Annotated in this window: 57 protein-coding genes and 2 pseudogenes (1 of these 59 running past the window's edge); 36 read left to right on the plus strand and 23 right to left on the minus strand. The window is 64.8% G+C overall.

What is annotated here, in order from left to right; genetic code table 11:
- From ACWEWT_RS15305 to ACWEWT_RS15315, 3 genes are all read right to left on the minus strand, one after another.
- Positions 1-144, minus strand: the 5' end (the start) of a protein-coding gene (locus ACWEWT_RS15305) for a hypothetical protein (protein WP_452559360.1). Its footprint begins 162 nt before the window's first position; the window shows 144 of its 306 coding nt (coding positions 1-144); its start codon is at positions 142-144; its stop codon lies off the left edge, out of view.
- The gene (locus ACWEWT_RS15310; RefSeq protein ID WP_452559362.1) at positions 141-647 is read right to left on the minus strand and encodes a hypothetical protein; all 507 of its coding nucleotides are present in this window, start codon (positions 645-647) and stop codon (positions 141-143) included. Before ACWEWT_RS15310 ends, ACWEWT_RS15305 begins: the two co-directional genes overlap by 4 nt.
- Before the next feature lie 791 nt (positions 648-1438).
- On the minus strand, positions 1439-1810 hold the full coding sequence (locus ACWEWT_RS15315) for a hypothetical protein (RefSeq protein ID WP_452559363.1): 372 nt from the start codon (positions 1808-1810) through the stop codon (positions 1439-1441).
- A gap of 295 nt (positions 1811-2105) precedes the next feature.
- On the opposite strand from ACWEWT_RS15315, the gene ACWEWT_RS15320 reads away from it, so the two are divergent.
- Positions 2106-2576 carry a hypothetical protein gene (locus ACWEWT_RS15320; RefSeq protein ID WP_452559365.1) on the plus strand — a complete coding sequence of 157 codons (471 nt, stop codon included), beginning with the start codon at positions 2106-2108 and terminating at the stop codon, positions 2574-2576.
- Positions 2577-2581: 5 nt separating this feature from the next.
- On the opposite strand, the gene ACWEWT_RS15325 is transcribed toward ACWEWT_RS15320, so the two are convergent.
- Positions 2582-3004 (minus strand): hypothetical protein, encoded by a 423-nt coding sequence (locus ACWEWT_RS15325; RefSeq protein ID WP_452559367.1) that lies wholly within the window; start codon positions 3002-3004, stop codon positions 2582-2584.
- A 137-nt stretch (positions 3005-3141) separates the two neighbouring features.
- Between ACWEWT_RS15325 and ACWEWT_RS15330 the strand changes: the two genes are divergently transcribed.
- Complete coding sequence (locus ACWEWT_RS15330; RefSeq protein ID WP_452559369.1) at positions 3142-3639, plus strand: hypothetical protein; 498 nt, start codon at positions 3142-3144, stop codon at positions 3637-3639.
- Between the two features lie 54 nt (positions 3640-3693).
- A complete protein-coding gene (locus tag ACWEWT_RS15335) occupies positions 3694-4110 on the plus strand; it encodes a hypothetical protein (RefSeq protein WP_452559371.1) in 417 nt (138 codons plus the stop codon).
- 239 nt (positions 4111-4349) lie between these two features.
- Here the strand turns inward: ACWEWT_RS15335 and ACWEWT_RS15340 are convergent, their stop codons facing one another.
- From ACWEWT_RS15340 to ACWEWT_RS15360, 5 genes are all read right to left on the minus strand, one after another.
- On the minus strand, positions 4350-5495 hold the full coding sequence (locus ACWEWT_RS15340; RefSeq protein WP_452559373.1) for a DUF4238 domain-containing protein: 1146 nt from the start codon (positions 5493-5495) through the stop codon (positions 4350-4352).
- 192 nt (positions 5496-5687) lie between these two features.
- Positions 5688-6074, minus strand: coding sequence for a hypothetical protein (locus ACWEWT_RS15345; protein WP_452559375.1), 387 nt, complete (start codon positions 6072-6074; stop codon positions 5688-5690).
- Positions 6075-6077: 3 nt separating this feature from the next.
- Positions 6078-6590, minus strand: a complete 513-nt coding sequence (locus ACWEWT_RS15350; RefSeq protein WP_452559377.1) for a hypothetical protein — start codon at positions 6588-6590, stop codon at positions 6078-6080.
- Positions 6591-6628: 38 nt separating this feature from the next.
- Positions 6629-7069, minus strand: a complete 441-nt coding sequence (locus ACWEWT_RS15355; protein WP_452559379.1) for a hypothetical protein — start codon at positions 7067-7069, stop codon at positions 6629-6631.
- Between the two features lie 39 nt (positions 7070-7108).
- Complete coding sequence (locus ACWEWT_RS15360; RefSeq protein ID WP_452559381.1) at positions 7109-7459, minus strand: hypothetical protein; 351 nt, start codon at positions 7457-7459, stop codon at positions 7109-7111.
- Positions 7460-8217: 758 nt separating this feature from the next.
- Here ACWEWT_RS15360 and ACWEWT_RS15365 point away from each other — a divergent pair.
- The 4 genes from ACWEWT_RS15365 to ACWEWT_RS15380 all read left to right on the plus strand — a co-directional run bounded on the left by ACWEWT_RS15365 (position 8218) and on the right by ACWEWT_RS15380 (position 11112).
- Positions 8218-8733, plus strand: coding sequence for a hypothetical protein (locus ACWEWT_RS15365; RefSeq protein WP_452559383.1), 516 nt, complete (start codon positions 8218-8220; stop codon positions 8731-8733).
- Between the two features lie 799 nt (positions 8734-9532).
- Entirely contained in the window at positions 9533-10138 is a 606-nt protein-coding gene (locus ACWEWT_RS15370) for a hypothetical protein (RefSeq protein WP_452559385.1), read from the plus strand.
- A gap of 115 nt (positions 10139-10253) precedes the next feature.
- The gene (locus ACWEWT_RS15375) at positions 10254-10445 is read left to right on the plus strand and encodes a hypothetical protein (protein ID WP_452559387.1); all 192 of its coding nucleotides are present in this window, start codon (positions 10254-10256) and stop codon (positions 10443-10445) included.
- Between the two features lie 100 nt (positions 10446-10545).
- Positions 10546-11112, plus strand: a complete 567-nt coding sequence (locus ACWEWT_RS15380) for a hypothetical protein (protein ID WP_452559388.1) — start codon at positions 10546-10548, stop codon at positions 11110-11112.
- A gap of 641 nt (positions 11113-11753) precedes the next feature.
- On the opposite strand, the gene ACWEWT_RS15385 is transcribed toward ACWEWT_RS15380, so the two are convergent.
- Genes ACWEWT_RS15385 through ACWEWT_RS15395 form a run of 3 tightly spaced genes read right to left on the minus strand, consistent with a single transcriptional unit; the run spans position 11754 to position 12853 of the window.
- Positions 11754-12038, minus strand: coding sequence for a hypothetical protein (locus ACWEWT_RS15385; RefSeq protein ID WP_452559390.1), 285 nt, complete (start codon positions 12036-12038; stop codon positions 11754-11756).
- A 6-nt stretch (positions 12039-12044) separates the two neighbouring features.
- Positions 12045-12554 (minus strand): hypothetical protein, encoded by a 510-nt coding sequence (locus ACWEWT_RS15390; protein WP_452559391.1) that lies wholly within the window; start codon positions 12552-12554, stop codon positions 12045-12047.
- Positions 12551-12853 carry a hypothetical protein gene (locus ACWEWT_RS15395; RefSeq protein WP_452559393.1) on the minus strand — a complete coding sequence of 101 codons (303 nt, stop codon included), beginning with the start codon at positions 12851-12853 and terminating at the stop codon, positions 12551-12553. The genes ACWEWT_RS15390 and ACWEWT_RS15395 overlap by 4 nt, the downstream gene beginning before the upstream one ends.
- 147 nt (positions 12854-13000) lie before the next feature.
- On the opposite strand from ACWEWT_RS15395, the gene ACWEWT_RS15400 reads away from it, so the two are divergent.
- The 6 genes from ACWEWT_RS15400 to ACWEWT_RS15425 all read left to right on the plus strand — a co-directional run bounded on the left by ACWEWT_RS15400 (position 13001) and on the right by ACWEWT_RS15425 (position 18647).
- Complete coding sequence (locus ACWEWT_RS15400; protein ID WP_452559395.1) at positions 13001-14674, plus strand: hypothetical protein; 1674 nt, start codon at positions 13001-13003, stop codon at positions 14672-14674.
- Complete coding sequence (locus tag ACWEWT_RS15405) at positions 14671-15201, plus strand: hypothetical protein (protein ID WP_452559397.1); 531 nt, start codon at positions 14671-14673, stop codon at positions 15199-15201. Before ACWEWT_RS15400 ends, ACWEWT_RS15405 begins: the two co-directional genes overlap by 4 nt.
- Positions 15202-15361: 160 nt before the next feature.
- Positions 15362-16348 carry a hypothetical protein gene (locus ACWEWT_RS15410; RefSeq protein WP_452559399.1) on the plus strand — a complete coding sequence of 329 codons (987 nt, stop codon included), beginning with the start codon at positions 15362-15364 and terminating at the stop codon, positions 16346-16348.
- A 579-nt stretch (positions 16349-16927) separates the two neighbouring features.
- Complete coding sequence (locus ACWEWT_RS15415) at positions 16928-17272, plus strand: hypothetical protein (RefSeq protein WP_452559400.1); 345 nt, start codon at positions 16928-16930, stop codon at positions 17270-17272.
- Positions 17273-17432: 160 nt separating this feature from the next.
- Positions 17433-17576, plus strand: coding sequence for a hypothetical protein (locus ACWEWT_RS15420; RefSeq protein WP_452559401.1), 144 nt, complete (start codon positions 17433-17435; stop codon positions 17574-17576).
- Between the two features lie 120 nt (positions 17577-17696).
- The gene (locus ACWEWT_RS15425; protein WP_452559403.1) at positions 17697-18647 is read left to right on the plus strand and encodes an ATP-dependent DNA ligase; all 951 of its coding nucleotides are present in this window, start codon (positions 17697-17699) and stop codon (positions 18645-18647) included.
- Between the two features lie 169 nt (positions 18648-18816).
- On the opposite strand, the gene ACWEWT_RS15430 is transcribed toward ACWEWT_RS15425, so the two are convergent.
- Both ACWEWT_RS15430 and ACWEWT_RS15435 read right to left on the minus strand, forming a co-directional pair.
- The gene (locus ACWEWT_RS15430; RefSeq protein WP_452559404.1) at positions 18817-19224 is read right to left on the minus strand and encodes a hypothetical protein; all 408 of its coding nucleotides are present in this window, start codon (positions 19222-19224) and stop codon (positions 18817-18819) included.
- A complete protein-coding gene (locus ACWEWT_RS15435) occupies positions 19224-19475 on the minus strand; it encodes a hypothetical protein (protein ID WP_452559406.1) in 252 nt (83 codons plus the stop codon). Before ACWEWT_RS15435 ends, ACWEWT_RS15430 begins: the two co-directional genes overlap by 1 nt.
- Positions 19476-19919: 444 nt before the next feature.
- Here ACWEWT_RS15435 and ACWEWT_RS15440 point away from each other — a divergent pair, with 444 nt between their 5' ends.
- Both ACWEWT_RS15440 and ACWEWT_RS15445 read left to right on the plus strand, forming a co-directional pair.
- A complete protein-coding gene (locus ACWEWT_RS15440; protein ID WP_452559407.1) occupies positions 19920-20486 on the plus strand; it encodes a hypothetical protein in 567 nt (188 codons plus the stop codon).
- Between the two features lie 696 nt (positions 20487-21182).
- A complete protein-coding gene (locus tag ACWEWT_RS15445) occupies positions 21183-21506 on the plus strand; it encodes a hypothetical protein (protein WP_452559408.1) in 324 nt (107 codons plus the stop codon).
- 375 nt (positions 21507-21881) lie between these two features.
- Here ACWEWT_RS15445 and ACWEWT_RS15450 read toward each other — a convergent pair whose 3' ends face one another.
- Positions 21882-22433 carry a hypothetical protein gene (locus ACWEWT_RS15450; protein ID WP_452559409.1) on the minus strand — a complete coding sequence of 184 codons (552 nt, stop codon included), beginning with the start codon at positions 22431-22433 and terminating at the stop codon, positions 21882-21884.
- 324 nt (positions 22434-22757) lie between these two features.
- Here ACWEWT_RS15450 and ACWEWT_RS15455 point away from each other — a divergent pair, with 324 nt between their 5' ends.
- The 7 genes and pseudogenes from ACWEWT_RS15455 to ACWEWT_RS15485 all read left to right on the plus strand — a co-directional run.
- A complete protein-coding gene (locus ACWEWT_RS15455; protein ID WP_452559411.1) occupies positions 22758-22931 on the plus strand; it encodes a hypothetical protein in 174 nt (57 codons plus the stop codon).
- Positions 22932-25123: 2192 nt separating this feature from the next.
- Complete coding sequence (locus tag ACWEWT_RS15460) at positions 25124-26761, plus strand: ParB/RepB/Spo0J family partition protein (RefSeq protein WP_452559412.1); 1638 nt, start codon at positions 25124-25126, stop codon at positions 26759-26761.
- Positions 26762-26766: 5 nt separating this feature from the next.
- Positions 26767-27741, plus strand: a complete 975-nt coding sequence (locus ACWEWT_RS15465; protein WP_452559413.1) for a nucleotide-binding protein — start codon at positions 26767-26769, stop codon at positions 27739-27741.
- Positions 27738-28253, plus strand: a complete 516-nt coding sequence (locus ACWEWT_RS15470; RefSeq protein WP_452559415.1) for a hypothetical protein — start codon at positions 27738-27740, stop codon at positions 28251-28253. The genes ACWEWT_RS15465 and ACWEWT_RS15470 overlap by 4 nt, the downstream gene beginning before the upstream one ends.
- A 234-nt stretch (positions 28254-28487) precedes the next feature.
- Positions 28488-29387, plus strand: a complete 900-nt coding sequence (locus ACWEWT_RS15475; RefSeq protein WP_452559416.1) for a DUF2637 domain-containing protein — start codon at positions 28488-28490, stop codon at positions 29385-29387.
- A 99-nt stretch (positions 29388-29486) separates the two neighbouring features.
- Positions 29487-30026, plus strand: a pseudogene (locus ACWEWT_RS15480) (DegT/DnrJ/EryC1/StrS family aminotransferase); the annotation flags it as partial.
- Between the two features lie 617 nt (positions 30027-30643).
- Positions 30644-30915 (plus strand): annotated as a pseudogene (locus ACWEWT_RS15485) (IS982 family transposase); the annotation flags it as partial.
- A gap of 13 nt (positions 30916-30928) precedes the next feature.
- Here ACWEWT_RS15485 and ACWEWT_RS15490 read toward each other — a convergent pair.
- The 4 genes from ACWEWT_RS15490 to ACWEWT_RS15505 form a co-directional block, all read right to left on the minus strand.
- Positions 30929-32032 (minus strand): cytochrome P450, encoded by a 1104-nt coding sequence (locus tag ACWEWT_RS15490; protein ID WP_452559418.1) that lies wholly within the window; start codon positions 32030-32032, stop codon positions 30929-30931.
- Positions 32033-32877: 845 nt separating this feature from the next.
- Positions 32878-35496, minus strand: coding sequence for an ATP-binding protein (locus tag ACWEWT_RS15495; RefSeq protein WP_452559420.1), 2619 nt, complete (start codon positions 35494-35496; stop codon positions 32878-32880).
- Positions 35497-35530: 34 nt separating this feature from the next.
- The gene (locus ACWEWT_RS15500; protein WP_452559422.1) at positions 35531-35836 is read right to left on the minus strand and encodes a hypothetical protein; all 306 of its coding nucleotides are present in this window, start codon (positions 35834-35836) and stop codon (positions 35531-35533) included.
- Positions 35837-36047: 211 nt separating this feature from the next.
- A complete protein-coding gene (locus ACWEWT_RS15505) occupies positions 36048-36944 on the minus strand; it encodes a helix-turn-helix domain-containing protein (RefSeq protein WP_452559424.1) in 897 nt (298 codons plus the stop codon).
- 206 nt (positions 36945-37150) lie between these two features.
- Between ACWEWT_RS15505 and ACWEWT_RS15510 the strand changes: the two genes are divergently transcribed.
- The gene (locus ACWEWT_RS15510) at positions 37151-38266 is read left to right on the plus strand and encodes a hypothetical protein (RefSeq protein ID WP_452559426.1); all 1116 of its coding nucleotides are present in this window, start codon (positions 37151-37153) and stop codon (positions 38264-38266) included.
- On the opposite strand, the gene ACWEWT_RS15515 is transcribed toward ACWEWT_RS15510, so the two are convergent.
- The gene (locus tag ACWEWT_RS15515; RefSeq protein ID WP_452559497.1) at positions 38210-38665 is read right to left on the minus strand and encodes an NUDIX hydrolase; all 456 of its coding nucleotides are present in this window, start codon (positions 38663-38665) and stop codon (positions 38210-38212) included. The two genes, ACWEWT_RS15510 and ACWEWT_RS15515, sit on opposite strands and share 57 nt — an antisense overlap.
- Positions 38666-39315: 650 nt before the next feature.
- Between ACWEWT_RS15515 and ACWEWT_RS15520 the strand changes: the two genes are divergently transcribed.
- Entirely contained in the window at positions 39316-40008 is a 693-nt protein-coding gene (locus ACWEWT_RS15520) for a histidine phosphatase family protein (protein ID WP_452559428.1), read from the plus strand.
- Positions 40009-41279: 1271 nt separating this feature from the next.
- On the opposite strand, the gene ACWEWT_RS15525 is transcribed toward ACWEWT_RS15520, so the two are convergent.
- Positions 41280-42866, minus strand: coding sequence for an FAD-dependent monooxygenase (locus ACWEWT_RS15525; protein ID WP_452559430.1), 1587 nt, complete (start codon positions 42864-42866; stop codon positions 41280-41282).
- A 931-nt stretch (positions 42867-43797) separates the two neighbouring features.
- Between ACWEWT_RS15525 and ACWEWT_RS15530 the strand changes: the two genes are divergently transcribed.
- Together ACWEWT_RS15530 and ACWEWT_RS15535 are read left to right on the plus strand one after the other, a co-directional pair.
- Positions 43798-44979, plus strand: coding sequence for a cytochrome P450 (locus ACWEWT_RS15530; protein ID WP_452559432.1), 1182 nt, complete (start codon positions 43798-43800; stop codon positions 44977-44979).
- Positions 44980-45229: 250 nt separating this feature from the next.
- Positions 45230-45733 carry a phenolic acid decarboxylase gene (locus ACWEWT_RS15535; RefSeq protein WP_452559434.1) on the plus strand — a complete coding sequence of 168 codons (504 nt, stop codon included), beginning with the start codon at positions 45230-45232 and terminating at the stop codon, positions 45731-45733.
- Between the two features lie 530 nt (positions 45734-46263).
- Here the strand turns inward: ACWEWT_RS15535 and ACWEWT_RS15540 are convergent.
- The gene (locus ACWEWT_RS15540; RefSeq protein ID WP_452559435.1) at positions 46264-47037 is read right to left on the minus strand and encodes a type II toxin-antitoxin system Phd/YefM family antitoxin; all 774 of its coding nucleotides are present in this window, start codon (positions 47035-47037) and stop codon (positions 46264-46266) included.
- Positions 47038-47660: 623 nt separating this feature from the next.
- On the opposite strand from ACWEWT_RS15540, the gene ACWEWT_RS15545 reads away from it, so the two are divergent.
- The 10 genes from ACWEWT_RS15545 to ACWEWT_RS15590 all read left to right on the plus strand — a co-directional run bounded on the left by ACWEWT_RS15545 (position 47661) and on the right by ACWEWT_RS15590 (position 56140).
- Positions 47661-49373 carry a DNA cytosine methyltransferase gene (locus ACWEWT_RS15545; protein ID WP_452559437.1) on the plus strand — a complete coding sequence of 571 codons (1713 nt, stop codon included), beginning with the start codon at positions 47661-47663 and terminating at the stop codon, positions 49371-49373.
- Positions 49374-49459: 86 nt separating this feature from the next.
- Positions 49460-50644: a hypothetical protein gene (locus ACWEWT_RS15550; RefSeq protein WP_452559439.1), complete on the plus strand. Its 1185-nt coding sequence runs from the start codon at positions 49460-49462 to the stop codon at positions 50642-50644.
- Between the two features lie 84 nt (positions 50645-50728).
- Positions 50729-51418: a hypothetical protein gene (locus ACWEWT_RS15555; protein WP_452559441.1), complete on the plus strand. Its 690-nt coding sequence runs from the start codon at positions 50729-50731 to the stop codon at positions 51416-51418.
- Positions 51418-51699 (plus strand): hypothetical protein, encoded by a 282-nt coding sequence (locus ACWEWT_RS15560; protein ID WP_452559443.1) that lies wholly within the window; start codon positions 51418-51420, stop codon positions 51697-51699. The genes ACWEWT_RS15555 and ACWEWT_RS15560 overlap by 1 nt, the downstream gene beginning before the upstream one ends.
- On the plus strand, positions 51696-52586 hold the full coding sequence (locus tag ACWEWT_RS15565; RefSeq protein ID WP_452559445.1) for a hypothetical protein: 891 nt from the start codon (positions 51696-51698) through the stop codon (positions 52584-52586). Before ACWEWT_RS15560 ends, ACWEWT_RS15565 begins: the two co-directional genes overlap by 4 nt.
- Before the next feature lie 65 nt (positions 52587-52651).
- Positions 52652-53185 carry a hypothetical protein gene (locus ACWEWT_RS15570; protein WP_452559447.1) on the plus strand — a complete coding sequence of 178 codons (534 nt, stop codon included), beginning with the start codon at positions 52652-52654 and terminating at the stop codon, positions 53183-53185.
- A gap of 35 nt (positions 53186-53220) precedes the next feature.
- Complete coding sequence (locus ACWEWT_RS15575; protein ID WP_452559449.1) at positions 53221-54270, plus strand: hypothetical protein; 1050 nt, start codon at positions 53221-53223, stop codon at positions 54268-54270.
- A gap of 163 nt (positions 54271-54433) precedes the next feature.
- Positions 54434-55189: a hypothetical protein gene (locus ACWEWT_RS15580; RefSeq protein WP_452559451.1), complete on the plus strand. Its 756-nt coding sequence runs from the start codon at positions 54434-54436 to the stop codon at positions 55187-55189.
- A gap of 95 nt (positions 55190-55284) precedes the next feature.
- A complete protein-coding gene (locus tag ACWEWT_RS15585; protein ID WP_452559453.1) occupies positions 55285-55680 on the plus strand; it encodes a hypothetical protein in 396 nt (131 codons plus the stop codon).
- 127 nt (positions 55681-55807) lie between these two features.
- On the plus strand, positions 55808-56140 hold the full coding sequence (locus ACWEWT_RS15590) for a hypothetical protein (protein WP_452559454.1): 333 nt from the start codon (positions 55808-55810) through the stop codon (positions 56138-56140).
- A gap of 66 nt (positions 56141-56206) precedes the next feature.
- Here the strand turns inward: ACWEWT_RS15590 and ACWEWT_RS15595 are convergent, their stop codons facing one another.
- Positions 56207-57124: a tyrosine-type recombinase/integrase gene (locus tag ACWEWT_RS15595; RefSeq protein WP_452559456.1), complete on the minus strand. Its 918-nt coding sequence runs from the start codon at positions 57122-57124 to the stop codon at positions 56207-56209.
- Positions 57125-57244: the final 120 nt, after the last annotated feature.

Raw genomic sequence — 57244 nt, forward strand, 5'->3', positions numbered from 1 at the left:
TTCGATGCCGGCGGCGGCGAGAGTGTCGAGCAGCGCGGTGATATCGGCGGGCTCGCCGGAGAACCGCACCTCCACCGCGCCGTCGTGGTCTGCCGTGTCGGCGCGATCCGGTGTGCGCGGCCGCGCGCCGTGACGGCCGGTCATCGGGAGGTTGCCCTCGGCCGGTGGCGCAGGTCGGCAGGGCAGCGGATCCAGTACGCGCGGTCCTCGACGATCGCGGGAACGAGATCGTCGAGGGCGCCGCGGATCCCGCCGACCACGACGATCCCGCCGCGGCGCCGCTGGGAGCGCCGGGCCCGGTCACGCCACTCCCGGCCGGTCGGCAGGGTGCCGGTGTAGAGGGCACTGCCGTCGGGTGCGGTGATGGTCAGGTGATCGTCGGCGGTCAGCACCGCGTGCCAGCCGGCGCCGGGCGGCCCGGACAGATCGAGGTCGTGGCGCAACGGCCGGGCACCGGCGGCGCGGACCGCGCGGTCGAGCAGGTCGGCCGCGAGTAGCGATCCGTCGTCGCCGACCACGGTCACCGTGCCGTGCTGCACGAGCGCGATCATCGCCTCGCCGGCCATGGTGATCGTCTGCGCCGACAGTGTTTCCGCGGCTTCGGGCACCCCGGCCTCGGGGTTCACCACGTAGTCGGGTACCTGCACTCCGGTTGCCTTCCTGGTCGAACCCACGCCTGCAGGGAGTTGCCCCCCGCAGGGCCTGCGTGGTTGTGCTCCTGCGCCGACTCGGCGACGTGGGGAGAAGCGTAGCGGCCAGCACCGACATCGGAGTATCGTTGCTGGTCACGGAGAAATTGTAACCGAAAAAGAGTGTGTGAGCTGGGATTTAACCCCTTTAGTCAACGATAATGCACCCTTATCGTTCACTAAAACCCAAAATATCAATGTGAGTGGGTAGGACACGCAGAAACGGCCGAAAACGGGCCTCTGATCAGCGGATTTCGTGGGCCCGGGTGAACTGGGCCGGCAGGTCGACGGGGCCGTGCCACGCACATCACACCTGCTCACCCAGCATAACCCAGGGTCGGGCCCACGACGCGGCGAACGTCGTCATTCTCCTGTGAGAGTTCCGGCCGGATGTCGGTGGGTGATCTGCGTCCCCGCAGAATATCTCGAAGACCGCCGAGTGCTTGGCTCGCAATGCCCAGCCGTCCGGTAGCGCGATGAAGCGGACCCGAGGAGTCCAGGATCAAGGCCAGCATGATGTACGAGCCGACGCACTGGGTTCTGTTCGGAGTCTCACCGCAGGTGTTCGAGTCAGCAGGATGCCGAGAGGCCGAGCTCCCGGCAGAGGACGCCGCCACGGTCGGAGTGTTTCTACAGAAGGTTCACCAGGGCAAGGGTCTTGGCCCGAGCAGTCAGTGCCGTGACTTCGAGCTCGCGATCCATTTCTAGCCGGCGAGCTGATGGCGGCGTGTGCAAGGCGGAGTTTTGGCTTATTGGTTCCTGCGGACCACTACCGCTTCGTCGCCTGTGTCGGTGATGTCGAAGTCCGCGGGGTTGAGTTTCGTTAGATTCTGCTCTTCCCTCGCGCTTTGACCGTCCCATATTGATGGCAGATCGTCGGGGTCGACCCAGCACGGGGGCGTGCCGCGCTGTAGTGGGGAGGGAGACCAGAACACTCCGGTCTCAGTCTCGATGAACGTGGTACCACCATCACGCAGTCGTTCGACATTGACGATTCGTTCTTCGCGCATCGCTCTGCCGTCACCACGCCACAGGCGAAACGAGTCGTAGTTCCCTTCGGAGCTGACGTATATGACCGTGCCTCCGGCGGTTTGGCAGAGGTATTCGACCTGTCGACTCATGTCGCTCCATCCACGTATGTCCTGGGCTGTTCAATCATTCTGCCACCGGGAGCCAGCCGGTGGCCCGGACCGTCGCAGGGCAAATGGATCAGATTGTGATCGAGGCGCGGGCCCGGTCCGCGGCTCAAGGCTTTCGGCACCGGCGACACCGGCGCCCGCACGTGCGACTCGTCACCGGAATGTCAGTGGCTGACCTGCGGGTTCGTCACTGGGGGTCAGGAGGCCTCGTCACGACGATGTCAGTGGCCGGGCGATCCGCGTAGGTCCACAACCTGCACGTTTTCCAGGTGAGCGCATGGCGCCGAACGCTTCGTCATCAACGGTGTCAGCGGTTGTCAGAGATAACGACATCCGCACCGCCAGGCTGCTCAGCCAGCTGCTGGTCGGGGGCCGAACCGGACCTGTATACCTGTCCCGGCGGGTCGCTCCCGACGACGGCACCGCCGTGGCCGCCGACATCGACCTGGTCACACGACGTCGGTGGATGAGCTACCGCGCCGCAGAACGGCATCTCGCCGCGGCTACTGGCGGATGGGACCTGCACGAACTGCGGCATCCCGGCTCACCCACGCCGGGGAGGACGGCGCCACCAGAAGCCGATCTGATGAACCTGCCCGGACACGAAGACCGCCGGATCTTGCAGCGCTACCTCAAGCCGAGCAAGGACGGCACCCACCGCCGACTCGATGACGTCGACGCCAAACGCGGCACATGGACCGTGGGTGTTGATGAACTCACGGCACGGCTCGGCCACGTCAGCCGATAGCCGGGTCAGTCCGGGATCCGGGTCGGGAGCTCGATATCGAGGGCTGCGATAGCGTCTTCGACCGTTCCGCCGGCGGGCGGGTCCCCGTTGATGATCCACTCGATGGTGATGTCGTAGCGGTCCGACCACTGCCGGGCGTAGTCGAGGACGCCTTGTACGACGTCTGCCAGGTCGGGGTTGCCGTGATCGTCTACGCCCACGCTCTCGTCGCGCAGCCCGTATTCGCAGGACCAGTCGACCCATTCCGGGGGCTCGCCCGGTGCAGGGGGTGAATCATCGATGTTGCGCCACAATTCGGCGTCGATCACCCGCGGTCGTTTGGCAACGGTCGGCTCGGCGGGTGGTGACGAATGGTTCGGTCCGGGCCGGGAAGCTGCTTTCTGCTCAGCGCGCTCTCGGGCACGACGTTGCTGGCGCGATTCGCTCATTCCGCCATGCTGCCACTCATATGGGTTTTTGGACGCGAAAATGAGTGTGCTACATGATGTCTCGCTTCTAGACTCTAGAGGATGATACCTGCCGCGGGCGATGTCGGGGATGCGCTCAGGTTCAGTGCGTAGTGGAGGTGCCGGCGCACCCGTGGCTACGGAAACTGGATCCGCGCCGCATCCGGGCGCGGCGGCGGACGCGCCGCGCGGTCCGGTACGAGCATTACGGCCCGCCGGTCACTGCGGGCCGGGCCACCGACTTCCGGTCGATCACTTTCTGGCACCGGGACCAGCCCGGCGGCCCGGTCGGAAAGCTCAACTATCTGGTCTGTCACGAGTGCCGGATCGGTTTCATCGGCAACATCGATGTGCAGAAGAACCTGTGGGGTCGCGGAATCGCCACCGGTGCGCTGGGCTACCTGCGCGACCAGCTCCCTGGCTACAGCTGGCAGACCAGCCGCCACAGACCCACCGCGAAATCGTTCTGGCTGCTGGTCACCGAAACCAGCGGCGAGGACTATGCCGACACCACACCCGACCGCACGTGTGCCCATCTGGCACTGTTCTGGCGCGGCGGCGCGACCTCGCACCCCACGAGCGAGGAACCGCCGGCGTGGACCGCCGGTCTCGGATGATCAGCGGCGGGCCGCGAACCCCCGATACTCAGTGGAGAGAAGGACGTAGTCCCGATGGTTGATCGGACAGCCGATGTGACGCCCGCCGTCCATCTCCCGTGGGGCTATCTCCCCTCGGGCCGTAGGGTCCGCGCGGTGTGCTCGTGCGGCTTCGCCACCACGCCCCGGGCGAGCGAGGCCCGCGCCTTGGCTGCGCTGCTCGACGACCACGGCTGGACACCGCCGATCTGCGCGACGTGCGGGCACGACCACCAGGGCTACCCCGGGCGGGACTGGGAAGCGCTGCGCGACCGCGACATCCAGATCCTGACCGACCCGGCAACAGGCGGCACGTTCCTGGTATGCCGGGACCTGCCACAGTCCTGCCGCGAGGGCTCGGCACAGCGGCAGCTGCACCTCGACCGCGCCGCCTTCGACGCCTTCGGCCTCGAGCTGCCACCGCGGCTGCGTGTCATCGAGGGCGAGTCGTGACCGCCACCGTCACCGCCGCCCGAGCCGCGGCGAAAAGCAGATGCCGGCCAGGGCATCCACGCCGTCGCGGCTGCCCCCGGTACGGTCCGGCGCAGCGGTAATCACCGGTGAAGGATCGCGCGCCGTGCCGATACGGGTGAGTGCTCCGCGTGGGTAGGCAGTCCCGGCCGAACCTCAGCAAGCGCGGCGCGCGTAGCGATCTCCAAGGGGGCCCGCCGCCTGGTCAGTGAGGAATATGGTTACTGCGAGCCGGGAGTGCCCCCGACATCCTCCGCACCGGAACGGCCGGAGCGGCGGTCCAGGCGTCGGGGCCGCAGCCGCACCGGGACCGAGGCCACGACGTCCTTCGCGGCACCGGTGGCCCCGCAGATATTCAGGATCGGCGTGGGTTCTGGGATTGCAAAAGCCCGGAACACCGGGTCGTCGATGCGGCCGACGATCATGTCGAGGGAGTACTCGGCGATGCGGTAGTTGATCTCGGCGGCCAGCTCGTCGGCCTCGGCCCCACAAATATGGTCGCGCACCACGACACCGTCCCATTCCGCGGCGGGCCCCAACACCAGCAGCGTGCGAGGCGAGATCGGCATGACGATTTCGACGGCCTTCGTGATGCCGCGGGGCTGGGTCGGATACATGTGCAGGGTGCGGCGAACCTCGCGGCGCCGTCGACCCCTCTTCTTGGCGGCACGCTCGAGCTTGTGCCGGAACTGCTCCTCGGTCATCGAGCAATCGGGCAGGTGCTGGACATGGTCACCGACGATATTCACAATGACCGGCTCGTCGCCGATGAGGAACAACGGGCGGTCGATGGTCACCAAAGCCACCGGCCGGCCGGACAGCTCCTGGGCGAGCGGCTCGGTGGTCTCCTGCATGTAACCGATGTGCTCGTTCTGATGGGGTACGAACTCGAGCGTGCGCAGCTCGTCCTCGCTGACCTTCGCCGCCAACGTACCGGCCGCCATCGTCTTGCCCGACCAATCAGCCATCAACTCGTACTCACGCCGCCGCCGGGGACTACGCGTCATCTGAAAGGCAACAAAGTCGACCAACTCACCGAACTCCCGGGGAGTCAAAACGGTCTGCGTGGTGAGCGGGTTGTTCATCCGCCTCAACACCGCGGCGGCGTGCTCTTCGACGACGCTCAGGACCTCTTCCATGCGTGCATCGAGCTGATCGTCATCGGCGAGGAACGTGTAGAAGTCCGTGATCGCGAGATCACGGACGTTGCGGACGCCCTCGATGCGGTCGTGCTTCGACTTCGCCCACACCCGTTCGTTCGAGTCGGCCCACTTCTGCAACAAGAACTTCGGAACGACATGATGACGGGAACCGACCTTGCCGAAGCGGTCGAGCGTCCGGAACCACTCCTCGTCGATCATCGTCATAGCCACATTGCACCACCACGGACCGACAGAACTCGACCGTATTGTGCACTGGCTCGGCTGTTCACTGGCTCGGCGCTACCGTGCGCGCACCGCCACGTCGCCTACCGGACTTGTAGCGTGGTGACATGCCAGGCGCGACGGGTCGGCCGCCCCCTCGACGCCCGGTTCCGACAGCGCTCCGTGGGGCAGTGGTCACCCGGTCTCGCGGGTGAGTTCGGCGGCGGCCTCACCGAAGAAGGCGGCGGTCTGCGGGCAGCCGTCCTGTTCGTCGTCGCGGCCGCCGTGGATCCCGTAGAGGTCGTAGGCACAGCGACGCAACACGCTGTCTCGGGTCTCGTCGCAGTCGGCCAGCATGTCGTGGTCGTCGAGCAGCAGTGCGACCGCGGCGACTTCGCCGCCGCTCCAGGTCCAGCGGTAGTCGTCCCAACCGTGCGCGCGCACCGTGCGGGCACGCGACAGCAGGGAGGTGCGGTACGCGGCGCGCTTCTCGTCGGTGGGCGGGGCGAACGGATCGGGGAAATCCCGCTCGTCCGGGATATACAGCGGGTCAGGGATCGATGGGTCCTCGGTGGGGGGCATCGGTCAGCTCCTCGGGGCGGTGTCGTCGGAGTCCGGGCCGCGCTCGCCCAGGATCTGGCGCAGCGCCTCGTCGTCGGCGCGTTTGCGTGCGAGATAGGCCGGGGTGTCGGTGATCTCGACGTCGCCGGCCAGGCCCAGGGGCGCCACCATCGCCGTCAGCACCGCACGGGCGTGCGCGTGCCCGAGCCCGGCCAGCGACGCTTGCAGATCCACCAAGGTGCCGTGGGCGATGCTCAGCGCCAGCCGCAGCAGCCGGTCCTGCCCGCCATAGAGCCCGCCGATCTCCTCGTTCTGCACCGCGCGGGCCAACCCGGCCCAGTCGACCCAAGCGCCGTCGAGGTCGATGTCCTCCCGGTCGGGCACGGTCTCGGTCTCGATGTATCGGCGGATATCGGCGCGGTCGAGCAGGCCCGTGAAGTTCAGCATCTCGATCGCGCCGGCGTGGAACGTTCTGCCGCCCAGGGCAGCTGCGGCGGTGAGACGGCGGTACAGGTCCTCGGTGGAGACGGTGGTCATGGGGCTCTTTCTGATAGCAGCGGTACGGTGGGCCCCGGTCAGGGCTGGTCGGGGTCGAGCCAGAGGGTGTCCAGGGGGGAGGCCGCCGCCCGGGCGAGGTCACGCAGCCGGGCGGTCGCGGCGGCGAGCTCACGCAGGGCTTCGGCGGCGATCGCGGCCTGCACACCGGGCGCGTGGGCGACGGTGTCGGCGGCACACAACGCCGGGTCGGCGGCGAAGCGCTCGGCGCGGTGGGCGAGTTGGTCGCACAACTGCGGCAACCCGCCGAGCATATCGCCGAGGCGCCGCACGATCGTGGCCGCGTCCTGGGGTTCGGGAACGGCGCGGGCCGGGGCGTCGAGGGTGGCGTGGTTGGCGTAGCGGATCAGGTGCTGCAAGGCGAGCATCGCCTCACCGAGGGCATCGCCGGAGTGCGGGCCGTCGACCGGCCAGTGTGCGGCGACGGCGGCTTCCCCGTCGAGGGCAGGGCGGGTGGGCATCGGGTGGTCTCCTTCGCGGTGCCGCGGCACCAGGGGGTGTCAGTCGGTGGGTTCGGCCGGGTACCGCTCGTCGCGGGCGACCGCGGCGGCCAGCCGCGCGCGGGCCGCGGCGAGTTCGGCCAGGGCGGTGTCGAGTTCGGCCAGCGCGCGGGCCCCGGCGTCGGTGCGGACCTGCTCGGAGAATGTCGCGTAGTCGCCGTTGGCACACCACATGCCCAGCGGCATCCCGACCGCGTGCGCGGTGGCGGCGGCACGGGTGACCGCGCGGGCGATCTCGGCGCGCTCGCGGTAGACCAGGCCGGCGCGCAGCGCGCGGGCCGCCCGCTCCGCGGCTGCGGCGGCGTCCGGTCCGCGCTGAGGGACGCCGAGGTCGGCACCGTCGCCGGTCACGGCCGGTCACGCTTCGAGGTTGGGGCCGAGGCGGATTCGTCACCGTGACGGTCACCGGGTGCGACAATGATGGTGCCCTGCCCGTCCGGATCGGTCCGGCGTCGGGGGTCGGATCGACCGGGACGGGCGAGGTCGTCGAGGATCGAGTGCGCGGCCGGCTCCGCGCCGACGTGCCGGAGCGCGCCGACGGCCACCGGGCCGGGATCGGCTGGCACGGCTGCGGGTAAACGGTTCTCGGGCACGGGCGGGCCCCTCGGGGTCGGTGAGCTGGTGTTTCGGTGAGCGTAGACCCGGCCACCGACGTTTACCCCTGGTGGCCGGGTCGATTCTAACGTGCGTGCGTCGTGGCGCGTGTGGTCGTGCGTGCGTGCGTGCGTCGTGTGTGTGTGTGTGTGAAAAGCACGCGCGAGCAGGGGATCTGCGCGTTTGCAGTCCGTTATTCGACATTAGCGGACTCCGACCTGAAACCCGATCTCGGAATCGGGACACCACGGCGAAACGTGAATGTTTCACATTGTGGCGGGCTCGGCCCGGGGCGCCGGCGAGCGATGTGACACCCCGGGTCGGCACTCCTGTCCAGGTCAGCGCCCGTTTCCCCGGCTTCCCGGTGCGGCTTCCCGGCGGGAGGCCGGCCGGCAGGGACGGCGATTCCCGCCGGGCAGCAGAGGTATTCACCGGTCGGCGGCTGATAGGGTGAAGCTCACTCATCGCCCCTGTCGAGGGAACTCCCCATCTGTTGGTTGGATCGGAGTCCGGCGATGAGCGATGTCTTCTACCGCATGCACTGGCGTGACTGCCCCGAATTCTGTGCCGAGAACGCGTGGTCGGCGCTGTGGGGCTCGGTGCGTTCCGCCGACGGCGCGCAGACACGCTGCGGGTGCGACGGCGTCGATCAGGGCGAGCTCCGCGAGTGCCGACCGTGTGCGGGCACCGGCTACCGCGACACCGCCGACAATGCCGTGCGCTGCCGGTCGTGCGACGGTGACGGGTGCCTGCGGGTCGGCTGCGCCCTCTGCGACGGCACCGGTTGGCTGGATTGTGTACGTGGCTATAGCTGCTGGTCGACTCCCGAGCAGCTCATCGACTACTTCGAGGAATCGGGCCGGGACCGTCCCAGCGACGACGACGGTCGCGTCCTGGTGTTCACCGGCGTGAGCGTCGACTACGGGTTCGACGGCGAGCCGACCGTGGTGCCCGACGGTGCACCGATTGAGTCCATGACCTGGACGGAATTCCTCACCTACGCCGACCGCCAACAAGCGGAAGGACCGTGAGTTCCAGCTCGCCCACCGAACTATGCGACCGGGCGACGCGGCAACAGTGACCAGGGTTGCTGTCCGGTCTCAGGTGTAGTCGGGATCGGCGGGTAACCGTAGTAGTGCGACAGCAGCGGCGCCGCCGCCCCGCCGCCGCGGCGCACGCGTCCGCCGCCGACGGCGGAAGCCGGGCGGAACCGGGGCACTGATCAGGGGTGTGGATTTCATCGAAGATTTCAGTGCACAACGCTCTGACCTGGGCGCTGAAATGTATGGGCGCGGGATGAACTGGCTCGTCGGTAGTGCTTTGAGGACCCTCCCTAGGGGTTTGGGGCCGCCGCGGATTCGTCGCCATGACCGACTTTTTCGGATGCCTCGATCAGCGCCGCAGTGAAGAGAGCCATCGTGTCCGAGCGGCCGAGATGTACGAGACGTTCGAAATTCGAGGGCTCAGCTCGATCTGCGGCGCGGAGCGCATCCTCGGGCTGGGCGCCGTCCGCGAGGCCCGACCCAGGACGTGGTGCGGGCTGGAGGTTTTCGGGCACGAGCGGGCTCCCCTAAGTCGGTGTGATCGCGTTTTCGATGAGCGTAATGCTGGCCACCGATTCCCACAGCCGGCGCCTTGCCGATCCTATTACTTACAACAACACGAAAGGCCTGGCGTGGGTCAGCAATTCACTGGGGTTGAGGTCGCTAACACTCCTTAGCGGAAGTCATCCTGAAGCTCTGCGTGGAAGTGGGTAGGCGAAGTGATCAAGATGTACATATCAAGTTTACATATCTGGTTTACTTATCACGCTTACGCTACGCTGGCGGCATGCCCCTCGTGACCAGTGGCGAAGCCGCCGAGATCATCAGCCTCGGCACCGGATACGTGCCCGCCGATCCGAGTGGCTGGATCCGGACCCTGTGCGCAACCGGCATCCTCACCGACCACGGCACCGGCCGCCGAGCCCGCCTCGACACCACCGAACTCGCCCAGTTCGTCGCCCGCCACCCCTACCGCCACACCCTGCCGTTCGGCTACCTCGGCGTCTCGATCCTGGAGCTGGTGCCCTCCCAGGTATCGGAACTCGCCCCGCCACACCACAAGTTCCGCACCCACGGCGGCTACGACCACCGCAACACCGCCGGCCTGAGCCCGCAGCAGCGGGCCAATGCCATCGTGTCGAGCTGGCCCATCAGCCGCAGCAGCGCCCAGGACGTGGTCGACCGCGGGTGGCCGCTCATCGGCTGTGTGCGGGGCGTGGTCAACCCCGACACGATCTACTGGCCCAGCGCGGTGGTGCCGCTCGGTGGTGGTCGAATCGGGTTCCGGGTCGACCCCGACCGCCAAGGCCATCCCGAGATTGCCACCGGCGCGATCCTGGACGTCCCGCGCGGCAATATTTTCCGCTTGGTGCCGGCGGGAACAATGCCGTAGTCGGCCGCACCGCGGCCACACCGGATCACCGGTGATGCTCCCGCGCATGCTGGTCGCCGTGCCGCCATGGCGACCGACCGCCCCAACCACCACGATTCTCGATCGGAACCGCGCCATGTCGGGCCCCACCAAATCCCTGCTGTTCACCGCGATCGCGCTGACCGCCGTCATCGTCGGCGCCGCGACCGCGTTCCTGTCCAAGGCCGACGGCGCCACGGTGCCCGCCACCGTGCGCGCCGGCGCGATCGGATTCGGGGCCAGTCTGACGCTTTTCATGGCGGTTCTCACCGCCTACATGGTGGTGTGACCACCATGCTTCTGCGGTCCATCGGTCGACCCGGCACTCAGCTGCTACGGCAGCGGCTGATCGATTCTCCGGGCGCAACCAGGCCTTGTAGCGTGATGTGGTGGACAACGTGAGCTCGATCGACCAGGCGGTGGGAGCCGTCGCCGAGGAACTACTCGATGTGCATATGCACCGGCAGGATCCGACGACGGCGTCGAAGCGGGCCGCGAACGCCTTGGCAGCGCCGGTGCTGCAAACACTGAACCAACAGCACTCCGGGCTCGCGAACATTCATCTGGCGTTCGCGTTCGCTCGCCTGTTGAGCCAGGAATGCCCGCCCGCCGTCCGGGACAATCGCGGTGTGCCACAAATGACTCTGCTGGTCGGTGAGGGGGCCGAAATGCCCGGCCACGCCGAGGCACATAAGGCGGCGAGTGCAGGGTTCGGTAACCCCAGCTCGACGGCAGAGGCCAAGGCATCCAACGCGCGTTTTGCCGAAGCCATTCCGCTGGCCCAGCGATTCATCCAGGTATGGACGCTGACTCCGCGTGCGGTGCCAAACTTCGTCCAGGCTCAATCCGCCCGCTCTCCGGTGATGGTCGATGGAGTATGGGGCGTGCTGTGGCAGGCCTGTGTGACAGTGCGCTCCGGTCAGAAAGACTCGGCGGTGGGTCAGCAGCCGCACTGACGGAGTTGTTGCCATCCCCACCGACCCAAGCGGTGGCCGCCAGTACGGAATATCGCCGTCTCACCCGAAGCCGCATGGTTGGCGTTCCCGCTGTGCGCGGCGGCGATGATCAGCAGATGTGGCCGGGGTCCGGTTCCTGGCCGCGGATCCGATGTGGGCCGGCGCCGAACAGCTGCCCACCTTGAACGAAGCAGTCGCGCAGCACTGGCCGGGATTCGAGGGTCCGCACCCGGGGTGGCTGGCGGATTGGCCGACCGCTGTTCTCGGAGGTGTGCTGAAACGCCGTGACCGCTTCGACGAGGAGGTCGAGCTGATCAGTGCTCATGCGTGGGTGGTCCGGCACCCCCAGGCTGAGGGCCCGACGCAGCAGTGCCGACACTCGGCGCGCTGCCAACAGGCTGGCCGCCCTCGCCAGGCACGCTCAACATGAGCGAAAGTGGCCTCTGACCTGGGTACTGAAACCTTGCCGCCGGGTCACTGAAACCTTCGATGATGACCCACACACGACCATCGGCCAGCTGGCCTGACGACATCACCAGCGCTCGCGCCTCCCGGCTGCTCCACTACCCCGCCCCGGACCGGCGGCAGGCAGATCGCTCGCTCGTGCACCCATTGCGGCCGGGAACTCACACTTTCCCCGGTCATGCGGCGGTGGAGAACTCGCCGGCCTTGTACCGCTGCATGTAGTGCGGTGAGCAGTAGCCGCGGGCCCGGTGCGGGTTATCGCAACCCGGTTCGTCGCAGCCGCGGCGGCCGTAACTGCGGTAGGCGGGTTCGAGCCTCTGCCGGTTGTACCAGGCGTCATAGTGTTGGCGGCACATACCGCGGGCCCGGACAGGGTGCGGGCAGCCTGGCGCGAGGCAGCCGCCTGTTTCTCCGGGCTCGGGCCAGTGGAACGGCTGGATCCGCTGGAGTGTCTCGTCCATGGCGAGTCAGTCCCACATCCGGCGCAGCAGCGCCGCACGACGTTCGCTCGCGAGGTCGGCGACGAGTTCGGGGTGGCGGCGGTCGAATTCGGCCAGTTCGGTGCGGGCCGCGGCGATCGCCGCTTCGTTGGCTTCGTCGGTGCCGAAGGGGTCGGCCCAGTCGCCCTCGTCCAGGCGCTGGTTGTGCTGCGCCGACCAGGTGTGCTCGGCGGCGGCGACCTGGTCGACCAGGGCGGCGCGTTCGCTGCGCAGGTTGCGGGGCGCTTCACTGCGGACCTGGGCCCACACCGTCTCGATTTGCTCGGCCTCTTGGGCGGTGAGCAGCACCCGCCCGATCGCGGCCACATATTCGTCCGGGGTCCCCGGCTGCCGGTAGAACGCATGATGCGGGCCGCAGTGACTGCCGTACTCCTGCCCGTCGACGTGCACCACTGTGCTTCCGCCGGCCAAAACGGACACAACAGCGGATCGCCCGTCGGGCAGAGTTTTCCGCAGCGCGACAACAGATTCGGTCACAAGAACCTCCACCAGAATTTCGGATGCGACAGCACAGGCCCCGGCCGATAGGCCGACGCCGTCTCCGAACGAGGTTTGTTGTCGTTGAGATTCTCGCGCCCGGTGAGCGCGCTGGCCACCTCATCGAGGTGCGTTCGGTCAAGGTAGCACAGCGCTACGACAGTGTCCGGGTCTCGTGCTGCATGTTTCGCGATTCCGCTGGCCGACCACTCCGCGCCTACGCCGGTGCCGAGCCGCTGTTCTGCTCCAGCTCCGGCGCAGGCGTCGATGTCGGAGGCTGGTGCGATCATCAGCAGCACGTCGATGCGTGTCCGGATCCGTTAGGGCAGCGACACAGTCAATCCAGTGTGTGGAAAATTTTCTTCCACCGACCACGCCAATGCTTGAAATGTGTAACACTTATTTCCATGCGATGTGACGGAGTGTTCAGTCGGCGTGTGGTGCGTGTGACGGATCCGGAAGCGCTGTGGCCGGATCTTCGTTTCGCCGACCGTGAGCACGCACCGGAGTGGTTCGACCTCGAGACGGGTGAGCACCGGCCACCGCCGGCGGTCGTCGAATTGTTCGTGCCCGACCCGGATTCCGGAGAGCTCCCGGTACTGACCGCTCGGTGTGAGGGCCCGGCGCGAACAGATGAGGAGCGGGCACGGACGGTGCGCTGGCCCATCCCGCGCGTCGTACTCGACGACGAGTTTTTCACCATGCTGGCCGAACAGATCGACCCTTTGGCCGCCGACGTCGCGGACGGTTTGACCGTGACCGAGTCCCCACACGGTTGGCACCAGCGTCTCGCGCCCGACGCTGCGGCCGCCCGCGACGAGATCGGTCGCCGGCTGTCCGAGCTGCTGGCCGACTGGCCGATCCTCGAAATCCACGAGATCGATGACGCCGACCGCAGATTGCTCGTCCAGCTGGTCGATGCCGACCTGCCGGACAAGGAGCTGCCCGCGGTCGTGGACAAGGTACGGGAGCGGATCACGCCCCGCCGGGCCGGGAACCGGGTCGTGATCGACGGCGGCGTGGAGTACGTGACCGAGTTGCGTGATGCCGCGCGTGCCCGAGTACGTGATCACCTGGAGATCGTGGCAGGGCTGATGAGCGCTGACCGCAGCGAACGTGACGAGCTACTGCGCCGGATCGCGTCGTGGGACGGCGGTGGCGACAGCTATCGCTCGCTGGGCAACCTCGTCGGGCTCTCGCATACCACGGTCCGCACTATCGTCATGGAGGCCACCGTCGAACACGACCTCGCCCTGACCCACCTGCCGGCGACCCTGCGCTCTCTGGCTCTGGCTTGGAATCCGCCGGGACTCCCCGAAGCACACAGCGACCGCTACGACGACTATTACGAGCCCGACGACGATGAATTCGGTATCGGGGAATCACGACGCCTCGAACATCTGCGTTTGAAGAGCTGCGCGGTGTGTGGGGAACCGCCGCATAAGATCGTGCGCCGCTGGACCATCGGCACCGGTGAGGCACTCGACCGCCACGACCCGCATCGGGAACAGCCGGGCTATCCACGCACGCTCGGACAGAAGCCTCGCTACGACACCGGGGCGCGCTGGGCGGTGTGCGGGACCGTGTGCGCGCGAGAGGCCATCAACACAGACCGCGCCCGGCCGGCCCGGCACGTCGGCACCGACGAGTACTACGAGGTCGAGCGTTTCCGCTACACACCGCACGACAGCGAGTTGCCGGAACCGCTCCTGGATCTGCGCAGTCTTCTCCGCACCCTCGACAGCAACTGGAACTGGCTCGCCGAGGCCACGACCACCGACGACACCGAACAGGCCGCGCGCAACGTCAACGAGTTCCGGCGGGCAATCACCCGCAGCGCCGAAGCGGTGGCGCAGTTCCGCACCTACACCACAGCGCCGCGACAGTTCCTGCCCGGCGACGCCGAACCCGCCAACGTCGCCCGAGTCCGCCACGGCGACGACATCTACACCAACGGCAACGACCCCTGGATTTTCGGGCCCCCGGGATGGCACATTCCGGGCACCGATACCACCCTCACCTGGGACGAGCTCGCCTCGATGGCCGACGGCGACCTGTACGAGATACCCGTCGAACGACTCGACTTCACCAGCCTGACAGGCCAAGGCGTTCCACGGTGAAAGCGACGCCCGACAATGCCGATGCGCTGAACTCGGTGTGTCGGTGGTGGGCGGTAGTCTCGGCGGGCTGGATCGATGCCGCACAACTCTTGAAGGAATCGGAGCGCACCGTGGGAATTTCGACTCATGTGATGGTTCAGGATCCGGTGGACCCTTACGAGTTGTTCGCCGCCGCTCGCTCCGCAGTCGGGCTGCCTGGCGATGCGGCCTGGAGCCTGTTCGACATCGACAACATCCACCTGTTGCGAGCTCGGTCTGACCAGGGTGCCCGGGCCCTGGTCAGCGTGCACTTCGCGCCCGAGGGTGGGCCGTACCCGTCCGAAGACGAGGTCGGTGAGCCCGACGGCTACGCCCTCGTCTCGTTATCGAGCACGGCCGGCGACAGCGCAACCGACCGTGCAGACCATGAACAGATCGTCACTGTTCTTGGACAATGGCTGAGCGAACACGGACAGCGCTGGTCCTGGCAGTACGGCGAGGACGAAGTGTGGGTAGCAGGACACTTCCTGCGCCCGGCCACGAGCTGAGGAGAGCAAGTACCAACCCGGGCAGGATTTCTCGGCGCTGGTTAACCTCAACCCGTGGCCTCGCTCCGACCGGGCGCCCAGGGCAACGAGTGTCCTACAAATCGACTTGCAGGCCTTCATATGCTGGAGAGTTGCGAAGCTCAACACGCTGGAGGAAGCCGTGCTGATCGTTCCCGCAGAATATGAACTACCGCATCACCTCTGGGTCGACTATGACGTGCTGGGTTCTCGTTTCGAGACCAACATCGGCCCGGTCCGCGCCACGGTTGTCACCCCGCCGGATCCCCGCACGAGCACCTATGCGGAGCTGCAGTCTCCCGACCTGCCCGGGGTTCCGCCCTCGGCGTGGGAGCCGGACACACCCTGGACGACGAAATACGCCAGCAGCGGGACACGCAACGCAACGGCCTTGCGCCGCATCGGGCTGGAGTTGCGCGAAGACGGGCATCGATTGTCGCCGATGGCCGGCTACGCGCAAGACGAGAAGATCTTCTACCACGCCACGAATTGGATCGCGTATTGGTTTGCCCAAGTAGAAAACTGGGCTTCGGTGATCACCGGCGACGACATCAATCACCGCCAGCCCACCTACTCGGCCAACACGAACGGGCCAGGCCTACGAATGTGGCGGAGCGGCCAGTGGCAGGACGGTGGCTTCCGGCTGACTACCCCGCACCACACTCCGATACCCGCAGAGTTCTTCCGGGCCATCCTCGAGCGGGTGGCAGACGGGGAACAGCCACCGGTAGAGCATCAGCTCTGGCGCGACAGCCGTGCTGCGCTCATCCGAGGTGACCACCGCAAGGCCGTTCTCGACGCGGCAACCGCTGTGGAGTCGTGCCTAATCGCCGAGATCGCTGAAGTCGAATCACAGACCGGGCTGAACTATCCCGTGAAGCGGGGACGAGGATTGAAGAGCCGATCGGAATGGCTTGAGAAGCAGACCTCCCATTACCATCCGCATCCCGATCTGCCGCTGCTGGCGGACTGCCGTAATGAGGTGATCCATGCCGGTGGCCCCGTCGAGTACGAAGCTGCCTCCACGGCCGTCGAGGTGGCGATAACAACCGTGCTCGCCTATGGCAGGTCCTATGACCCCCGAAGGCCGCTGGCGACGACAGCCGCCACTCCCCATCCGCAGCAGTGAACCGCCGACCCAGCTGGAAGTGCTCCGAGGCTAGGACCCCGGGATCTGGTTCAACCGGCTCGGCGAAGGCACAGCACACCACCACCACGCCCCACATATCGAGCGAATATGGCCGTCTGCCCACGTCGGAGGAGGGAACTATCGGCAACTGCTGGCGCACTACTACTGCTGCCTCTACGTGGCTGGATTGCCGAGCACCCGAAAACCGTCCTGACGAGCGCACAGCGCAGTAAAATTAGCAGCGCGGCAGTATTCCGCCACTTCTGGCACTCTGCCCGACTACCGCCGCCAGCCCGGTTGCCACCACAACTCAACGGGCTGGCGGCATTCTGTGAATCGACAACCGGCAACTGTGACCTGACGGACCTAATCCTGACCGGCCCTGCGGCAGAGCGATTCGAGCCGGGCCGAAGCGAGACCAGCACTGACGCTCCGGGCCTGTGACAACCGATCTGCGAACGTGTAGGTGTGGCTTCAGCGGGGCTAGGCCGCTCGGTCTGGGGGTACCGTGGAGCGCGGATTGCCGGACCCGGGTGCAATGTTGGTGCCGGCCGACCTGCCGATGATGGTCCGAACGGAATGCTGGTGCACACCGTGGGTTACTGGGATCATGACTATTCACATCTTTCGGTCGACTCGCTGACTCGTCACCTGGAGCATGCGCTGTTCGACTTGATCGGAAAGGTCGCCGACGATCCCGGATTCGGTGACCTGCTCGCCGACATCTACCGCAGATGGTCTGAAACCATCGCGGAGCACCCGGACCCAGTCGCCGCACTCCTGCGGGAAGCCGAGGAACTCGGTGGTATTCCCCGAGGGATCGAGGTGTTCGATGAAGCCAGCGGCGACATAGACCTCGTCAGCCTGCTCGTCGTGGTCAATATGCTCCGCCAAGGCCACCTCCGCAGTCAAGGTGGTCCGTGACTCGCCACTCACCCGAGATATTCGGCCGCTTCCGTGTGTGGGAGCACTGCACGCACCTAACGTGGCCGCCGGTTCGAGCCGTCCCGGCCCGAGGTCGGCGACCGCCGCGGCTGTTCACGGGCCTCGGCGCATCATTTTGATAGGACATCAAGATGATGCGTTGAAGATCAGAAGCAATCAAAATGATGCCTTCCACGGTCCGAACAGGACCTTCTTCGTCCCTGTCCAGGCGCCGGACTCCGATCCGTGGCAAGGTGCGCTGGTCGACGCGGCCTTCTGGCTGGCCGGTCGTGCCGCCGTGTGATAACTACTTGGTCCTAAACGGTCGGCGGATGGCTTCCTGTGCGGCAAGGAATAGATAAATTTGCAGGACAGCGCCGATTATTTCCAGTAATAGCAGATGTGCCAACCGTATGCTCACTGCGTGTCCCTGCCTTCGGTGTGGCCGATGTTGGCTTCTCCTGGTGAGCCTCCGGACGGCTTCGCGTTGGAATGGAAGTGGGACGGCGCGAGAACGGCGATCCAGATCACCGATGGTTCGTGCAGGATTTTCGCGCGTTCTCGCCATGAGATCACCGAGATCTTTCCCGAGCTTGCTGAGGCTGTGCTCGAGCTGGCACCGAACCGGAAGATGGTGTTGGACGGTGAGATCGTCGTTGCCGACCGGTCCGGGGTGCCACGATTCCAGCGGCTGCAACACCGACTCCATGTCAACAAGCCCTCGCGATCTCTGCTCACCAGGTTCCCCGCCCAGCTCATCGTGTTCGACCTGCTCACACTCGGGGCCACGGATCTGACTCACATGCCGTATCTCGCCCGTCGAGAGCAGCTGATGGCGATGGAGCTGTCGAGCACCGCGGTCAGCACTCCCCCGCACTACCTCGATGTTCCGGCGGAGAGAATGCTCCAGGTGGCAGCGGACGCCGGGATGGAAGGTCTGGTCGGCAAAGCCCCGGACTCGATCTACACCGGCGGCCGGTCCCGGCGATGGATCAAACGGACCATCAGGCGTGCGGCGGACTTGGCCGTGGTGGGAACCCTGCGAAGCCGAAACTCCGGCCACGACTGGCGTTCATTGATCGTGGCCGGATATTCCAATGGCATGTTGACCTACGCCGGCTGCGTCGGCAGCGGCCTCAGCGCCGCGGAACGGCGTACCCTCCAACCCTTGATCGACCGGCTCGCTATCACCGAATGCCCACTGGACACACCACCTCCCCCGCCGGTGGCTGCCGCTTCGACATGGCTCCGCCCCTACCTTGTCGGCGAAGTGGAATATCGCGAGTTCACAGGAACTGCCTTACGGAACCCGGTATGGCGTGGCCTGCGCGACCGCAGAGTGGAAGAGGCCCAGCTGCCCACCACATCCGTCTGACGGGTCGCGAACCCGGGCCATAAGCGACCCAAGGCTGTGGCGCGTGTCGGCGCCGTTGATTCACAACGGCCCACCGATCCCGAGGCCGTGCCCACTGAGTGTGACCGGAACCCCGCGGCGAACCCTCGTAGTTGAGCGGAGATATTAGTCAGCCGCGTGCTCGCCTGGCTTAGGGCATTGTGTCGGCGTCGACGGTTGGGTCCATACGGGAGAGCAGTTCGGCACGCCCGGTAGCGATCGGCCACCTTCGGCCGACGCCCTCCGCTGTCGCCTGGGCGGCGGATACGCGTGCTCGATCAGCGGCATCCAAGCGCGTGAGCAACGTTCCACAGCGGCGGGCTGCATCACGGTCCAAGCCGACCACCACGGTGTTGGGGAGGTCGAGGATGACCGCCAGTACGTCGTGCTGCGACGGCGGGATATCGGCGTGGGCTTCAGCCAATACCGCGGCGGGAATCGCGATGACTCCGTCTTCCTGGACGATTCCCCAGACAACGGCTTCTGGGTAGGGCTCGCGCGTACAGGCACCGACGAGTGCGGCCACGTCCAGGACGTAGCCGCTGATCATTGCGGGCATCAGGCAGCGCCGGGGCTGGCCTCGGATCGGCCAGTCATCCGCCGGACTACGGCATCGATCATGCCGGGGTCGGGTCGGCGCCCGAAAGCTGTCTCGAGCTTCTGCAGCGAAGTGTCACGTGACATTCGCTGCTGGACCGACTCGGAGACGTACGCCGAAACAGATGGGATACTCCCGCTCTTCGTCCAGCCCTCGAGGGTAGCGGCGACGTCTTTAGGGACCGTGACGGTCACCTTCTTCGTCTTTGCCATACCAAAATGATAATCGATACATACCAACGGTGCGCCAGCGATCCTGTGGCGGGAGGCGGACATACACGCAAGGCATTTCGTGGTGACCGGAACAGCGAAAATAGGCGATGTCACGACATCTGCCCTGTCATCGTCCGGTAGCGGGCGCTTATCTCGCAGAGCCTATCGATCCGGGAGGCTGCGGCATGGCATGATATCGAACAAATGTTCGATATCGGGATGGTTGGCGAGGGTGATGAGGCAGCCGAGGGCGCGCCTTCATCCACGGCTTCACCTGCAAAAGGTGCAGACACGATCGCTGAACTCCGAGCCAAGATGGCAGCGATCCCCAGCCGCGTCGGCGCCGTTGAATCGCAGTGTCCGCCGGATCCCGGAACGACACCCACAGCCGACATCGCCACCCGGCTCACCGGCCAGCTCGGACAAGTACTGCCAGGAGGCGGCATGGAAGCCGGCACTGTACTCGAATGCAGCGGTAGCAGGTACCTACTGCTCGGACTGCTCGCCGCGGTCACCGAAACCGGACGATGGGCAGCAGTCCTGGGCACCCCCGGACTCGGACTACTCGCCGTCGCCGAGCTGGGCGGCCGACTCGACCGGCTCGCCCACATTCGCGACCCGGGCCCCGACCCCGTGGCGACCGCGGCTGTTCTACTCGACGGGATCGGGCTCGTCGTACTCGATGCACCCGGGTCTGCAACACCCGCCCGCACCCGCGCAGTAGTCTCGCGGGTCCGCAGTCAGCAGGCGGTTCTCATCGTCACCAGCCCCGGCGCGATCAGCGCTGATGTGAAACTCCAGGCTCAAGTGACCGGCTACACCGGCCTCGGTGAGGGACGCGGTCGTGTGCGCGAGATCCACCTCGACGTCCAGACATCAGGTCGTCGGATACACCGTCCGTGGGAAACAAGCCTCACACTCAGACCCGGGCCGCACCACCGCACGGAATGGGCTACCAGCGCCGTCGACGCCCAGAACCACCTCACGGTGATCACGGAGCGCACCGGATGACCGAAGGCGAATACTCGCCGGTCCGGTGGCTGCACCGGCCCCGCAAGGTCTACATCGACCCTCGCAGGATATGGACACTCCCCGCGCGGCCGGCTCACCGTGAGGGCCCACCAACGCTCGGCCAGCGCGCTATCGCCCTCAACACGCGCCTGGACCAAGACTGGATCGAGGGCACGCAGTACGCGTGGTGCCTTTTCGCCTTCGGCCGGAACCTCGAGTGGATGGCCGAGGTAGCGGTAGATCTCAGCACCAGATCAGGCACGGCAACAATCTCGGTCCGCCAGTGGGTCCCCTGGGACGCCATCAGACTCCCCGAAAACACGGACTGACATTCTCCCCCATTCCCCGAGCACGGACACACAGTTGCTCCCCAGCGACGGAGTGTGGGGCGTGCTGCGTCCGGCATGCGTGACGATGCGACTCATTCAGAGGTAGCAGGGCTCTATGCGGCTCTCGACTGTCGGCGACCAGACTCGCGAAGCGGGCAGGTCGAGATTGACGAGCGGCGCACCCAGCAGTCGGCTCTCCTGATTCCTGCGGGCCGATATCCGGCCGGATCTTGACCGTCACCTCGCGAATCGCATTCCCGGATGCATCCGGCGACGCTCCTCGAAGGCCTGGTCGCCCTCAGCCGACCAGCCGACGCCCGCCGCCATCCGCGGTGGCTTGTCGGTGGTCCGCACTACGGTCGGCACCGTGTCCGTGAATATCGAACTCGCACTCACCATTCGGGAGATGAAAAACGAGGGCGAACGCGCCGCGATGGCAAGGCTGCTGACCGACATACTCGAGAGCCTGGATTTGGCTCAGCAGGTGTCCGTCACGTTGGGAGAGAACGGACCGGATCTGTTCGTCCGCGCGCACTCTGCGTATCCGGTCGTCTCCAGTGGGTATCGCTGGCTCGACGACTTCGAGGCCGACCTCACACGCCAGGCCACCGCTCTCGTGTCCCACGCCCAGATAGATTTCACCTGGGCGGACACCGACACCGAGCTGGAAGGCATCGATGACGGCTGGTGAGAACACGGTATGGCCAGGCCCGACACTCTGCCCGTGGAGGCGTCGGCGATGCACCGGAATCTGACGGTGACCGCCTGGGTCAGGGAGCCGACGACACGACGGCGATATTACTCTGCCCAACCAGGTACACCCTGAGCCGAGCACAGCGTGCTGGACCATTCGACGGCCGCAGCCAGGACCTCGTGGGCGCCGTCGACGATGATCTCGCGGAGGAACTCGGCCAGTGCCGCGACCAACGTCTCGGCCGGGGGTGATCGTGTCGAGTGCTTCGTGCAGGGACCGGCATCCGATACCGCGGCGTTGCAGATCGGTAGGGTCTAGTCTCGCGCCGGCGATCTTGCGTCTCGGTTCGGAGGATCGTCTGGTCGGACTGAGTCAGGCGTCGATGCGATTCAGACAGAACGATATCGGCGGATGTTGGTGCCGGATCGCGGTAGTCTCCGCATACTTGGCGATCGCATCGTCACAGATGCCGTATTCGTCTTTCTCAACTCGCGCATTCACCTGGTAGGCCCCCGGCGCACACGGTACTTTCCGCAAACGGTCGAGATGGAAGTGGTTGTATTCCGGGTCATTGAAGCAGTCACCGATCTGGGCATTGACGTGGGTGCAGACATGCATGTTCTTTCCCGGTTTTCCGCTGGAGGTCCAGCTGTAAGAAGGGTCAGGGCACCGTTCTTTGGCGGCTCCGCGCACGATGACCAGTGCGGCTTCGGGGTCGTTGCAGGCACGGTGCTGCAGGTCCCAGGACCGGTTCCCTTCCGTGAAGTAGCCGCAGTCACCGGTCTTCATGGTCTCCGATTTCGGTGCCCCGCACCCCGCAGCGGCCACCGCGGCGCAGGCGAGGACGGCGGCGGTTGCGGCTGCGCGCAGGCGAAACCCGCGGCGCGGGGCAATATTTCGGAGCGGGTGCTTCATGGATTTCACAGTGCCACATTCGGGCGGTACACCGTACATCGTCCAGGAACCGCAGACCCGGAACTGTTCCGGGCGGGAGTGTTGTTCGGGCGAGAAGATTTGATGGCAGGGCACGCCGGCTGCGCGAGATCAGGGCCGCTCGAAGCGGCCGCACGGTTCAATCGTGGATATGGAACAGGGCAAGCTTGAGCCACACTGTACCGGCATGTGGGGTCCAACCGGCCGGAATCCGGCGTTAGCCGGAACGACTTCGCGCCTGACCAGGCGGTTTTGGTGGCGCCGAAACCCTGAGATCCGGCGCTAACGGTTTGGCCCCCTCGTGCCGATCCCACCATGCGACAGCAAATCAATCCAACGCTGGCGGCCGCCGACGCCGCCTCGACCCGCCGCGTCTACGACCAGGGCCGCCGGTTCTTCACCGACTGGTGCGTGGCCAAGGGGTACCCGGCCTGGCCCGGCTCGGTGACGACGGTGCAGCGGTTCCTCGGCGCACCGGGGCGCCGGTGACCGTGGGCACGATAGCGGTATGCCGGGCCGCGATCGGCCGCGCCCACATCGATGCCAGCCTGCCCGACCCCACGCAGGACCCCGCGGTGGCCAAGCTCATCACCACCAGCATCCGCGCCACCCGCACCGAGGCCGGAGAGACCGAGAACCGGGCCCCGGCCGTGAGTCTGGAGGACTTGCGCCGCGCCGTGACCGCAGCGCGCACCACCGCCGTCACCTGGCGCGAGCAGATCGCCGTCCGCCGCGACATCGCGGTCCTGCTGCTCGGCTGGGCCAATACCGGCCGCCGCAGCGAACTCGCGAGACTTTGCAAATCGGACCTCACCCTTGTCCCTCACCACGACGGCGACCTCCGGCTGCAGGTTCGGCTGCGCGGAACCAAGACCACCCGCACCAGGTCACCCACCGGCCCGTCCGCCGCGGCAGCAGCGACGGTGCCCTGTGTGCTGCCCATGGTGCGCGCTGCTGCGCTGGCTCGCAGTGATCGACGCCGCCGACACCGAGCGGGGCGCCAGCGCCGCACCCACCCCGGCCGGGCTTCCGACCTTCACCGGATTGCCGACGTGGTCTCGATCGCCGTCCAGGAGCTGCTCGACAATCCGGCAGAACAGGATCCCCACAGCCATCGCTGTGGTTGCGCGTGGGCCGAGTCCGAGCACGCGGCGATGGCGGTCTTCCGACCGCTGTCTCGCCCGCTCGGCGGAATTCCCTACTCCCCCAACTCGATCACCGGCCATGGGATCGCCGATCACATCATCGTCCCTCGCTTCGCGGCTGTCGGCGTCGCCGCCCGCGGGCACAGCCTCCGTGCTGGTCGCGCCATCCGTATGTACTACGACGGCGCCAGCGACAGCGAGGTGATGGCCGCCGGAGGCTGGAGAAGCGTTAAGACAGCTCAGCGTTACGACCGGCACCTCGAACAGCGCAGCTGCGACGCGCGCAGTGGCTTATGGCGATCCCCCTCGTGCCTGGCATGGCCGGCGAACGTGCCCGTGAATGGCGGCAGTTCGCCCGCTGGGCCACGCCAAACGGTATCCCGTGCTTCCCACCGATGCGGCGGTCGTGGTCGCGTAGATCACCGCGAACCTCGCCCGGATCGCGACACAGCGTGCCCGGGTCGGCGCCATCAACGCCGCCCACCGCCGCAGCCACGACCCCCTCATCGGCCTCCCCTACCCCGAACCCGGCACGGCGGAGGCCGTGCGCCAGATCCTCAATCCTCGCGTCGGCACGAAACCTGGTCGCGCCGAGCGCATGGCCGACCTCCGCGCCCGTGTCGGCACCATCCTTCCCCGGCTGCCCGTCGACGGCTGGACCGCCAGACTGTCCGGCCGCCGCGACGCGGCGATCCTGCTCCTTGCCGCCGCGGGCGGTCCTGGCGGCAGATCGCGACACTCCCCCAGCGCGACGTCCACATCGATGACCACGCCGTCATCATCGGCAGCCTGATCCGGCGCGACGGCCGCGAGGTCGTGCCGGTGCCGCTGGCCGTACTGCCCGCCACCGGCGACCCCGCTACGTGCCCCGTCGCGGTGTGCCGACGGTGGGCCGCACTGCTCGCCGTTGCGCCCCGGCCACGGGCACTAGTGACATCGCCCATGATTGCAGGTCCGGGTCGCGTCTGCGCAGACTGCCCGGAGGGCAGGCCGGGCAACTATTCCAATGGAATAATTCGCAGGATCGATAGTGCGGCGTCAGACCGACGAGGCTGCCACGTCAGCTCAGTTATTCCATTGGAATAGTCCTTTGGCTGCCCCCCCTAACACTCCGTGCGGTCGCGGTACCATCCGGGTCCGGCTTGGCGCAGAGATATTCCATTGGAATATTCGCCGAGTCGGCATGTCGTGCTGCCGTTATCGCGTAGGTGTGGCATGCTTGCTCTCGACCCCCACTGCTGCGCAGTCCACTTCGATGCCTCCGGCCGTCAACCGACCGAGTTCATAGGCCGGGGGACTGGCACGCTAGGCGCGGGGGAACTCCCATTGGTGACTCTGCCCAGCGGAAACGAATGATGCGACTCCTCGCCATCCACTGGCTCCAAGTAATTCTGGTGGGAATTCATTAACTATAGTATTCTAACAATCTCGGTGGTATCCGAGAGATGCCCAACAACAGGAGGTGTTATGGGCCGCCGCAGGGGTGCCGCAGGAAGTGCCGCGACAGCCACAGTGCCCCAGTCCACGCGTAGGGCTGTGAGCCCCACTATCGGCGCAAGCGCCGGGTTGATCGACGAAGCCCGGAAACAAGCCGCCGCGATGACCGCAGCGGAAGTGGCGAGCTTGCCTCGACTTCCGCTGAGTGCGTTCGGCGGATACCCGCACAACCCGGATCATCGATCGTACGACGAAGACGAGCTTCGTCCGCTCGCCGAGAATCTCAAGATCCACGGCGTCCTCGCGCCCGTCATCGCCGCCGAGCGCGCGGAGATTGTCCGCCTTGATCCGGACATCGAGCCCCAGCTCGACGAGCTGGACCGTCAGGCCGCGGAGCGCGGCGAAGTCGAGCCCGGCGCGCACCCACAGGTCATCTTCATCGACGGCCACCGCCGCCATGGCGCTTCCCGTCTCGCCGGTTTGGAGGACCTGCCCTATATCCTCCGCAACGACCTTGCAGATCCGGCGACCCTCGCCGAGATCTTTCTGTCCTCCAACATCCACGCCTTGCGGCTTACTCCGATTGAGGAGGCTGAAGGCTATGCGCGGGTGAAGAAGCTCCGGGGGGTGAGTCAAGCCGACATCGGTGCCCTTGTCGGGTCCCAACAGTCGACGGTCAGTAAGTCGCTGCAGCTGTTGAAGTTGCCCAAGGCGGCTCAGCTCGCCGTCCATAAGAGCCATGTCAGCCCCCACGCCAGCCGCCAGTTACTCAGCCTGCCAGCGGAACTTCGCGAGCAGACCTTCATGGAGGCGATCGATTCGCTGCCTGAAGAGGATCGCACTTCCCAGGAGTCGACGTCGGCGGCGCTTCGCGCGGCAATCAACCGCGTGAACATGGAAGCGGAGAAGGCTGCTGCGGTTGCCGCTGCCCGCGCGGCCCTGAAAGCTGATGGCGTCGGGGAAATTGACCCAGTGGAACGTTTCGGTGCTGACGGATGGCGTCACCAGCTTATGGACAACGAAATCGACGAAGTCCGTAAGGCGGGGGAGTTGGCCGGTGTCGTAGTTGCTCCGACAGGACGCATTACCTACTACTCGGATCCGCCGGCACCTCGCCACAGGGTCCGCGGTGACGCAGACGCTGATGCGTCCGAGTCACCTGAGCCGGACCCAAATTATTCCAATGGAATATCAGGAGACGTCGCTCCAGAGGCTCCTGCGGAATATTCCAATGGAATGAGTCATGAGCCTGATGCCCCAGATGTGACGAAGCCAGAGCTGGCCGCGCCCGCCACGCCACCGCGGACTCGCGAAGAGGTTGAGAAGGCTCTCAGCGCTGCGGCGACTTCGCACCATGAGCGTGTAGCTGCGATGCGTCAGGTTGTCACCAACTGCGATGCCCCCACGATCGTCGATGTGCTCGCTGATGCCTTTCTGTTCGTCGGGATGTCTTGGCTCGATGACGTTGACGCGGGTGAACTGTTCACGTCCGAGACAGGCACGGAGATGACCCCCATAGCCATCGAAAGCCTTCTGTTGACCGGTTCCAGGACTGACGTTCACAAGACGGCGCTAACGCGGGCACTCAGCGTGCTGGAGGCTGAAGCGGCTCGAAAGAAGTACGCCACGAACGGGCCATGGCCACTCCTGATCCAGCGTCACGTTCAGCGACTCACGACGTTGGGCGTGTATTCGCTCACCGACTACGACAAAGCTCGACTCAGCGGAACGGAGTAGTGCTCATGGGCACAACCAAAACCCCGACACGGCTCGTCTTCTTAGGAATTGGCGGATCCACAGGCAAGACCACTGCTGCGACCGGCCTGGCATGCGTGTTGGCGAAACGTGGGAAGGAGATCCGCTACCACGATGGCGACGACCAAGGTGACGGAAGCCGACTCATGCGCTACGAAGATGCGCCGCTCGTACTCTCTGACGTGCTGGGGGAGGAGGCGGTAGTCGACGACCCGTCAGCTCCGCAGGGTAAGCGCGCGCCTTCTCTGCGGGAGATTGAGCAGCCGTTGCTCCGGGAGACAGACGAGGAAGCCGAAGAAATCGGTGGCTTCGGTCCGGGCTACGCCGACGGCAGCGCGATCGAATGGATGAGCCGGATAACCGTGATGCCATCAGGAATTGGTTCCACGGGATCCAACTTGGCCGAAGCGATCAAAAAGATGGACCAGCTTCCCGCCGGAATAGGTGCCAAGAAGGTTATGGCCGCATACGAGTCGCTCGACGCCGACTTGCCGGACGACCAGATTCCCGACCTTGAGATCATGGACCTGTCCGGCTTCAAGACAACGATGACCTACCTAGGAATGGAATGGGCCTCCCGTGGCGGCAACATGCATGGGAAGTCTGGCGTCATCCTTGTTGCCACCCCTGACGAGAAGGGTATGGGCAAGCATCTGAACAACGCGTTCAATCTGGTCGAGGAAGTCGCTACTTTCTACCCCGGCGTGGAGGTCCGGGCGCTGATTCCGATTCGCACCCGTAACAAGAACCAAGGGGCCTTTTACGACCAGATGCTGACAGCGTTGCGAACCAATGACGCTCGTGGGCACCTGGTTACCCCGCCGATCCGGGAAGCCGTATTCGCCGCCGAAGCCTTCCGGAAGGCGGAGCCGCTCCTGACCTACGCACCCGACGAGGGAGTGACTGCTGACCAGGAAGCAGTTATCGACTGGATGGTGGAGCAAGGAGCGGTCAAGATTTGACCCGACCCGAGGATCAAGCAGAGGAGTCACGCGCCAGCTCCGACCGTAGAGGGCTGGTGCACCTCCAAAGCGACATCTCACCCGACCTCTATCGAGATGTCGTTGGCGTGGTCATCGGTATGCAAGACAACGTCGAAAACACCTACAGCACAAGGCAGCTACTCGAAGAGGCGCTCGTCGCCTACTGTTCGGACCTGGAACTTCACTACAACAAGGGGCGTCCGTGGACTCCCTCGACCCAGATCGAACGCGGCGGCGTCGATCCCACCGGCCGCGCGGTCGGAAAGGCCTTTCAATCTTGGATTGACGCCACCATCCGCAATCGGTCTTACGGCACGGTCAACGGCATGAAGAAGGTCGCGAGCCCAACATTCACCCTTCGGGACCTGACCGAGTCTGCGCTCAACCGACACATCGACCACCTCAGGCGTATCCACAAAGGGGACGACTGGGAACCCCACGACCAATTGCGCCGAGGCCGGCGCGGTCGCCCAACTATTCCAATGGAATAACGAGCGTCTCGTGTGGCTTCTGCGGTGGTCGCACTTCATCAAGTCCGGCCACGGAATCTATTCCGCTGCAGCTAACTTCGCCTCAGACACCCAATCACCCTGTACTGCCGCAGGATTCACCTAGAAACGCCACTTTCGGGGGTTCAAATGACCATTTCCAATCAGTCCCTCCCACCTAACCACCACAGAGCAACCGAACGCCCGCACACCCTGCCGCAGAGGCGACCAGATCCCGTGCAGGAATCGCTGGACAAGGCACGAAAATTCTGGTGGTGGGTGCTCGGATGTTCGGCCGGCGTCAGCGTCATCGGCAATGCCATCCACGCCTACCTGCGTGTGGACGCTGCGCCGCCGGAGCTCCTGCACCCAAAGGCTGGTATGACGGTCACCCTGCTGCCACCACTCGCAGCCGCAGGATTGGCCGCACTGGTACCAATCGCGCTCCTGGTCCATACTCACGGCCTCGCGCTTTTGCTTCAGGCACCTTCGAAGTACGGCTGGCTCTCACGCATCTTCATCGTCGCGATCATCCTGCTGCTGGGCATCGGCGGGTTCGTGCTGTCCTTCGCCGCAATGACCGAACTGGCCATGATGGCTGGCATCGACGCCACATTCGCGTGGCTGTACTCGGTCTTGGTCGATGGTTCCATCGCGGGCGCAACCATCGCCCTGCTTTCCCTGCCGCACACCGCGGCCGCCATCAAGACCGAAGAGGCCAGCAACCAGCACCAGCCTGACATCGAGGAGTCGGGTCATTCCGACATCGAGGCCGAAGCGCAGGTGATTTCGCTCCCCGGCTACGAGTTCGACGCTAGCCCATCGAGTCAGGAACACCTCGCCGAGCACGCCCCGGAACTGTCTGCTCCGAAGGCAGAACTGGCAACCGAGTCTGCTGTCGATTCGGAAGGAGCAGGTGCAGACCAATGGGCGCAGGTCGCAAACGAACTGTGCGAGAACACCACTCGTGACTCCGGCCAGGTTGCCAAGATCTTGCATCTGGCGTTCCATCGAGGCCTTGAAGCGACGGAGATCGCGACGCAGGTCGGCATGCGGGAACGTGCAGTGCGCAGCCTGCTTGAGGACGCACAGCCGTATCACCTTATTGCCCAGCAGAACATCGCACGTGTGAGCTGAAAGCGACGCGCATACAACACATTCGACGGGAAGCTTCATCGGGTAGCACGGTCGAGGGCGGCGCGGTCATGGCTCGCAACCGCCGCGAAGGCGAAACGGCTACGCGCCATGCGGAAACTGGGCATCCGCGCGACCCAGCTGACCCGCATCCGCTCCACTGATTGCCGCATCGACGGATTCGGTCTGCCGTATCACCTATCCGCCGTCCACCCCGCCGTCGGCCGGGTGCAGCTGGCTCGCTTCGGCCTCGTAGCGGATCGGCGAACGGGCCTGTTGCACAGCTACGCTCGCGCGCTGGCTGAGGTCGAGGGGGTGCGGCTCGTCAACCTCGATATCGACAACACGGTGCCGCTCGGCGCGAGGGGGCCAAACGGCCGGAATCCGACGGTAAGCCATCTATCGCAGATAATTCGCGGAGTTGGCACCCCTTGGCGGGAACATTCGCCCAGTTCAGCACCAGACCTACTGTCGGCACTTATCTGCGGCAACCCGTTAGCGCCGGATTTCAGGGTTTCGGCGCCCACCAAAACCGCCTGGTCAGGCGCGAAGTCGTTCCGGCTAGCGCCGGATTCCGGCCGGTTGGACCCCACATGCAGGATCGCCACCATCGGCACATTGAGAAACCCCGTGGACGTATAAGCACCGCCACTGGTCGGTCCAAGGACATCGAGGGTTCGTTCCGCCGCAAGCGCGACTAGCCGCCCACCCTGCCCTGATTCATCACTGTGACGAATTGGGGCAGGGGTTCTGGCGAGGTTCTTGATGCTGGCAGCCGGGTTCGGATAGCGCCGCGACGTCGCGTTCGACCACGGCCAGGCTTCGTCGCGAGTGGCCAAGCGCAGGGGAGATTTTCGACAACAAGACGACCACGCAACCATCAATCGAATCCACCGAAATCCTGCCGATAACATAGATTACGTCAACCGAAGGCGTGCATATCTCATCTGATGAATCATCCACGCTCCCCTCACCCTGGGCTTGGCGGCCACACTGCGGCATGGTTTTCTGCTTCTACCTGCGCATATCTGAAGTGGGCACGGGCCGCGGAGTTGTCAGTGGACAGCGGCGCGAGTTCATGGGCTCCGACTTGTGGTGACGGGTGTTTTGCTCGGCTTGCCCAGGGCCGGGCCCCCTGCCTACGGTTTCGGCGTCGGAAGCACCCACACCCACCACCCGTGGGTTGCAACATCAACTGAATCCGGGCGAACCACCCCGGCTCTACTACCGGGTTGATCGCATCGTCGGGGACCGGTCAGGCTGACTGCGGGATTACGCTGCTGCGCCCGGCCTGCAAACAGGAGAAGCGGCGTGACGGAGAACCGATGCTGAAGAAGGTGCGGCAGCTGATCGAGTCGGTAAACGACATCCTGACAGGGCAGCTCGTCCTGGAAGACCAAGGTGGCCGCGCAGCTTCGCTGGCGTCGTAATCCGGGTCGATCAGCGCAACCTCACGATGGCCGCCGCGATCTGGCACAACAACCTCACCGGAGTCCCGATCACCCGGTCTCTGATCGCCTACGATCACTGACCGGGCTTCGGACTTACTTGTCTTGGATGATCATGGGTGGCAGCGGGTCAAAAGTGACTGGCAATGCCACCAGGCCGCGGGTGAATGGCCCTGGCCGCCACTTCAAGTCATAGGCAGGTACGGCAACCGACATATCAGGGATCGCGGTGAGCAGTTCGTCGATGGCCTGCTGCGCGATCAGATACGCCAGAGGCTTCGCGGGGCAGGCGTGCGGTCCGACGCTCCATGCGAGGTGTGACCGGTTGCCTATATGCGCACCGCCCGGATCAAGGTTGGCACTACGGATTGAAGGGTCGTTGTTGCAGGCTGCAAGGCTGATGACGACGGGTTGATGAGCTGGCAGCCAAGCGCCGTCAATGGGTGTGGGTTGGCGCGGATAGGTGGTGCAGAAGTTCGCCATCGGTGGGTCGTTGAACAACATCTCGTCGAGCGCGGTTTGGGTTGACAGATTTCCGCCGAGGTTGTCTTCGTAGCCGGTGTACCGAGAGTCAGTGAGCATCATCTTCAAGGTGTTGACGATCAAGTTCCTCTGTAGTTCGAAGCCGGCACCGTAGAACGACATCAACTGAGCGAAGACCTCGAAGTCGTCGAGGTTGGAGTCGTGGTCAACGAGCCGCGAGGTGGCGTCCTTACCAGGGCTGACTCGTTTGAGGTGGATTAGCTCCATCAACGCGTCCTTGAGTATCGCCATGCCCGCTTGCGCTGAAGCCGTGGTGCCCTGGTCGAATCGCAGCGCCATGCCCTGTACGACCCGTTCCCCGATATCTGCTGGACAACCACATATAGAATTGAGGACCTCCAGTACCAGCGGAAACGCGTAATCACCCATCAAGTCAGCGGAGCCGGTCTCGCAGAACTGATTAACCAGCGGGATGGCGGCGCGTTCGATCATTGGCATCACACTGGGCATATCGACTCCGTCAATACTGTAGACGGAGGCCCCCCGGTAACGAGCGTGCTCGGCGCCGGTGTTGTATCGGGCGGCTGGGTACCACTCCATCATCGCTCGGACGGGTGTGTCTTTGGGCGCGGTGGCCTGCCATTCTCGAGGGTCAGAAGGGAAATGGTCTGGATCGTTGAGGATCTTCACCGCGGTTGAATGGCTGATCACCAGCATTGCCGGCACTCCTGGCGCCAAGTCTACCGGGACCAACGACGGGTAGGCGCGCCGCATTGCCCTGTAGGCGTCGTGTGGATTGGCAGCGAACTCCGGGGTGTAGAGAGGATACCGGCTCGTTTCCTGGAACGAAATCGGACCGGTCAAGGAGGGTATTGAAGGCTGTGTGGTCAAGATAGAACTCCAGACGATTGGACAAGGCTCGAACCGCGCACGGGTTGGAGCTGCTCACACCGTCACAACTACGTTGCTCCTGGACGGTGTTGAGATGGGCGGCGACATGGCTTTCGGTTGTCCCACACCGGTCGAAAGGCTGTGGAGCCGAGGAAAGCCGCGCCGCCTCACATTGATGAAAACGCCACGGCTATAGCCGGATTCATGCACCCCTCTCGTCAGCTCGGTCGAGAACTATAGCCTTCATCCGTGAGGCGCGCCGGTCTTCATCGCGGGCAGGCTGCCCTCAGCGGGTGTTTCTCCTGTTAACGTGCGCGGGGTCACCGATCGGCGGAGACGAACCCGCGCATTCATCACACGAACTGTCCGGAATCCTTGGTCGTGCCACGACAGAGCGCTTCGGCCATGCCTTGGCCGAAGGGTCACAGGTAGCGCCACAGGCGCGGTGTGCTCGGCCACGTCGCCCTCACTAGTAGATAGTCGTGTTCGACCGCTTGACTCAGGATGGAAGAAGGAAGCTGAGCCGAAGAGCGGCCTTGGCACGCCTGTAGCCGACGCCGCCCAGCATCACCCCGCTCCGCCAGCAGACGCAAGCCGCTCGGACAGATCCGACCGGCCACCGCTCCCCTTGATTTTCACTAGGCTAGGCCGGATGGGATGTGCGCATACAACTATCCCACCCATGGAGAGAGACTGGTTCGAGACTCGAACATTGCTGCCAGCTTCTGGATGGCATGTGCAGGAATTTGTCTCTCTTTGTTGAGCTCCTCGATACGACCATCCGGTATGTGGGCGACGATTTCGTGTCGGTCGGCGATCTTCAGCTTCTTGAAGACTCGAGCCAATTGGGTCTCAATAGTCCTGCCAGATCTTTCTCGTAGAGAGGCGATCGACGAAGTGGGAAGCCCTGCGGCCGCCAGAACCGCAACCATCTCCTCTGCTGGGGTCAATGCATTCCAGGGGAAGCTGGGCGCCAGGTCGTCGATCGGTGCACCCAGCGCAAGCCGTTGGACTTGGTGGAATTCCGGGCTGAGTTGACCGCCGCGGGTTTCCGCGGCCTGAAAGTCGGCTGGCCCGAGTATCCGTCGGGCTATAGCGGTTGCTTTGTTCGATTCGACGGCGAATGTACCCATAGCCGCGATGTTGATACCAAGGCTACGCCGAAGTGTCTTGACTCCGCCGGCAAGGTGGGCTATTTCGATAGCTCTCGGTCGGTATACTTCTCGGACGTCGGGCCGTCCTTGTCGTATGAGATAAGCTAGGGCCCAGGTTCGCAGCTCTACTGACCACGTCATGCCCCACTGATCACCAACAGTCATCTGCTGCTCCAGCGCCGAGCGAAGGATGCCTGCCGCTTCTGCGGGGTTACCGTGTTTGATCTCGGTGATCGCCCAGCTCAGTTGAGCCCACGACTTCGCCCATGGTGCTCCAGCCTGGGTGGCCTCATCGAGGCATCGGCCAGCGATCTCGAATGCTTGTTCGTTCGTTCCGAGCAGGGCCGCCGCCATGCCGGCGAACATGCCGGCGAACATTGTGCTGCCTGACTCGCCGCTTCGGGCGAACTTATCGCGTGCGCGGGTCAGCACGTGTATAGCACTAGGTTCCTGCTTTGCCATGAATAACGCCGTGCCCCAAGCGAGTTCGAAGTGCGGTGGGAAACCATGGTCGATATTGGGATTGTCTCTCCAGGTTTCCTGTGTGGCACTGCTCAACGATTGTGCGGCCACGCATTCGTCCATGAGCCTCTCTGCATCCGCGGTCTCGCCCTGTCTGACTGCGAGCCACGCCATGACCGCCGTAGCTGTCACATGGAGTTCAATAGGTCCCCCAGCTCTACGGCTTGCTTCGAGACATCCCTCGGTCCAGCGCCGGATGTCTCGCATCGTGCCGCGGACGAACGGAACGCGCAGCGCCACCAGTCCAAGGCACAGCTCAAGGCCAGCCTCTGCATCGCCATGCTGTGTGGTGCTTGTCTCGATGGCCGTTAGAATATTGTCCCAGGCTGCGCGTGCCCAAGCCAGCACTTCCTGCTCGGCCGAGCCGAACCAGCGGCGCGCCGCGTAAGTTACCTCGTCGCGGTAATAGTAGAGGTGTCGTTGCGAAAGCTCCTGGGCCGATGCGCCCCGTCTCACTCCCAGCTGGCGTGACGCAAACACCCTAACGCTTTCCAGCAGATAGTACCGAGCGGTGGTGGAGGAAAGATGGATTGAGATCAGTGAATGGTCGGCAAGGCCTTCTAGTAGAGGCTCGATCTCCTCGCTGGTGAGGTGTTGATCATGTTCGTCCGTGGGCTTCTCGGCAACGACATTCGGGTCGCTACATACGGCCCGGATCGCGTGAAGCTCCGCGCCCACTTCAGACTCCCTGTCTGCACCTCCCGTCTGCCCCGTATCGTGGCCGGCCGCGAACACCGACATCCTCTCTAGGAGCAGCTGCTCTTTTGGTGTGCAAAGGTCGAACGACCAAGTTAGGACATCGACAACACCACTGTGCCTTTCGTCAGCACCGATTTGGCTGCCGTGCGACCAACCCATTCTTGCGTCGTCGGAAGGTCGACCAGTGAGGCCTTTGAGCAAGGAGATGAGTGGCTGGCGGCGCAGGCGTGCAGCAGCAAGCTGGATGAAGAGGGGGCTGCAGTCGATGTGGCTGCAGATCTCGGCAGCAAGCTTTGATTGCGTCGGGCCCACCACAGGGTAGCCAACAAGTTCTGCACGCTGCCGGAAGAGCGACAGGGCATGCCTCGGCTGGAGAGGCGAAACTTCGAGAAGATGCTCGTCGAGCCAGCCAATCGGTGCTCGGCTGGTGGCAACTATGGTGATGGTCGGATCGGTGTCGAGAAGCGTGCCAACCAAGGCCTTGACAGGGGCGAGTACGTGCTCGCAGTTGTCCATCAGGATCACTGTGCGGCTACTCCCCTGCTCTTGCCTTGCGCGTCGTACAAGGTGCTCGACGAGAGCGTCCTTCGCAGCAGTGGCCGAGAAGTCGGAACCGATCACCTCGCGCGCTGTTTCTTGCTCCACCTCGGCTGGATCTACGCCTGCGACCAATCTGGCCAGCCATACGTTATGAGCATGAACACTGCGATCGACTTCGGAGATGAACTCGCGGATGGCACCTGCAGCTAGACGGGTCTTGCCCATCCCCCCTGCGCCGTGGAGCGTGATCAGGCGGGCTCGGCCCTCGTGAAGCCAGCCCTTTATCTGCTCCAACTCGCCACTTCGTCCGACCAGAGCCTGGTTCGGAGCCGCGTGAGTGGGAACTGGACTCGCCCCGGCGTCGTTGTGAGGCATTGGCATTCCTGTTCATCTCCCCCTCGTCAAGTCTTCAGGTTGTGAAAGCCACCCTATCGAATTCGCCGCGCTGCGCGCCGAGTAAAAATGCATGGAGTTCCTCTTCGGTGAACAGGAGTCGGACTTTTGGGTATGGTTGGCGGTCGGGATCTGCAGCACTGAATTGGTATAGCTTGTCGCCGATATGCTCGATCTTCAAACAGGTAGGAGCCCTGTCGACATCATGAAGACCGGCGATGAATTCGTCGAACTCGTGGTGTGGGAAATAGAGGCATTGATTCGGTGGCACGGATGTTTCAGGCTTCGCGGATGGAGGCGCCAGCTTGTCGTCCCACAGCACCGTCTCTGCCCCAGCTCGACCGACCCGAACGCATGCACCCCCCTCCGGTGAGCTCGCGGATGATTTGCGGAAATGACTTATACGCAACGTCGATAGCAAGGTGTGGTCCTTTCCGGGGGAGGTCATCCGGCTCTAAGTGTGGCGGGATGTCAGGCGGGTATTCTCAGCGGCTGTGATCAGTTTTGAATCGGCTCGTTAGCGCCGGTGCGACTCAATCGCAGACCGGTTCTAAACAGGCTGTGTCAGAAACGATTTTGTGCATGAAGGCACGAGATGCGCTCTGCGACAAGGCTGCGCCGCTGAGGCGCGCGAAGACCCGTTCACGTCTATCTATCGCATCCTTGTCGTCGATATAGCGAATCTCCCCCTGTGCTTCCACTATTGCCATATCCAGCGCGCCGGCCCGCCCGGGCGACGGGACCCGGAGTAAGACGAACCGGTCCTCCATTCCAGCTCGCGGCAGGGCATGGCTGAACGGCATGACTTGGAGGTGGACGTTGTCCCTCCGGGACAGTTCGATTAGGTGGTTGAGCTGGGTGCACATCACAGCAGTGCTGCCATAGGTCCGGCGGAGGCAAGATTCTGACAAGATCGCGTGATACTTGGTAGCTCGCTCGGTCATTGCCGACTGTCGGGCAATCCGAGCCTCTACGTAGTCGTGGGCTTTGGACATACCATCGGGAGGTATCTGCTCGGACGAGCTGTGCAATGCCCAGATGTAGTCAGGGTGTTGGAGGAGACCGGGTATTATCTCGGAAGCAGTCTCTCTCAGGCTCTCGGCCTGGCACTCCAGATCGACGTATAAGCGGAGTTCGGACAAGTATCCGCGGCGATGCCCTGTACTCCAAAACCCGCGCCTGTGGTTGTCGCGGCGCAGCTCTAGCAGGCTTGCCAGGTATTCTTCATTGTCGAAACCCAGCCCACGCGCTAGTTCTTTCAGGTCCCCTACGGAGATGGTGCCGATCCCCTGGACGATGGCGTTGATCCGCTGCTGGCCAACCTCGATGATCCTTCCTGCCTCCGTCTGACTGATACCGCGAGTCCGGATCATGTAGTCGATCTCGCGCCCCAGGAGAAGCCTTCGGGCGTTGGCGGTTCGCGTCTCCATGGGCTCTCCAGCGGGTCGGGCACCAGTTCCACGTAACCCTCGCGGCCCATGAATCCCGGTAACTGTGTTGCAGTTACGGAACCACGGTAACCGCGATAGGGTTGCGAGCGAAAGGTACCACGACAGAGTCGATGTCGACCCAGCTGTGACGTGGTCGAGAAGAGCGAATTGGTTCGAGATTTTAGGTCGAGAAGCCAGGAGGCGGTGTGATCAATGGCCGGGAGATCAAGGAAGCTCGTGATGAGCTTGGCTGGTCCCAAACAAGGCTGATCGCCGAGCTACGGGCCCTTGCAGCGCAGCGTGGCTTCCATATGCCGGGCGCGGAGAGCTTGCGAGTCATGGTCTCGCGGTGGGAGAACGGCCATTGTCGCCCTGACGAGTTCAACGGGCATCTACTGTGTGCAGCGCTGCACCTGCCTTGTCGTGAGGCCGCCGCAGGAGAAGAGACCTCGATACGGACAGACGAGTCAGCGGTGGGTCCCTCTTCAGGTGACGGTGCACTCGCTGATGCGCTGCTGAATATCACAAACCGGCTCCGCGCGGTCGATCGCGCGTTCGGCGCCCGCGCCGCACGGCCGAAGACCTCTGAATTCGTCTCGAAGTTGGCTCGGCGGCGACAGGAGTCTTCGGGCGCTGATCGGAGATTGCTGGCGCGCGCAGAGTCGGACACGGCAGCGTTGGCGGCCTGGCAGGCATTAGACCTCGGTGACATTCGCTCCGCCAACGCACTTTACTTGCAATCCTGGCAAGCGGCAGAAGAATCCAAGGACTCCGCGCTCATCGCGCATGCGATGGGCGAACACAGCATCATGCTCGCCGAGATAGGAGACGCCGAACTAGGACTCAAGCGCGCGCACGCGGCAAGTGAGCTGTCACAGCTGCCTCCCCTACTCCGTTCCTGGCTGGCCGCTACCCAAGCGCAAGTTGCTTCGCACTGTCGCGGCGAGGAAGAGACAGCTTACCGGTCGTTGAGACGCGCGGAGCTGTGGATGAAGCGCGCGACCGTTGCCGAGCACGCCGATATCCCATTCATCATCCACTCACCTGCACACCTGAGCCGGTGGACAGGTCATATATTGGCTCGGCTTCGTGACCCGACCGCCGGCATGATTTCTGCTACAGCGCTGCAAGAATTGCCACCCGACTTCGCTCGTGCGCGCGCCGGTCAGTACCTGGACCTCGCCGAGGCAGCGGTTAACTGCAGGCAGGCCGACGAAGTGCGGCAACGGTTACAGAAGGCCGAGAAGCAGATATCACAGGTGGGTTCAGTACGGCTCAGGAAGCGTTATCAGTTGCTGACCCGGAGAGCTCAAGCGATGTAGGCTGCCGTACAGTTGTGCAGCTGTCAATAGGCCGATAGCAGTACCGACTCCCAGCAGCTCTCCGTCCGCTAAAAGGCGTGCTGAGTCAGTCAGCGGCACCCACATCAGGTGGGCTGCCTCCTCCGCGTCGGTGGGAGGGCCGACTCGGCGCGGCCCCGTGCCAACAAAAACCCAGTGTCGTGTCCTGACCAGGCCAGGCATTGGCTCAAGATCCGCGACCAAGACCATCTCGCCGACTTCGAAACCGGTCTCTTCGCGCAGTTCGCGCCTTGCGCATGCACCTGGCTCTTCGCCGGCCTCGACAATCCCTCCAGGGGCCTCTAGGCCCACTTGACCGACGATCCAACGATGGCGTCGCAGAAGCAATGCGCGGCCGTGCTGATCGACAACGGTGACCATCGCGACAGGGTTGAGTGTGACAGCGTGATGACTACGCTGCGTCAAGTCCGGTGTGGTAATTCGGTGTTTCGACACCTTCAACCACGGCGAGGCTTCATAGATCACCTCGCTTGACTGCACGGTAGTTCGGGGTGGGTCGATCACTACCTCACGCTACAACGTTCCGCCTTACGGTGTTACTAGCTGCTACGTTCCGCATGCCCCAGGTCCGGCCCATTCTGAACACATGAAGTGGATCAACTCCGCGTTCCCGAGCCACCGTATTCATCCTGAGGCATCGCCGACTGCCCCGAGAGGCGGAGCGGCGGTAGGTGCGCAAAGACCGCCAAACCTGGCCGCTATCGGCACCGGCGCCTGCGCTGTCGTCCGGTCGCTGCGGGGCGATTCCGTGCCTCGCCAGTGAGGAGTTGTCCTATGCCGTCGGTTAAGCACAGTCGTGCGAAGTTATCTGCGCCACCGCATGCTACTTGGGATCCAGAGGTTCAGGTGACGGTGCGATTCGATCTGTTCCCCCGGGCTGCGTTGCATTTTAGGACGCCGGCATCCGTTGCTGAGGCATTTGCAGAATCGGCGGCGGCTCAGGGTCTGGCGCATGTGAGTATCCATGTTCTGACCAGTCTTTCACTGCCTCGGCTGCCATGCGAGGCGCTATGGCCGTGACTGGATATGCTGGGGACGCTATCGCGGCAACAACCAGTGTGGGCGGAGGCCAGCGGCGGGTTGTGAAGTTTCTGCTCATATGCCACGGTGAAACAGCGTGCAGTGCTGACGGTGCTCGCTCTGATGACCCGAACTTTTGGTGGTTGACAGCTCGCGGAATTCAGCAGTCCGAAGCATTGGCGGCGAAGCTCGCGCTCGAGCCCTGTGCAGCGCAGATCAGAGCCGTGTATGCGACCACGAGGTGTGGCGCCTTGCAAACGGCCGAGTTAATCGCTGACCAGTTGGGCTTGACTGTCCAGATTCCGGCACCGAATGACGATCGGGCAGGGGGGCAGGACCGTGGACCGATTGCGGCGCTGGGTCGTCGTCCCGAAACGCCGACCCTTTCGACAAATGGCAAAGGAACTGCGGTCGTCGGGTATGGATCCAGGACACTGGACCTCATCGAACGGCAGTACCCGGGCATGGCCGTTATCGTAGTGGGCGAGTGTGATGCGCTCCTGGAAGTAGAGAGCTACCTGAACCATGCCGGAGACGACAACCCTCCAAAGTCCCGCGTGGATGCTGGTTCGGTGACCGAATGGGAGCGGCTGCCACTCAGCAGTAGCTGGTCGTTGTGGAGATGCAATCGCCGTAATGACACCGCTCATTTCCCCCCTCACCTATCCCGCGTCACGGACTGATTTTCCGCGGCACACCATAATGCACGAAAACTGTGGTAAAACCGTTGTGGCGCAGCAAGAGTCACTTACCGAAAGGCGGTTTGCCGGGGCGCATCCCTGCGGCTTCAGTGGAGGGCAGAGGCAAGTCCCATCCTCCGAGATGGATCATGTAGAAGCTGATAACACTACGGGCGAGAGGATCTGCCATCGAAAGTATCTCCAACCAACCGGCCCGGCGCGTTGCTTTGTTGAGAAGGGGGAGAACCGGTTTCCTCGACGGAATTGCCGCCAACTCAAGCCGGTCAGCACCGCCCGAACCGAGTGCGGTGCGACCATCGAACCCAGCGCGAAAGGCCGCCTGGCGCTCGACAGCGTATACCAGGTACTCCAGAGTTCTATGAGCATCGCTTCCCGCGATCATCCGTGCGGCAAGCTCCCTGACAAGGGCTACTTCCGTCGGCAATACCGGCGTAACCCTTACCGGCGGGTCTCCGGCCCGCCAGAAGCGCATCGCCTCGGCAACCCGGAGGTTGGTCGGCCAGTACGGAGCTCGACCTCCCAGCACGAGAGCCAAATCAACCCACTGCACTGACCCAGTCAACGTACCGGTAGGGCTGAAGACATCAAGTATGGGACCGGTCTTCCCGTATCTCGTCGAACGACGCTCGTCGAGCTTTGTGCTGATGGCATACAGGAGTGGCGCCGGCGGATCCAAGCGAGCCGCGGCTTCCATGTCAGGCCCCTTGTTCCCTGCCAGAGGCCAGACCAGCCGGACCAACAGCCCGTCTATCGTCCAATCTTGGACGACGCCCTGTGGAATCGGACGAACAGCCGTGTTTCGAGGATCGCCAGTAGGGGCCCAGTGCCGTAGCGGCGCAGCTACGGCGGCACTGGGCGCATGGATGGCTAGCCAGCTCCAGACCTCTGAGCCATCCCAGTAAGGACAGGCGTCAAGGATCCGTGGCTCCGGAAACCCAGGCCGGTCCAACTCATGGTCCGGTACAGAAAACTCGGCGCCGATTTGCTCGCGGTTCAAAAGCTTCTGTGAACGCACGTCTTCACTCAGGCCGATCCCCACCATTTCTCCTGTTGCCGAACTACCTCGAGGTCGGATGACCGCGAGACGATTCACCTACACGGGTGATGTGTTTCTCTCCAAATCCGGAGCGCTGACTGCTATTTCCGAATTGCACCGCTAAGTCTGGCACCGCGCTCGCACCTAGCAGCACCACGTTGGGCGTGAAGTCGCCTGCCGCCCTACGCCACGGTATCCAAGCTCTCGTCGCTGACTCTTAGGCCAGCACTTCGGAGAGGCTTGCAAAGACGTCATCCTGGTCTCTCATCAGGCACCGCGCTGCCACATAGCCGTCCGGACGCACCAGTACCAAACCGTCCAATTCACCGAAACCATAATGCTGGTGCACGTCGTTACTATCTGCAAAAATCGCGCCCGGATATCTCGCCGCCCCAGCGCTCGGTGGGATCACTACCGCGTTACGCACGTGAGCCCCGTAGCGCCGCGTGATCCGTTCTGCCAGAGTAGATACTTCCCTCTCCGGTCGGGTTCGTGGGAGGTACATCAATGTGTAACCAGGGTGAGCGAACAGGTCTCGTGCAGCGACATCTTGATTGACCATTATGTCTAGAGCGCTGTCTCCAGCTCTGAGGCCGGTCGACTTCTCCACACCCGAAGGGGTCGAAACGACGTCGCGGTAGCTGTAACTGCGGCCCGAAATGCGTCCCACAGCAGTTTGATTGAATCCCGGCGCTCGTACGATACTCATCCGATCGTTTATGGAATCGCCATGGGCCAGAATCACCTGGTGGAGCAGGTCGGCGCCCTCCTTGACTTGAGAGTCGACTGGGCGGCGCTCATCTGGATAGGTTTCGATCAGCGACTTCTTAGCGGTTCCGTTGATTACCCATGCCAGCTTCCAACCCAGATTGAACGCATCTTGAACACAGCAATTCATGCCCATACCCCCGGCTGGCGAATGAATGTGCGCGGCATCCCCACATAGAACTACGTTTCCCTTTATGTACAGGTCGCTGAGCCGATGGCGAACGTCGAACTGGGAGCCCCAGTTGGGTTTCCCAAGGGTCACTCCGCGGAAATGCTGGTCCATTACGGCTTGGAAAGCCTCCACTGTGAGGCTCGATTCGGGAGTATCCCCCTTATCGCTGATAAGGAGGCGGTAATTATCACTGGGGAGGCGCGTAACAAGTACCATTCGGTTTTTGCCGATAAGGTAGTGAATACTCGAGTCGCCCAGGGGGAGATTGTGGATCGGCAGATCCATCATCCTCATAGTCGTGCCGGTGTAGTCGCTACCTGCATATTCGGCGCCGATAAGTCGGCGCACAGTGCTCCGGACCCCATCGCAACCGACTACCCAGTCGTATGCCAGCACTTCCACTGCATTGTCATGTGCCAAGGTGGTAGTAACGCTGCCAGTGGGATCTACGGAAAGGTCTACCAACCTTGTGCCCCATTCCACCGTCACCCCGAGGGAAGCGAGATGGTCTCGCAGGATGGCCTCAGTGCGGTTCTGGTTGAGGATCAGAATATACGGGAATCGGCCTCCGAGCGCCCGAAAATCCAATTGCGCGGACTCGCTATGGTCGAGGAAGTGATAGTCCATCGAGTAACTCTCCAAGCCCTCACGCAGAAAATCGGTGGCAATTCCGAGCTGCTGCAACTGGAGGAGCGTTTGAGAATGTACCGTGAAAGATCGAGAGGTCTTGAGAGGGCCGTCTGCGGCATCTATTATCCTGCAAGGAATATTCCGGCGGCGTAGCTCGATAGCCAGCGTCATGCCGCTCGGGCCGGCGCCAACGATCAAGACCGGCGAAGCGGGGTGCGCGGCGTCAACTGACATGCGAATGCCTTTCCTGGTTACTTTTTCTGTTCGACCGGAATTGAAAAGATAACCCGTGGGATTTCTGTTGCCGATCGGGTTGGTGACCGAGGTTCTCGCTTACCAAGCGAAACTGGATGAACTAATTCCGTAGGTCACTCGGCATTGCATGGCTTCTCCTGATTAGGTTTGCGCTGACCAGCAGGTCTAATCGGCTACGCATGCCGGGAGCGCAGAGGGTGCGCTGCAACGTGCCATCTCGATCTTTACCTCCGCTCTCGGGCGCTATCAACCTATCCAAGGTCTCACACATGCGATCGCGTGGAAATACAGAATGCTACGTACGTCGGCTACGTATAGCAGGTCTTCATCTACGGTTCGGCCCGCGACGTGCCTTTGCAGCCGACCGTCATCAATTTTCGTACTGACCGGTTGGTGCGGGAAAGTCCCAGAACGTGCAGTGTCGCGGTGCTCAGCTCCAAATGATTTCCTGCCACAAGCCTGTGAGTGTGCAGAAACATTGAGCCAAGCGCCGACGGGGAGGAGCTGACAACGCCTGCGCTTGATGGCCAACTATGGTTCGAAAACCTCCTGTACGTATCCGACGTACGTAATCCTTCGGATTTCTATCGGGTCACAGATGTGGAAGGTTCGTCGTCAGCACGATGCCGTGCCCAACATCGGTGACTCCGCTCGCTTGGCCACTGGAATGACGATGGGTGTGCGGGTTAGAGAGCCGTGGGGCGGTTGCGAATCAGCGGCGGGGCAATCTGCCAGACAGCTGGCGCGTCAGCGGCAACGAAGCCGTTCGTCAACGTGCAGACACCGATATCCCGACCTGGAGAAGCCCTTGACCACATCATCGCCTCCGGCCATGCCACACGGATGCGGGACCGGTCCGGTCCCCTCGCAGCTGGAGCCGAAACCGCGTGATCCGAGTGACATTACCAACTTGTATTCTCAGGCATTCGCGGATGATCCCCATGGCCGGTATGAGATGCTGCGGCAGCGCTACGGCGCGATGGCTCCGGTCGAGATCGCGCCAGGTGTGCCGGCCACCTTAGTGCTGTCTCACCCTCTGGCTGTTCAGATACTGAACGACCCAGATCGTTTCCCGGCTGATCCGCGGATGTGGCAAGCTACCGTCCCCGAAGACTCACCGGTGTTGCCAATGATGCGGCACCGCCAGGCGGCGCGGTACTCCACTGGCGGCGCGCACGATCGCTATCGAAGAGCCTGCAGGGAATGCCTGGACAAGGTCGACCTCCATGACGTGATCGGCACCGTGGAGACCGTCGCAGATGTCCTCATCGACGACTTCTGTGTGAACGGTGTTGCCGACTTGGTAACGCAGTATGCCTTTCCCCTGGTCATGCGGGTTCTCAACGACATCGTGGGTTGCTCTCCAGACCTCGGGCAGGTCATAGCTGCGGGCATGGCCGCTCGTTTCGACGCGGTGGACGCCGACAATCGGATCCAGCCAGTAGACGCTGCGGAGGGAACGCAGATGGTCAATCGTGCACTTGCGGAGCTGGTCGCGTCGAAACGCGCAGAGCCAGGCGAAGATGTCACATCGTGGTTGCTGCATCACTCGGAACGGTTGGACGACAACGAGGTACTGGCCAACATCATGAGTTTCTACGCGGCCGGCGTCGAGGCTCAGCGCAACCTGGTAGTGAACACCATTCTGTCTATGCTGACGGACGACGGGCTAGGGGGCCGCCTTCTCGGAGGCAGCCTGTCCACTCGCGACGCGCTCGACGCCGTGCTTTTTCATGATCCGCCGATGGGGAATTTCTGTACGACGTATCCTTCCCGGCCGGTCATGATCGACGATAAGTGGTTTCCACCGCATCAACCAGTTCTCATAAGTCTCGCCGCCTGTAACAACGACCCGGAAACGATGCGGCACGGCGATAGCCATGTCGGGAACCGCTCACACCTCGCCTGGAGTGTAGGGTCGCATGCTTGCCCGGCGAAAGACCTTGGCTACCTAGTGGCAAAGCATTCAGTTGATCAGTTGCTCGATCGTCTACCTGACATGGAGCTGGCAGTGTCGACAGGTGACCTGCGGTGGCGTCCCGGGCCGTTCCACCGTGCGTTGTCAGTGTTGCCGGTGCGTTGGTCAGTCTGAATGGAGCACGTGCGGCTTCCATCCAGCTGTCGACGGCTTCCGAACGTGCGCGACGATTCCAAACTGCGGGTCTGGCCCTGCGGTTCGTCGAGCTGGCCACTTCGTGATCTGGTGGTAGGTGGTGTCGTTCATTTGGGCTCGCAGTTGCTGAACCTATGAAATGATGATCTTGGATTTACCGTTTTTGCTGTGCGAGTCGGAAAGGGGGCAGGGGTCTGCCCCTCGATCCGGGGTGAACCCCGTCCGCCATATGCTGAAATCCATCGTCGGAAAACACCTGCGCCTCTTCCTTCCCAACGGCTGGGTCTTCGAACCCTGGTTCACCGGGCCTGATTTCATCGAGTACCACCTCAAAGCGGGCCCGCACGAGGGCCGTCACGCTGTCCAGATCCCGACTCTCCGTCAGATAACGGAGGGCGTCGAGATCTTGCACTGGGTCGAAGAGACCGGCACACATGTCAACCTCACCTGGTACCTCGAAACAGGCAAGGTGGAACGCTACGCTTCGGTGCCGCGCTGGCTGGCCGAGCACGATATGGCTGTTACCACGGGGGAGAATTGGGACCCGGAGTACCTGAAGAAGATCGAGGAGATGGCGGCCGAGGGCCCCGACATGCCGCGGCATGTGTACGCCGACCGCGGGTACTTCGAGATCCTCGACGATCACACGATCGCGGAGCACAAGTCCTACTTCGGCAAGCAGCGCAAGACCCCGAAGCTCAACGCCCATCCATACGCGCACACTCCCCGGTAACCTCCGCTGAATGTCACATCGGAATCGGCCGGCCCCGCCTGTAGGGGCCGGTTTATCGGCGCTAGACATCGGTCAGACCAGGCCAGTGCTTACCACGGCCTCCGGGCCTCCGGCCTTAACGCCGGGCGACGTGCGATCGAGCGTATGTACGAGACCGGGGGTTATCCGGTTCGGGACGTAGCAGCGCCGTCTCTTCGCATTACTCGCCGATAATTGGCCATTTGCCGCCAAGCGTGCGGTAATAGTTGATGAACAGCAAACATTCAGATTGCTGCCAATGTGCTGTAGTTGTGTAAGTGGCGCCTACCTGGGCTATGTTGGCGTCCGCGGTGACCTGACGGACGACTGGCCAGCTGGACTGCACCACTGCACAGTCACACGGCCCCGCCGCTGCCACTGGCTTGAACTGCTCTGTGCTAAGGCATTGCTGTTCGGGCTCCCCGATGCGCGGGCAGCCAAGGTGATATGTAGATATATGCATCAAACGCAAGTCCAGATCGGGCCGCCCCTGGGTCGTCGCGTAATTCGGATTACCGCGGGGTGTTGGTGGCCCATGGGTAGGGGGTGAGCACGGCTTTGATGGCGTGGGTGGGGTCGGTGTATTTGTCGGCGTCGGCGGTGATCAGGGTGTGGATGCCGCTGATATGGGCGGCGGTGCGGCATTCGCCGAGGTGGTCTCGTGCGGCGATGACGCCCATGCTCTGTTGGAGTTCTGAGTCGACGGGGTGTGTCGTGCACAGGTCCAGCCACTGTGGGTATCCGAGCAGTCTCGCTTCGATGCTGCCGCGGTTGCGGAGCAGGAATTGCTGTCCCGCGGCGGCGTCTTTGACGTAGCCGGGGAAGCCGGCGCGGGCTTGGTTGGCGCTGAGGACCACGGCGTCGGCTGGGGTGCTTTCGGGCTCAGTGGTTGCCGCCCCGGCGGGGGTGGTGTGGTCGGGCTCGGCGATGGGCCCGCCGACGTCGAGTGCCTCGATTACCCAGGGGTGGGGCGCGAGAACGGCGCTGGGCTCGGTGGGGTCTTTCCGGTTTCCGGCGTGGACCGTCAGAAGGGTGTGAACGCCGTCGTCACGGGCGGCTGTGCGGCATTCACTAAGGTGGTTGCGCGCATGGATCGCCGACATGGTTTGCCGCAGCTCCTCGGCGACAGGCAAGTGTTTGGCGCCTTCGGTCCAGTCGGTGTAGCCGATGAGGACGGCTTCGATCTTGCCGTGGTGGGTGAGTACGTAGTACTGCTGGCCTGCTGCGGCGTCCTTGACGAGAGCGGTGAATCGTCCCCGCGCTCTGGTCGTTTCGATGGCTTGCACCTATGGAATGTACCAAACGTACCGGTTGATCTTGGCGACACCCGAAAAGTGTTGCGCTGCAGTAGGTTCGGCTTGTGTTCAATGCGTACGTTTGGTACGTTATAAGTGTCGGCGGGGAAGTCTGATCCCCCGGAAACCATCTCCGACACTCCCCTCGCACCCGAAAGAGCCTTGCCATGCGCGCTGCGCTGCCCCCATCCCTGCCCGAGTCCGCTGATACCGGCGGCCACCCCTCTTGTATCGCCATCGAGCTCCTCAAGTCGCTCGAACGGGAGCGTTACCGGATCTGGTCCGGCGAGATCCGCCGCCTGGGTTATGCCACCCCTTTCAGCGTGCGGCCCGCAGCCAACCACACGCACCGAGCCCGCACCGAGCCCACCGAACCCGATGTGCTGTGGGGTGCCCCGCCTCCGTGTCCTGCGCATTACTCCGCTGCTGGACCCCGCGTGCGCAATTCGGCCGCTCCGATACCGCCTGCCTGGGTGTGGCCGGTGAGCCCCCTGCGGCTGCGGCCGTGCGCCGAGTCCTGAACCCTCTCGCCGATCCGACGAGTCGGCGCGGCCCGGACGGCTGTCATCCGCCCGGCCCGCGCCAACTCTTCAGCTTACAAGGAACGCAACGAGATGACGTTGACGGTTATGGATTGGTTCTGCGGGGCAGGTGGGACCAGTCAAGGGCTGCATGTGATTCCGGACCTGGAGGTGGGCTGGGCGGCCAACCACTGGGACCTGGCGATCGAATCGCATGCCGCGAACTTTCCCACCACCGATCATTGGATCGGAGATATCCGCGACGAACCCGTCGGCCGCTGGCCGATGGCCGATCTGTTCTGGGCGAGCCCGGAATGCCCTCAGTGGTCGGCGGCGCGGGGCAAGAAGCAGACCTACCAGCACAGCCTGCAAGCCGAGCTGTTCGACACGGTCACCGATCCACGTGAGAAGGCCAAACGCGACGAGGCCGAGCGCAGCCGCGCTCTGATGGAAGAGGTCCCGCTCTACCTCGAAGGTGTGATCGCACGCGGCGGCCTGGTATTGGCCGGGGCGGTCGAGAACGTGGTCGATGTCCGGCGCTGGGACCAGTGGGACCGCTGGATCTCCCGGATCCGCCGCCTGGGCTACCAGGTCCGGCTGATCGCGTTGAACTCGATGCACGCCCAGCCCGCGCGTTCGCGGTGGGTGCCGCAGAGCCGCGACCGGCTGTATCTGGCCTATTGGCATGAAAGCCTGGACCGGACTCCGGATTTCGACAAGTGGCTGCGCCCGACGGCCTACTGCCCGTCGTGTGACGAGTGGATCCAGGCGGTGCAGTCGTGGAAGAAGCCGGGCAACGATATGGGCCGCTACCGCGCCCAGTACGTCTACCGGTGCCCGCACGTGTCCTGCGGAAACACGGTCGTGGAGCCACCGGCGGTCCCGGCGGCCGCCGCGATCGACTGGAGCCTGCCGGGCACCCGCATCGGTGACCGCAAGACCCCGCTGGCCGACAAGACCATGGAGCGGATCCGGGTCGGGCTGCGCCGGTACGGCGCTCAGGTGCCGATGACGGTGCCGACCGGCGGCACGTGGCGTGAGGGCGCGGTCGGGGTCGATGGGCCGATGCCTGCCCGCACCACCCGGGAGAACGACGGGATCGCGGTCTCGGAGTCGTTCCTGGCGCTGCTGCGCTCGGGCCGCCCGCGCACCATCGGCCTGCACCAGCAGCTGACCACGATCGTGGCCGACGGCAGCGGGCACGGGCCGGGCACTCCGCCGCTGGTGGTGCCGATGGAAGGCCGCGAGGGCAAGGAAGCCCGGCTCGCGTCCATGCCGTTGCGGACCCAGACCGCCCGCGCCGAAACCGGGTTGGCGTTCTGGCCGTTCGTGGCCGAGCTGCGTGGCGGCAGCTCCGATGCCCGCTCGGCGGCCGAGTCCCTGGCCACGGTCACCGCCAGCGGCAACCACCACGGCCTGGTCACACCCGCGCACATGCCCAACGAGGTGTGGCAGTCGATGTTGGTGCCCTACTACGGCACCGGCCGCGCCCGCCCGACCGCCGAACCGGTCGGGACGCTGTCGACCCGCGACCGCTTCGCCCTCGTCGATGTCATCAGCGAACGCGATATCGACAACGTGCGGTTCCGGATGCTCACCCCCGAGGAAATCCGGGACGCCATGGCGTTCGGCCGCGACTACATCCTTGTCGGCAACAAACGCCAGAAGGTCCGCCAGCTCGGCAACGCCGTCACCCCCGCCTGCGCGGAAGTGATCGTTTCCGCGCTGATGGAGGCCGTCACCGGCGAGGACATCGAGCGCTGGCCCTCACACTCGGGCGCCGACCGGCTACTGATCCCGGCCTGATCCAGGCCGACCCGGGTGGGGCTCGGCCCGCCGGGCCCCACCCGCCGTCCAACCCCCTCACCCCCATCCAGAAGGAGAAACCTGTCATGGCTCACAAGATCACCGTCACCCGCGACGCCCACGGCGCCAGTGTGGTCACCGCCCGCTGCAAGATAGGCGAAGGCCATGTCCACGTGCTGCCCAACGGCACAGCATCCCTCGGCGGCGATTTCGCCGCCCCGCTGCCGATCGCCATGATCGGCCCGCTGCGCGCTGCGCTGAACCGGGCCAAGAAGATCGCGCCACAGCAACCGGCGATCCCCGACGGCGCGAAGTTCACCGCCCGCATCGTCACCGACGACACCATCGACTGTGACCAGGACCTGATGCCCGCCGACATCGTCATCACCGTCGACAACTGCCCGGGCAGCCCACCGATCGCCACCTACTCCTGCAGCAGGCCCGCCGATCCCATCGGCAAAGACCCCGATGATGTTCTCGAACAGAACGGGTGGCGGCCCTACGGTCCCGACCAGCTCGACACCGAGTTCTATCGGGTCGTCAAGGTCGAACGCATCTGGCCGCTCGACGCCCCCAGCTCCCCCGCGCCCGAGTACGACCTCTACGAGTACCTGCCCGAGACCTATGACCGGGTCGTGGCCAAACTCGCCGACGACCCGGACGCGCCCCTGGGCGGGCTGGAAGCCCGCTCCATCCCGCAACGCTGGTTCGCCGGGCTGAGCCAGGCCGTATGGGGCAGCGGGGAGCCCTTCGTCACCCTCTACGAGTGGGCCACCAACGGCGAGAAGGCCGATTGGATCCGCTCCGAGAGCCTGATCGAGGAAGCACAGCGGATGCGCTCCGAGATCCTCGACCCGGCCTATCAGACCGGGTGGCAGATCTGGGACGAGGGCGGCACACCGGACGCGGCGGCCGCCGTCGTGGACGTGTTGATCGGCTACCTGCGCCAGCACCACACATCACAGACCGTGGCGCAGTGGCTGTATGCCAACACCGACCTGCGCGACTATCCGGACAACGCCGGGATCACCGACAACGAAGCCCGGCTCATCGCCCTCGGCTGGGCCGAGGACCGCACGACGCTGCAGCACTGGGGCGGCCACTTCATCGACACCGACGAGGTCTCGCGTGAGGAGCTGCTCACCCAGGCCCGCCACGTGCGCGCCATGCACCAACTCAACGACGCCGAGACCTGGCCGCACGCAGGCGAACGCGGATCGACCCTCGTGGCCATGGCCGCCCTCATCCGCTACCTCGAACGCCTCCGCTGACAGACCGCTCCCGGGGCCGGGGCACTCTTCCCGGCCCCCGGGGCGCCGCCGCGCGCCCCTACCTCACGGAAGGAACACGCACTCATGTCCGGACCCGACGTCGGCCACGTCTACGACCAGGTGGTGGCCATGCTGGCCCACACCCCCTCGACCGCACTGCTGGAGGTGGAAGCGAAAGCGATCGCGCGCCGCTTCCTGTACCGGTCCGGCCACCCGATATGGCCGCACCGCAACGGCAGTCCTTTCCCCGCACTCCATCTGTGGGCCACCACCGACGCGCCCCGCCCCCCGGCTACGCTCGGCGAGGCCCGGCGCCTGCTCGACGAGATCACCGACCCTGCACGGGCCGCCGACTGGCACACCTGGGATTCCCACGGCAGCCCGGAGGCCGCCGCCGCAGCGGTCCGCGCGCTGATCGGCTACCTGGACCCTCCCGCCACCCCGCCCGCCGCGAGCGCCGGCGCCGGGGCGAAACCCGCGCGCCGCCGGCGCACGCCCCGCGAGACCGGCCCGCCGGCGAGCTGTGCCTGCGGCTGCGGGAAAACCGTCGCCGCGGGCCGCGATTACGCCCCCGGCCACCAGCAGCGCGCGGTCGCCGCCCTCGCCGACCACTACTTCGGAGGCTCCACCAAAAACATGCTGGCCTACGTCAACCGTATGGCCCGCGAACACGGCACACCGCACCCGGTCACCGGCGCGCTGCGCCGCGTCATCCCGCCGGGCCCCGCACCACTGATCGAGGTCCTGACCATCCCGGACGAGGAGGACTTCTGATGACGCGTCTCGAATCCACCCCGGGCCCGCTGCCCGCCCTGCCCGCCAGCGCCGACAGCGATTACGCCGAGTACTGCCTGTTCGCATGCCGCACCCCCGGATGTGGCTGGCGCTCGGACTGGTTCGACCCCTCCGACCGCTCTGTGCCCGCCCTGGACGCCGAGCACACCGCCGCCACCGGCCACCAAAACATCTACCTCTACCGGCTGTCGCGCACCCCCGCCACGATCGCCACCGTCGGCCGCCCCCGCACCCCGCACCGGGAAGGACCTCGCCCATGAACCACGACACCCTGTGGCACGTCGATTTCGCCGACGGAGACACCGAAGAGATCATCGCCGCCACCCTCACCGACGCCGCGGCCCGCGCCCGCGCTCTGGACCGGCGGCCCGGCTCCGGCGAGATCGTCGCGGTCCGGACGATATCGGTCGCCGAAGCCCTGACCCGATATTTCGGCACCGAAACCGACCACGGCTACGACCCCGTCCGCCGCGACGCGATCGCCGCCGATCACCCCTGGCACCACGACAGCGACGAATGGCTCGTTCTCACCTTCACCACCGCGATCGACCCGGAAGGCCGCATCGATCCGGTCGCGCTCGCCAATTTCCGCACCCTGCACCGCGAGTGGGCGGGCATGGCCTCGGTGCGCTCGGATGGCGGCCGCATCAGCGTGCACGCCAGCCGACCCGCCCCCGCCGACCTCACCCGCTATGTGGAGTGCTGGCTCGGTGACGGGGCGATCAACCCGCACGATATCCGCGCCGTCCGCGAAGAGCTGGGACTCGAGACCCGCACGACCCGCGTCGCCGCCCGCCCACACGACCGCGACAACTGGGACATCTTCGAGATCCCGGTGGTCGCACTCGGTTACCGCGAGGTCGAAGCCGAGGCCATCGCGGGCCTGGGTGAGGGTCCGGTCATCGTCGTCGACGCGGTGCCCGGCTTCGCGGCCGGATGCGCCACCTACTCCGAGCTCGACCACCCCGACCGCCCGGACGCCCGCAGCGACCACAGCCACTGCGAGCACGCCCTCCCGGCCGCGCTCACCACCCCCGCCATGGCAAGCCCCCGCACCGACGCGCCCGCACCCCCGCCCAGGCGCGCGCTGCGGGCCGCTCTGCGCGCACTACGGCGCGCACCGGCCCGCCGCGCCGACCCGCACTGACCCCAACCACCCCTCATCACCACGCCGGGTGGGCGGCACGCCGCCCACCCGGCACAGGAGACATCATGTTCACCGACGACGACCTGACCCGGCACTATGGCACCGAACTGGCCGCCCTCACCGCCCTGTGCCGGTGGCCCGCGCACGTGGCCTGCATCGGCGGCGCGCAGCGCGCCCTGTGCGGAGAACTTCGCAACGGCCTGCGCATCGAACTCGGCAGTGACCTGCTGACCGGCCACGGCCCCGACACACAACTGACCGTGTTCCTCTTCGACGACGAAGGCCAGCTCGCCTACCTCGACGCGACCGCCGGGCCGCTGGCCGACCGGCTCGTGGCGGCCACCGCACTCACCGCCGTCGACATCGCCGCGCTGCGCGCCGGACGAAGTGTCCCGGGCCTGGATCCCGCGATCACGCTCAGCCGGCCCGCCCCGGCCCCCCACGAGTCGCTGCGCGAGCTGGGCGCCGCGCTGGCCTCGTTCCGTCGCGCCGCCGGGCGCGGCCCCGACGCCGAAGCCGCCGCCGCATCCGAGCTGGCGGCCGCCGCCCAAGACCTCCTCGACCAGCACACACCCGCCGACAGCGGCGCCCGCCGGTGACCACGCCACCCGCCATCCCAGGACCAGGAATGCCGATGACACACCACGCGCTCGACATCACCACGACCACGACTACGCCCACTTCTCTTCGCCGCCGACCCGAACAGCTCGTCATCCCCGAGGTCCTCATCCCGCTGCGGGTGCTGTCGCTGGGTGCGGGGGTGCAGTCGACCACGTTGCTGCTGCTCTCGGCGCACGGCCGGTTGCCGAAACTGGACGCCGCAGTGTTCGCCGACACCGGATGGGAATCGGCAGCGGTGTATGCCCACCTCGACCGCCTGGAACGGGAAGTAGCGGCGCCCGCGGGCATTCCGATCTTCCGGGTGAGCCGGGGCAACATCCGCAACGACGCCCTCGACGCCGCCGCCCGCTACGCACAGATGCCGCTCTACATCCGAGGCCACGACGGCTCACAGGGGATGCTGCGACGCCAGTGCACCGCCGAATACAAGATTGCCGCACTTAAACCGCAAGTCCGTCATTTGCTGGGCTACGAGCACCCCCGACCCGTGCCTGTCGGGGTCTACACCGATCAGTGGATCGGGATCTCCTCCGACGAGAGCTCGCGCGCGGCCCGCATCACCGAGGATGTCTCCTACATGAAACACCGCTTCCCGCTGCTGTTCCTGCCCGGGGGCACTGCCCGCGCCCGCGTCGGGTGGACCCGCACCGACTGCGAACGCTACCTCGCTGCCCACGGTTTCGAGTCCACCCCGCGCAGCGTCTGCGTCGGCTGCCCGCGCCACTCCAACGCCTACTGGCGCGAGATGCGCGACCATCGCCCTGATGATTGGGCCGATGCTCTCGATTTCGATCGTCGCATCCGCCACGGTGCGGCCCGCGCTCTGCACAACGGGGATGTCCTGCGTGGAGAAGCGTTCCTGCACTCCTCGCGTGTCCCCTTGGACCAGGCCCCCATCGACCACGTGACCGGCCCCGAATGGAAATCCCGCCAGATCGACCTGTTCGACGCCCTCGCCGACGAACAGGTCCGACGCGGATGCTCCCCGTGGGGATGCTCCGGTGAGGACGACGAAACCGACGACGGCTGGGCGGGCACCTGGGAACCGGCACCCACGTCGTAGCCGCCGGATCGCGGCCGCGACCGGCGAGCCGACCGACGCGGCGACGCGGCCGGATCGGCTCACCGGTCGGGTTCCTGTCGGCACCGCACCCCAACTAGACATCAATACGTACGTTTGGTACGTTTTCTGGGAAGGGGAAATCAAACGAAAGGCATTGCGCCACATGGTATCTCGCGGATACATCACGGTCGAACTTTTCGGCGACAGGGCCAGTTACCAGACCGAGGAGGGCCGTCCCGCCTCCGTGCTCCCACGGCTCGGAATGACCTGGATGGACCTCGTGCTGGCTCACGAACAGCCGACCACCGGGCAGTGGGCCGACCACTTCGACAAGGACCGCCACATCCTCGAACCCCGTACCTCCGACGCGATGTGGGTCCCTGCCCACCACTATGAGTTCATCCTCGGCGGCGACCCGCTGTTCCGGTTCCGCTACCTGCACCTCGACCCCGGCACCGGAAAATGGCAGACCGTCTTCGACACCGACGCCCCGGCCCGCCTGCTCGAGGAAGCGTTCACCGCCGCCGTGGTGGTGCGTGACCAGACCACCCAGTTGCGCCGCGCGCAGGGCTGGACCGATGACGAGCCCGTCCTCGGCATCCCGACCGTCAGCGCCCTCAACAGCCGGGCCGAACTGCTGCACCGCGCCCTCGAACTGTTCGTCAGCGTGGTCTCGCCGTGTCGGCGCTACACCGAGCCGGACCCGGCCTCGATCCGCCCGCGCGACGAATCGATGAGCGAGATCGACCACTACACAACGCTGCTGGACTGGTTCGAGACCCAGGCCATGGTCCATCACGACATCGGTGTGATGGCCCGCGAGTGCGAAGACCACGCCCGGGCCGACGACGCCGACGCCCGCGTGTGCGGATTCCTGGTCGCCGCCTACAAGACCCGCGCCACCCTCGAACGGCTCTGATCACCGATCCCACCGCAAGGCCCCGGCGGTCCGGACAGCTGTCATCTGCCCGGACCGCTGCGGCCCCCCGCACGCAACGACACCGAGGAATCCTCATGGACCCGACAACCACACCCGCGCCCGGTGACCACCCCACCGCGCACTCCGACACCTTCGGTCTGGGCCCGTGGCCGGCGAGGCTCGCGGCCGCACTCGCCCGCCACCGCATCGGCCGCGACGTCCGCCGCATGGCACCCCATCTCGCCTACGACGGACCCGACACCGACCCCCGCCAGCTCACGCGGCTGTTTCTGCGCTGGCACTCACCCAGCGGCGACGACAACGGCCGACTCGACGCCATCGCCGCACACGCCGTGAAGCAGGCCGCCGACCGTGGCCTCGTCGCCACCGCCGACGTCGACCTGCGGCTCACCACCCACAAGGCCACGGCCGAGAACGCCCGGATCGAGGTGTATCTGTATGCCGCGCACCCGCCGGGCGCCGGTCGCTGACCGGCCGCCGACGCGCCACTGCCGCCGCAGCCGACCACCCCGGCGAACCCCCGGCCGGATTCGGTCACGCAGCCCCCTTGCCCGCCTCTCCCCTCGCCCCACATCACACCAGGAAGAACACACACCGATGCCCGACACCACCGCCCCGGCCAACCCCTTCCTCCACCTCGAACGCATCGCGAACTACTGCTGGAGCTTCGATGCATCCGACGACGAGGAATACCCCGACGGCCCGTTCCTCGACTACGACGGAACACCGGGAGACTCGTTCGACGACACCTTGTGGCTGCTGACCGAAGCCATGTCCGAGATCGGCCTCACCCTCGAACCCGCCTTCGCTGAGGACTTCAATCCCGAAGAACCCCAGGCCGGATACGACCTGCTGGAAAACGGCACCCGCATCGGCTGCGCCGTCATCACCGGCTACCCCGCCGCCCAGCCGCCCGGCACACGCGTCTGACCCCGGCTCCGGCCAGCCGGAGCCAGCCGAGCCCGACACCAGGAATCTCCGGTGCCGGGCTCGGCATCACGCGCTCAGGTCCAACGACAACTGCCCGGAAGACACCAACGCCCGATCCCGTGCTGGATTGGGCCACCGGCGGCCCATCAACGCATCCACCGCCGCCGCGCTCAGCCCGGAACACCGCAAACGGCGTTGGCACGTATTGCGCAAGGTCCCCGGCGAAATTTCCATCCCCGCCTCCCGGCCCGCCATGCGGATGATGTGATCCACCGTCCGCACTGCCAAACGGCCGCTCCGGTCCTCGGTGATGAACAACTCGCCCGGCCGGTTCCCACCCAGACGCGAGCGTCGATCGGCGCACCACAACATCAGCACCGCCCGGCATGCCGGACCCAACGGAACCCGCCGGTCGCGTACCCGGACCTCACCACGCTCGGCCATTTCATCCAGGAACAGATCATCGACATCGAGCGCGGCCAGCTCGGACTCGAGCAGACCGGCATCCAAGGCCAAGGTCACCAACGCATAGTCCCGCAACCCGCGCCGACTGGCCGCCTTGAGCAACATGCTCTGCTGCTGCACATCCAGCGTGTCGGGCACGATCTGGGCCAGCACCGCCCGCGGCAACTTCACCCGCCCCAGCCCCAACCAGCGGTAGAAGGTGTCCAACGCCGCCAGCGACACATTCACCGTCGACGGCTCCACCTCCCGGTCGGTCAACTTCTCGCAATACGCGGTCACCGCCGCATCACGGCCCGCCCCGGTGGTGAACGCGTCCTCGAACCCGTCGCTGCCGCGCCACCACCGCAGGAAATCGTTCACCCGCTCGAGGTAGGTGACCTTGGTTTTCTGGGCCAGCGCCAGCCGCCACAACCCCGCGCGGAACGCCTCCAACGCCGGTGCACCGAGACCGGAGAACACGAGCCGCTCCACCCCATCGGCACCCGCTTCCGCAGGCCACAACCCCGCCTGATCCTCCATCACCACCTCCACAGCTCGGTGACCACAAGGATCTCAGAACGCGCCGACAAATTGCAGCGCGACAGATTAGTAGCAACCCGCCGCCCTCGATTGCCACTAATCCGCCACTACGCTGCACCC

Source organism: Nocardia sp. NPDC003963 (assembly GCF_053605105.1).

Coding starts and splice junctions, on each gene's coding strand:
- ACWEWT_RS15315 (WP_452559363.1), bottom strand. CDS start 1,810: ATGAGTCGACAGGTCGAATACCTCTGCCAAACCGCCGGAGGCACGGTC.
- ACWEWT_RS15320 (WP_452559365.1), top strand. CDS start 2,106: ATGGCGCCGAACGCTTCGTCATCAACGGTGTCAGCGGTTGTCAGAGAT.
- ACWEWT_RS15325 (WP_452559367.1), bottom strand. CDS start 3,004: ATGAGCGAATCGCGCCAGCAACGTCGTGCCCGAGAGCGCGCTGAGCAG.
- ACWEWT_RS15335 (WP_452559371.1), top strand. CDS start 3,694: ATGGTTGATCGGACAGCCGATGTGACGCCCGCCGTCCATCTCCCGTGG.
- ACWEWT_RS15340 (WP_452559373.1), bottom strand. CDS start 5,495: ATGACGATGATCGACGAGGAGTGGTTCCGGACGCTCGACCGCTTCGGC.
- ACWEWT_RS15345 (WP_452559375.1), bottom strand. CDS start 6,074: ATGCCCCCCACCGAGGACCCATCGATCCCTGACCCGCTGTATATCCCG.
- ACWEWT_RS15350 (WP_452559377.1), bottom strand. CDS start 6,590: ATGACCACCGTCTCCACCGAGGACCTGTACCGCCGTCTCACCGCCGCA.
- ACWEWT_RS15355 (WP_452559379.1), bottom strand. CDS start 7,069: ATGCCCACCCGCCCTGCCCTCGACGGGGAAGCCGCCGTCGCCGCACAC.
- ACWEWT_RS15365 (WP_452559383.1), top strand. CDS start 8,218: ATGAGCGATGTCTTCTACCGCATGCACTGGCGTGACTGCCCCGAATTC.
- ACWEWT_RS15370 (WP_452559385.1), top strand. CDS start 9,533: ATGCCCCTCGTGACCAGTGGCGAAGCCGCCGAGATCATCAGCCTCGGC.
- ACWEWT_RS15375 (WP_452559387.1), top strand. CDS start 10,254: ATGTCGGGCCCCACCAAATCCCTGCTGTTCACCGCGATCGCGCTGACC.
- ACWEWT_RS15385 (WP_452559390.1), bottom strand. CDS start 12,038: ATGGACGAGACACTCCAGCGGATCCAGCCGTTCCACTGGCCCGAGCCC.
- ACWEWT_RS15415 (WP_452559400.1), top strand. CDS start 16,928: ATGCTGGTGCACACCGTGGGTTACTGGGATCATGACTATTCACATCTT.
- ACWEWT_RS15430 (WP_452559404.1), bottom strand. CDS start 19,224: ATGCCCGCAATGATCAGCGGCTACGTCCTGGACGTGGCCGCACTCGTC.
- ACWEWT_RS15435 (WP_452559406.1), bottom strand. CDS start 19,475: ATGGCAAAGACGAAGAAGGTGACCGTCACGGTCCCTAAAGACGTCGCC.
- ACWEWT_RS15440 (WP_452559407.1), top strand. CDS start 19,920: ATGGAAGCCGGCACTGTACTCGAATGCAGCGGTAGCAGGTACCTACTG.
- ACWEWT_RS15455 (WP_452559411.1), top strand. CDS start 22,758: ATGCGACAGCAAATCAATCCAACGCTGGCGGCCGCCGACGCCGCCTCG.
- ACWEWT_RS15465 (WP_452559413.1), top strand. CDS start 26,767: ATGGGCACAACCAAAACCCCGACACGGCTCGTCTTCTTAGGAATTGGC.
- ACWEWT_RS15490 (WP_452559418.1), bottom strand. CDS start 32,032: ATGCTGGTGATCAGCCATTCAACCGCGGTGAAGATCCTCAACGATCCA.
- ACWEWT_RS15495 (WP_452559420.1), bottom strand. CDS start 35,496: ATGCCTCACAACGACGCCGGGGCGAGTCCAGTTCCCACTCACGCGGCT.
- ACWEWT_RS15505 (WP_452559424.1), bottom strand. CDS start 36,944: ATGGAGACGCGAACCGCCAACGCCCGAAGGCTTCTCCTGGGGCGCGAG.
- ACWEWT_RS15515 (WP_452559497.1), bottom strand. CDS start 38,665: ATGGTCACCGTTGTCGATCAGCACGGCCGCGCATTGCTTCTGCGACGC.
- ACWEWT_RS15520 (WP_452559428.1), top strand. CDS start 39,316: ATGGCCGTGACTGGATATGCTGGGGACGCTATCGCGGCAACAACCAGT.
- ACWEWT_RS15525 (WP_452559430.1), bottom strand. CDS start 42,866: ATGTCAGTTGACGCCGCGCACCCCGCTTCGCCGGTCTTGATCGTTGGC.
- ACWEWT_RS15535 (WP_452559434.1), top strand. CDS start 45,230: ATGCTGAAATCCATCGTCGGAAAACACCTGCGCCTCTTCCTTCCCAAC.
- ACWEWT_RS15545 (WP_452559437.1), top strand. CDS start 47,661: ATGACGTTGACGGTTATGGATTGGTTCTGCGGGGCAGGTGGGACCAGT.
- ACWEWT_RS15550 (WP_452559439.1), top strand. CDS start 49,460: ATGGCTCACAAGATCACCGTCACCCGCGACGCCCACGGCGCCAGTGTG.
- ACWEWT_RS15555 (WP_452559441.1), top strand. CDS start 50,729: ATGTCCGGACCCGACGTCGGCCACGTCTACGACCAGGTGGTGGCCATG.
- ACWEWT_RS15560 (WP_452559443.1), top strand. CDS start 51,418: ATGACGCGTCTCGAATCCACCCCGGGCCCGCTGCCCGCCCTGCCCGCC.
- ACWEWT_RS15565 (WP_452559445.1), top strand. CDS start 51,696: ATGAACCACGACACCCTGTGGCACGTCGATTTCGCCGACGGAGACACC.
- ACWEWT_RS15570 (WP_452559447.1), top strand. CDS start 52,652: ATGTTCACCGACGACGACCTGACCCGGCACTATGGCACCGAACTGGCC.
- ACWEWT_RS15575 (WP_452559449.1), top strand. CDS start 53,221: ATGACACACCACGCGCTCGACATCACCACGACCACGACTACGCCCACT.
- ACWEWT_RS15580 (WP_452559451.1), top strand. CDS start 54,434: ATGGTATCTCGCGGATACATCACGGTCGAACTTTTCGGCGACAGGGCC.
- ACWEWT_RS15585 (WP_452559453.1), top strand. CDS start 55,285: ATGGACCCGACAACCACACCCGCGCCCGGTGACCACCCCACCGCGCAC.
- ACWEWT_RS15590 (WP_452559454.1), top strand. CDS start 55,808: ATGCCCGACACCACCGCCCCGGCCAACCCCTTCCTCCACCTCGAACGC.
- ACWEWT_RS15595 (WP_452559456.1), bottom strand. CDS start 57,124: ATGGAGGATCAGGCGGGGTTGTGGCCTGCGGAAGCGGGTGCCGATGGG.